The following is a 57,671-nucleotide window of genomic DNA, read 5'->3' on the forward strand; positions in this document are numbered from 1 at the left end:
GCCATTAGGTGATATAGGTTTTTAAATTATTAGTTTAAGGCAACCCGTTTAGCTACTTTTGTTGGCAAGAGAGTTTGTTAAAGCTGATAAAAATCGACGAGAGATAAATAGCTATACTGCACCGTTAGTTTTGGCAACTTGCCCACGACGTAGAATTGTGTGAGCATAGTCAATGGCTGGGGGACGATTTAACTTTGCAATGCAATCTGCATTGTGCATTCATGAAGGCTCTTTTGCCCACAGTGGCCCTACAACCGTGTGGACTAGCGCGTGGGAGGTATGAGACAAAACCCCCCAGCCTTCTTAAGGGAGCTTCGATATTTAATGGATTCTCAAACGGTTCTGCCACCACGGGCTAAACTAGCCAACTGCTCTACACTAGACCAGCTTGCTTCTCTTCTTAATACCGAAGTGGATAAGCTTCTTAAACTGATCTATCCGCATAATCGTCAGTACATCTCTTTTTCGATTCCCAAGAAGGATGGTAGCCGTCGACTTATAAGCACCCCTAAGCCAACACTTAAAAACTATCAAATGATCATAGCGTCTGAGCTTCATCACCATTACATACCAAGGGCCAGTGCGCATGCGTTTATTGAACAAAAAAGCGTACTAACCAACGCTTCTCCGCATGTCAACAAAAGGTATGTGCTTAATTTAGATTTAGAAGACTTTTTTGGGACTATCACGTTTGGGAGGGTAAAACGTCTACTTCAGAGCCCTCCGTTAAGCCTTACGCACAATGTTGCAACTGTTGTTGCACATATTTGCTGTTACAAGGGAAGGCTTCCTCAAGGTGCACCGTCCTCACCAATAATATCAAACATGATTGCATTTAAATTAGACAATCAACTTTTAAAGTTGGCGAAGCAATATCGCTTCACTTACACACGCTACGCCGACGATATAACCCTTTCATTTAATCAAAAAAGAAAGACGAGTTTGCCCACAGATATAGTTAAGTTTGATGAAGATAGCCTAGCGTTAGGTAGGTTGCTTTTGCGGACTATTGAATCAAACGGTTTCTCTGTAAACGATGATAAAACAAGATTAGCGACAAAGAATGATCGTCAAGCAGTGACGAACTTGACGGTAAATCAATTTGTTAACGTCAATCGGCTATTTTTGCGTCAAACTTCTGCAATGATAAACGCTCTCAACGTTTATGGGGCTCAAGATGCGGAAATCGAGTACTTAAAAAAGTATCATAAAGGATACCTTTCACCACGAAAGCAGCTAAAGCACAAAAATGAGCCAGGAAAGTTTTTCAAGCAAATGGTAAGAGGAAGACTAAACTTTATTCGTATGGTGAAGGGTAAAGATTCTCTAGTGTGGAGAAAGCTAATGTACCGATACACCGTTGCCATAGGAGAACCAAACGCACGATACGCTCTATCACCTGCAGAGTTAGCAAAACGTTCGCTTTTCGTCATACATAATCTCACAGACGATAGTGAAGGTGTTGGAACTGGGTTTAAGCTTAATACATTCGGTATGGTTACCAATCAACACGTGATTGCTTATTTAGACAACTCGAACCTAGCTGATTTCTGCGTCATCGAATGGATTGAAAAAATGGATCAACAATTTCCATCGGTTCAACTTATTTTATCAGATGAAAAGTCAGATATTGCGATAGTTGAGGGCGCATCAATGAACATCGTGCCAGCTCTTGATGCTTCCACTTCCCCAGACTACACACCAGGAACGACGTGCACTTTATTGGGATTCCCTAACTATAAGACCGAGGATTCCCCTACAGTCATCGAATGTAGAATTGTGCGAGAAATTGAAGTAGATAACGAACCCAGAATAGTAGTAGACGAAAAAGTAACTCACGGAATGAGTGGTGGGCCTGTTATAGATTCGGACGGCTTAGTAATTGGAATTATATCTAACGGCTCTAAATATAACTCGACAGACGATCGTGTAAACGCGTTTATTCCTATAAAGACTTTACTCCTAACAAAAAATTAGTAGGGGAGCGTCCCCTACAATTCCAACTCAATAAAGTCTCGGTCCACATCCTCCTGAGTAATCCCTATATATCGTAGCGTTACAGCTTCCGAACTATGACGCAGCATCTTCATTACCCTGGCAATGTCGTGAGTATTCTTATAAAGGTGATAGCCACGGGTCTTTCGCATTGAATGAGTCCCCAGCTTAATGCCAACCTCCTCCCCTATCGCCGCGAACGCCCGCGAAACGTAACGGCGGCTAATCGGGGCCTCGTCCAAACCTTTAGACCATTGATTTCGATAGGATTGAAATAGGTAAATATGGTCTGGATGCTCATCCTTTATCCGAGCAATAATCGACCGTGCTTTGTCGTTCAGTTTAATGGTTGCTTGTTTTGACGTCTTTCCCTCAACTAAGGTCAGACGCTCATCGTGTATGTTTTCAAACTTGATGGACAGTAAATCTGAAATCCGTAACGCCAGGTTCAAGCCAACATCCCAAACATCAGCAATTTGCTGACCGTATGTTCGTTTGAGAAGGTGGCTAATCAGCTTTACGGTATCCAGATCTTTAACCGCTTGTACTTCGGCCATGATCTAGTTCCTTTTTTGCTGTAAAACGTGATTTTGAGTACTTAAGAGGGTATAAAGGGGGAAATAGCCCGTTTTTAGTGGGTTTGCTTGTTCCCATTTCCTTATTTTGGGAACTTAGTATTAATTAAAACAGAACGCCTCTTTTTGATGATATATCTTTTAAACTTCGGGGAGTAAAGCTCTTCTTGAAAACGATTTTTGATTAATGTATCGTTAGGCTGCTTATATACAACTGTAGGTAATGATGCTTAGACTGGGATTTTTAATACTGGTGCTGGTTGCTGTTCTGACTCAAATCAGTCAGGCGGTTGCTGACGTGCATCAATCTCACCAGTCATCCTCTGAGCAACACCTCAATTTTGATCATGACGAATCTCACATCGATAAGCGCAACCTCCCTAAAAGTGGCGAAGTCAGCTTTGACTGCCATCATTGCTGTCACTGCCATGGTTCTTTTCATCTATATGCGATGAAGGCTGAAAAAACTCTCGCATTACCACGAATGGGAACAATGCGCCCTGGGTACACCCAGTTCTACACTAATCCACTGTCATCACCGCTGTTCCGGCCACCCATCTCCTCATAACTGCCTAATACGCTGCTTTAGCAGCACAACAAAATCGTTATTTTACGCAGTAATATGACTGAGGAGTCTATCTATGGGTCCGTTTTCGACACATAGCAAACGCTTGTTTGTTGCCGTAAGTCTGGCAATAAGCTCAAGCTACGCCAATGCACAACAGTTGCCCGAGCAATGGCAACAAACTGTGCAGCGACACCCCAGTGTTGAAGCCGCTCAACAGCAGGCCGAAGCACTCATTCAACAGGGCAAGCAATTAAAGCAGCCTTTGTACAACCCTAGCTTATCGTCACGCTTAGAGCGTGAGGGTGACATCAATAACTACGCTATTGGTCTAAGCCAAACGCTGGACTGGAGCACTCGCAATGAAGCACGTGCCAGTCAGAGTGACGCAGTGACCGCTATGGCAATGAGTATTTATCGCCAGTCGGCGACATCGCATGCTAAAACACTGCTGAATACCTATGTGCAATGGCTTGATGCAAAACAGCGTTACGCACTTGCTGAGCAGCAAGAGGAAATCGTTAAACAGGCGATAAGCCTGGTTGCCGAACGACGTAAAGCCGGTGACTTAGGTGCCGTCGACGAACAGCTGACGGTACTCGCGCTAAGTCGGCAACTGCAACAAACGGCAGCGGCCTATCAACAACTGCAATCCGCTGAAGCAGAGTTAAACGCTCTGCTAACAACGTCTGATGTCGGTCAACTCTCCATTAATGAGGAGCTATTTAACGTTGAACCTGCGTTAACGGCTCGTTGGCAACAACACCCAGCGTTAAAAGCCGCTTACCTGCAATGGCAATTAAAGCGCGCGGATGTCGACTGGAAACGCTCGTTAACCACCGCCAACCCAACCGTAGGCGTCGAAGCGGGCGAGAGCAATAACGAAACCGTAGTTGGCTTATCATTCAGTATTCCACTACAGATTCGCAATAACTACAGCGATGCAGTACGCGCAGCCAATAGCGAAGCTGTTGCTGAAGAAAAGCGTCTGATTGCGCTACGCCAACAATGGCAAGCAGCACTGAAATCGTCCCTTAACAACTACCGCTTTGTTAAAAAACAATGGCAAAGCTGGCAAAGAGACTTTCAATCTCGGCAGGATGAGTCGATGCAGGTGATTGAGCAGTCCTGGCTCGCCGGAGACTTATCCACCACCGACTATCTCACCGCCATGCAACAGCAGCTCGATAGTCAATTTGCAGGGATAGCGCTGCAAACACAATATCGGTTGGCCGCCATTGAATGGTTGTACCGTTCGGGCGAACTCAGTAAAGCGCTGACGTTATCGCCGTTAAGCCAGCAAACAAAAGCAGAGATTGGAGAGTAAACGATGTCAGTAAAACCTTTATACGCAGCAATAGCACTTGCGCTGAGCTTTCCGGTGATGGCGCAGGATGAACACGGACACGACGAAAAAGAACGTACTCACAAGGAAAGTGCAGGCGTGGAGCTATCCAGCAAGCAACTGTCCATGGCAGATATCACCACACGAACCTTGCAAACTCAAGTCATTGAATACCCGGTTTATGCCCCGGGCGAGGTGGTTGCTAACGACTTTAACAGCTATATCGTGAGTCCGCGCATCGATTCGACCGTTCTCAAACGTTTTGTCAGTATTGGCGATCACGTCGAAAAAGGTGAGCCACTGGCAACCCTCTTCAGTGCCACCATAGCGGAGGCGCAAAGTCAGTATTTGGTCACACTTAACGAATGGCAACGCGTGCAGTCACTTGGTGAGTCGACGGTGGGTGAAAAACGCTTTGTCGAAGCGAAAAACGCCTTTACCTCAGCGCAAGCAAAACTCAAAGCGTTTGGTATGTCAGCCAGTGACATTAAGCGCTTAAGTAAAGCTGACTACCCTGTCGGCGAATACCAACTGACCTCAGAAATTGGCGGGATTGTGGTTAGCGATAACTTCAAGCAGGGCCAGCAAGTTAATGCCGGTAAACACTTGGTTGAAGTGCTACAAGAAGAAACCTTGTGGGTTAATGCTCGGCTACCGGGCTCAGCCGACCTCAATGTGAAGTTTGGTGATGCTGTTACGGTGAGTGTCGACAACCAACGCTTTGCGGCAAAAGTCATTCAGGAAGGTCACACAATAGACCATACAACCCGTACCCGAACTGTCCGACTTGCGGTAAATAACGAAAAGGACCAATTACACCCCGGTTTATTTGCAGATGTCTATTTCTCAGTCAAGTCGGATGGATCGGTGCTTGCAGTTAAGGACTCAGCCTTAATGCGGGCACCTGATGGTGACTGGCAGATATTCATTGAGCACGAACCCGGAAAGTTTGAACCGAAGAAAGTCGAATTGGTTGATGAAAAAGGTCCGTGGAAAGTCATTAGAGGCGTTAAGGAAGGCACAGAATATGTAGACAACGGCGCGTTTTTCGTTCGCTCTCAAATCGCTAAAGGCGGTTTTGACCCACATAACCACTAACAGGAGGTTTTATGTTTCAGCGCATTATTCAGTTTGCTGTCGCTAATCGCCTGTTATTGGTATTGGCTTTATTCAGCATCAGCATTGCGTCATTTTTTGTTATTCCCAAACTTAATCTGGATGCCTTCCCCGATGTTACCAACGTTCAGGTAACGGTAAATACGGAGGCCCCCGGGTTAGCAGCGACCGAAGTCGAGCAGTTGATTACCTATCCGATAGAGTCGGTGATGTATGCCCTGCCCGACGTCAAAGAAGTTCGGTCAATCTCAAAAACAGGTTTATCGGGCATTACGGTAGTGTTTGACGAGAGTGTCGATATCTACTTTGCCCGGCAACTGGTGTTTGAACGACTGCAGGCGGCAAAGGAATTAATACCCGAAGGCGTAGGTACACCCGAAATGGGTCCTAACTCTTCCGGCCTCGGCCAGGTTTATCAGTATCTGCTACTTGCCGAACCGGGCTCCGGTGTCAGCAGTATGGAGCTACGCAGTCTAAACGACTATGTGGTTAAACTGCTATTGATGCCCGTTGAGGGAATTACCGAAGTCTTGTCCTTTGGCGGCGAAGTTAAACAGTATCAGGTTAATCTTAACCCCGCTAAGCTGTTGTCTTACGACCTTACCCAGCAAGACGTCATGAGCGCGGTCAACAAGAATAACGGTAACGTTGGTGGTTGGTATATGCCCCGCGGTCAGGAGCAGTTGGTTATTCGCGGCACCGGCTGGCTGGATAGCGGTAAAAAAGGCCTGCAACAAATACGACAAATACCGCTCAAAACAGTTGACGGCGTTTCCGTAACACTGGGCCAGGTTGCCGAAGTCGAAATCGGCAGTGAAATTCGCCAGGGGGCGGTCTCAATGTCGCGTAAAGTCGACAGCGAGGTCAACCAGCTGGGCGAAGTGGTGTCGGGTATTGTGCTCAAACGCATGGGCTCGAATACCAAAGCCACCATCGACGGTATTAAAAAGCGCATTCCGCTTATTCAGCAAGCATTACCCGAGGGTGTCACCTTTGAGCCGTATTATGATCAGGCCGACTTAATACAAAAAGCCGTATCTACGGTCGCGTATTCACTGCTCATTGCCTTTGTGTTTATTATCGCAGTATTAGCACTGTTTTTGCTCAACATACGCGCTACTTTTTTAGTGTTACTGTCCATTCCCGTTTCTATCGCCATTGCCCTAATGGTAATGTCCGCGATGGGCATGTCGGCTAACCTGATGTCGCTGGGCGGGATAGCTGTTGCCATTGGTATGCTGGTCGACGGCTCCGTGGTGATGGTTGAAAACATCTTTAAGCACTTAAGTCGTCCGGATAGTGAACATCATGGCGACGCCGAGCAACGCACAGAGCACCGCGACCCGGATCCTCAGGCAGCCAAACTCGACAGTCATGGTATCAAGCTGCGAGTTAAGGAAGCGGCTAACGAAGTGGCTCGACCGGTATTCTTTGCCGCCATGATCATCTTGGTGGTCTTTATGCCACTGTTTAGTTTTCAGGGTGTTGAAGCTAAATTATTTGAACCCATGGCTATCAGCATTATGTTGGCCATTATCTCCGCGGTTTTTGTGGCCATTATGGTTGTCCCGGCATTAGCCAGTTACTTTTTCAGTCGGGGTATTAAGCCTCGTGAAAATAAACTGCTTAAACCACTAGATAATGGTTATAAAAGACTATTGTCGGTCGCTTTACGCAGTAAAAAGGCCGTTATTACCCTGGCCGGTTTGCTGTTTGTCGGCGCTTTGGTGTTAGTGCCTCGTCTCGGCACGGAGTTCGCTCCCGAACTGGAAGAAGGCACGATTAATATTCGCGTGACATTAGCCCCCTCCTCTAACCTTGAAACGGCCTTAGAGGTGGCTCCGAAGCTTGAAAAAATCCTGATGTCGTTCCCGGAAACCACCTACGCACTCAGCCGCATTGGACGAGCCGAAGTGGGCGGCGATCCAGAGCCTATCAGCAACATCGAGATATATGTGGGCCTTAAGCCGCAATCCGAATGGACAACGGCATCCGATCGCTACGCCTTACAAGAAAAAATGGAGGCAAAACTCGATGCTCACCCAGGCTTGTTGTTTAATTTTTCACAACCTATCGCAACACGGGTTGATGAACTGCTCTCAGGTGTAAAATCGCAGCTAGCCATCAAACTATTTGGACCCGAGCTTGACGTGTTGGCCCGTAAAGGCCAGGAAATAGAAAGTGCCGTCAAGCAAGTTGACGGGGCGGTTGCAGTAGCGATGGAGCAAATAAAAGGTGAATCACAACTCGTGGTTTCGCCGAAACGCCAACAACTCTCACGCTACGGCTTAAATGTCTCCGATGTACTGAGCGTTGTCGACAATGGCTTGGGTGGCGCTTCGGCAGGCCAGATCATTCGCGGTAATGAGCGCTATGATATTTACGTGCGGTTGGCCAAGCAATTCCGCGATACGCCGGAGTCTATTCGCTCGTTACGCTTGTTAACTCCCTCAGGGGCCTGGGTAACCTTAGGCGAAGTCGCCAGCGTTGCAATTGAATCAGGACCACCGCAAATCCGTCGTGATGATGTACAGCGTCGCGTTGTGATTCAATCGAACGTTCAGGGTCGTGACATGGGTAGCGTGGTTGCCGATATTCGGAAGGCGATTGACGAGAAGGTGGATTTACCAACCGGTTACTCAGTCGACATTGGTGGCCAGTTCGAAAGTCAACAAAGAGCACAGAAGCGCTTGTCCATTGTCGTTCCCATATCGTTGGCACTCATCGCCCTGCTGCTTTATTTTGCTTTCGGCACCATGGGTCAAGCCATGCTGATTTTGGTGAATGTACCGTTAGCAGTCATCGGTGGTATTGTCGCACTCTTTGTGTCAGGACAGTACTTATCGGTGCCCAGCGCGGTTGGTTTTATCACGCTTTTTGGTGTGGCGGTACTAAACGGTGTGGTTCTGGTCGAAAGTATAAACCAGAGAATAACCGATGGGCATGCGGTTAGTGATGCCGTGTTTGATGGCGCATGGTCGCGACTCCGTCCGGTATTGATGACAGCTATAACCTCAGCGTTAGGGCTCATCCCGATGCTGTTTGCAACCGGTGCAGGGGCTGAAATCCAACGCCCACTGGCTACCGTCATTGTCGGTGGTTTGGTATCAGCCACTCTGCTGACACTGGTTATCTTACCCGTGCTCTATCCTTGGTTTTCGAAACAAAAGGTTAATGATTTGAGTCGTTAGGGTTCAATAGCACTTAAAGGGGCGGTTATTGCCGCCCCTTCTACTACAAAAAGGAACGTATTATGGGGCATCACCATAACCATGATCACTCAAAGGACATGCCGTCCAAACGCCTGGGGTGGGCATTTGTTCTTAACTTTGTTTTCACAATTATCGAGTTTATTGGTGGCTTTCTTACCAACAGTACCGCCATTTTAGCCGATGCCGTTCATGATCTTGGCGATAGCTTGTCGCTTGGCCTGGCGTGGGTACTGAATAAACTGGGAAAAAAGCAGGCCAACCAGCACTTTACCTACGGTTATAAGCGACTGAATCTTGCCGGTGCATTTATCAATGCCGTTGTTTTAATCGCAGGCTCTGCCTGGGTACTTGTAGAAGCAATTCCCAGGCTCTGGAACCAACAAATGCCCGTGGCTGATGGCATGATTGCGTTGGCGGTACTTGGCATTGTGGTTAATGGCTTTGCGGCTTACAAATTGTCAGAAGGTAAAACGTTAAACGAACGCGTTATTAACTGGCACTTGCTGGAAGATGTTCTCGGCTGGGTTGCTGTACTAATCGTTGGTATTGCTTTGCTGTTTGTGGATTGGCCAATTCTCGATCCGCTACTGTCGATTGGTTTTACGATGTTTATTTTAGTGAATGTACTGCGCAACCTGTGGGCAACGCTGAAACTCTTCATACAGGCCACGCCAGACAAAGACACCTACAGACAAGTCGCGGACGCTTTACTGGAGCTACCTCATATTGCTGACCTACACCATTTGCATTTTTGGTCACTAGACGGCGAGGAGCATGTATTAACCGTTCATTTGGTGTTATCTAAAAACCTTGATATCGAGGCCCGTAGCGATTTAAAACAGCGCATCGATGACGTCCTTGCGCCCTATGCTTTAAGCCATACAACGGTAGAACTAGAAGATCCTGATGAAGCCTGTAGGGACAACTGATAATGAGTGCATTATTTTTATTAAAAACACTCGGGTTATTTATTGCCACCGCAGTTGCTGAAATTGTCGGTTGCTATTTACCCTACTTATGGCTCAAAGAGGGTCATTCTGTTTGGTTACTCATTCCGGCGGCAATGAGCTTAGCCTTATTTGCTTACTTATTAACACTTCATCCAGCGGAAAGCGGGCGCGTTTACGCAGCCTACGGCGGTATTTACGTATTAACTGCCATAGTCTGGCTGCGAATTGTCGATAAATCGCCTTTATCCAGCTTCGACCTGATTGGGACGGCGTTTGTGCTCACAGGCATGGGGATCATTGTATATGGTTGGCGTTAGACTGGGCTGAGATTTAGTAACACGCTAAGTCACACGCTTTTTATTCCGATTGATTTTAATCTTTAAAAACAGGTTTTTATCAAAACTTTTCGATTCCGCCTCCGGCACCAACTTCTTCCTAAAGCCCTGCACTTAATGCGGGGCTTTTTCGTTTCTGAGCAACGGAAGTAACACGCTTAGTAACACAGTTCTGTAGATACGGATCTACTTTTGCACCGTTTCACGACTCACACTTTAATAGCGTCTATTTGCCTACTAGGGTTTCGGCTGATTACCTATTGAAGGGTTCGAAGGTATCATATCATTGGATAAGGCTTGTCATAGTCGTCACGTAGGCGGGAGCCGAGGCGGCTTGCGAGTTTTAGCATCCCGCCAACATATGTACCTCATCTACGACACGTGAATAATCTCAACCGACTGCAACCCTCGGTTAGTCTTCCATTGAATTGTCTGGCCAACAGACAAACCAATGAGCGCAGCACCTAATGGGGCAAACACTGAGAGGCTGTCCTCATATTTGTCGACCTGATCGGGGGCTGTCAGCGTTTTAGTGAATACCTTACCCGTTTCTAACACCTTAAAAGTGACTTGCTTATTCAAACTCGCCACATTCTCTGGCATAGCGGCAGGTTCCAGCACTTCTGCACGCGCCAATTCGGCCTCAAGTTCATCTAAAAACTCCGGCGGCAAGCGGGTTTCTTCCAGGCTATGTTCAATCACTGCCAAATCAAAAGTCGATATCGTTATTTTTGGTTTTGTTTCCATGTTTCTTCTCCATTAAAAAGGGGCTCCGAAGAGCCCCTTACTCGTTACTCATCAGAAAGCTTCTTTTTCTTCTTTTGTTTACGTTTCTCTTTTAACGTCATCTGAGGTTTCTTCTTTTCTTTCTCTTTACTCATTGGATTCACCTTATCTGTTCAATATATAAAATGACTTAAGCTATTGCACAACTAAGTTACTCCAAGGCTCTACCCTCCTTACGGCATGAGTGTTTAAAGGTCTGTAATTACTTTTCTTTGGTTTACAGAAATAACGTCCCACTTGTCGGTTCTTCTGCCAAATTCAGTCACCGCAACATCCCCTAATTTGAGCCCCAACAACGCAGAACCTAATGGCGATATAAAAGAAATCATCTGCTCTTCGGGATCTGCTAACTCTGGTGGTACCAAAGTGACCGTCACCTTTTCCCGAGTCGCTCTGTTTTTAATGGTCACAGAAGAGCCAACTGTTACCCGCCCCAATAGCCGTGAGCTACTCTTTTGGCTAAATTCAAGCCGTTCCAACAATATACTCAGCTCAATAGGGTCCATTAACATTCTTTGTCCCGCATTTTGAAATATGGGACTACCTAAACATACCGAGCCCTTACAGGGCCTAAACATGCGCATAAGCACGGCTTTATCTCCAACCGAACTAATGAATAACTGTGGAATTACAACAATAGGGAAACAGCCGAACGCATGAGCTGCGTTCGGCTTAATTTGGAAAGGTGAGAGCAGTACTCTGTATTGAATAGTTATACTTAAACATAATGTCCTCAAAACAACTTGAGAACATCATAGCCCGTTAAAAATTTAAAGCAAGCCCTTGCTATATTCGTCTAAAAACACCGAATTTATTGCCTTCCGGTAGCATCAGTCAATCAGACAAGATACAGTCTCTTGCTCGAGATGAGTACCCGCTGATGAGGAGGATAGCAATGAAAAACAAAGTCTGTATTTTGAGTATGGATAATTTAGAGGGCTTTTTTAGCTATGACGATTTATTAAAAGAGCCCTTTAAGCAGCATGGAATAGACGTAGAGACAGTCTCATGGCGCAATTCTCAGTGCGACTGGAACCAATATGATGCCGTCATTGTCCGCTCAACCTGGGACTATCAGGACGACTGCGAAGAATTTTTAAACGTATTAGAAAAGATAGAATCCTCTTCTGCAACATTGATGAATTCATTGCAGGTCATAAAATGGAATATTAGTAAGACCTATCTTAAAGAGCTTGAAGATAAACAAGTACCCACTGTCCCTACCTTATGGGGAAAGTCATTTAATACCAACACGTTAAAGTCTGCTCAAGTAAAATGGCCTAATCAGCAGTTGATCATTAAACCCACAGTTTCGGCCAACGCAGACGATACGTACCGACTGTCAAAGGACAGCTCTACCGATGCGTTGATAGAGTCACTGACCGAACACTTCCCAGCCGGTCGCGAATTCATGCTGCAGCCGTTTTTAAACTCCATTGTAGAGCACGGCGAATATTCATTATTCTATTTTGGCGGGGTCTTCAGTCATGCCATTAAAAAGTGTCCCGCTAACGGCGACTTTAGAGTTCAAGAAGAGCACGGCGGTGAATTCTTTCAGGTGACCCCGAATAATGCCATTAAAGAAGTAGCCGAGCGAGCGTTAGGATGCGTCGACGAGACACTGCTCTATGCCAGAATTGATGTTGCTCTATTGAATGATAATACGCCTGCCATTATTGAAATGGAGCTCATTGAACCGAGTTTATACTTCGGGGTTGATGAAGCTAGCGCAGAGCGCTTCGTAAAGGCTTATCTCAGTATGATAGATCGTTAATTAGCGATACCGATAATTGGCTCTATCCATGCCATACGAGACGATAAGTCGCTATGGGTGACATAATATAAGGTGCGGTAATGCGCACCTTCTGTCGGCAGACTTTTGACCAACCCAGCCTCTAGCATCAGTGGCGTTGTGATGCTGGGAACATAGGCAACACCGATGCCCGATGCCACCGAGTGAATAATACTCTCATTGGTGTTCAGCTCGGTCACATTTTCGGGTTTAATGCCGAGTTTAGCCCATAGCTTTTCGGTAAGTCGTCGGGTGGCCGAGCCTGTTTCGCGAATAAGCCAGGGCTGCAGTTCTAGCATTTGGCCTTCATCATCGGGCGGTGCTATGAGAGTCATGCTGTCCTCTTTAAACGGCTTAGCCAGTATATCGCCGCGCGAGTTTGGACCTTCAACCAACCCTATGTCGTCCTGAAATGACTCAATCCGGTTGAGTATTTCATCCGTGTTGCTTATGTGAACATTAATTTTTAACGAGGAGCGTTGTTGCTTTAGTGCATTGATATAAGCTGGCAACCAGTAATTCCCGACTGTCTGGCTGGCACCTATATTCAGCATTTCCCGAGAGTTATTTTGCAGTTGTTCAAAGTACCGTTTAGTGCCGTCACTGATCGACAGAATTCTGTCAGCTCTCTCATAAAGCCAAAAACCCGCCGCAGTCAGTTCAACCTTTTGTGAAGAGCGCTTTCGTCCTCTTTCTCGCACGACCAACCGAGTGCCGAGCTGCTGTTCAATATCCTTCAAGTTAATGGATACCGCTGATGTCGTCATATTGAGTCGCTTGCTGGCGGCAGTAAGACCACTGGTGTCAGCAATGGTTTTAAACACTTGGAGTTGGCGCAAACTAATCATAATTTTATTTTAACTTAATAAATTTTTATTAAGTTTTAATTAATATTAACTGCACTATACTCTCGCCTAAACACAGAAATCAAGGCAAGGTAACACTATGAACCATCCCATCGTCGGGCTTCTTGCAGCCATTGCTATCGCCGTGGGTGTTGTCGAGCTTCACCAATGGCTTCCAGCAATTCAATCAGTTTCGCCACTATTAATTAGCATTGGCGTGGGTATTTTGGTCAGTCACCTATTACCTGCGCGCTATAAAAAACCGCTGGGCCCCGGACTCAATATTGCTAAAGGCACGATATTACGATTAGCCATTGTTCTATATGGTTTCAATATTACCCTGCAGGCCTTGTCTGAGGTCGGTGTTTATGGTTTGTTTAGTGCTCTCACCATGGTGTCAGTAATACTGTGCGTTGGTATTTGGGCAGGAACCAAACTGTTTAAACTCGATACGGAGCAATCGATACTAGTGGCCGTAGGTAGTGCTATTTGCGGCGCTGCAGCGGTTGCGGCAATGGAACCTATCATTAAAGCACAACCTTACAAAGTACTCACTGCTATCAGTACCGTGGTTGTGTTCGGTACACTTTCTATGCTGCTAATGCCATTAATGTTTCAACTTTTTGATATCACCGAAGCGCAATACGGTTTATGGGTGGGTGTGTCCGTCCATGAAGTTGCACAAGTGGTTGTCGCCGGTGACTCAGTTAGCACCACTGCAGCACACATGGCAGTGTTAGAGAAAATGTTGAGAGTGGTGCTGTTAGTGCCTGTACTGTTAGCCTTTGCGGTGTGGATGAGACAAAAAGTTTACGCCGCCGATACCGAAAGCAGTAAGAATAAAGTAGCCGTCCCGTGGTTCGCCTTTCTATTTATTGGAGCAATTGTCATTAACTCGTTGAACTGGATACCCGCCAATGTAACAACGGCTCTGACGACCACAGCTACCTATTTACTGTGTATTGCCATGGCCGCTTTAGGCATGTTGACTCATATCAGCGTTCTCAAGCAAGGCGGCGCAAAAGCATTTGCGCTCGCCACCTTACTTTTTGTTACCTTGTTGGTCACTGGCTATTTATTGGCACAGTTTGCTTAACAATCACGCTAAGTTAAACGGGTCATCCATTACACGCGACGGCTCGGTAAACCACACCGGACCGTCGTCCGTCATATAGAAGTGATCTTCTAAACGAACTCCAAAAGTATCTGGTTTTATGACCATCGGCTCGTTGCTAAAGCACATTCCCGATGCCAATACGGTTTTATCACCGCCCACCAGATAAGGCCATTCATGTAAGTCCATGCCAATACCGTGACCCGTTCGATGAGGTACACCCGGCAACTGATAGTCCGCTTTTAAGCCAAGCTTAGCGAGTTCCTCTCGAACGGCATCATCTACCGATTCGCAGGTATTTCCATTATGCGCGGCATCAAATGCGGCTTGCTGAAGCTGTCGCTCGTATTGCCAGAATGTCTTTTGTTCAGCGTTAGCTTCACCGAATGGGTACGTGCGGGTAATGTCAGAATGGTAGCCATGTAACTTACAACCGGTATCAATTAATACCCAGTCATTTTTTTCCAATTTTTGCTCATGACTGACGCCATGCGGATAACTGGTGCCCTGACCAAACAACACAATACAGAAGAAAGATCCACTTGCGCCCACTTTGCGATGAGCTTCGTCAATAAACGCTCGCACTTCTGAGGCCGTTACCCCTTCCTGTAGCATTGCCCCGGTCGCACGATGCACCGCCATGGTCATATCCATCGCGGTTTGTATGAGTGCAAGTTCAGCTTTTGACTTATGCATGCGACACTCAGCGGTAATCACTTTTGCGTCGCACATTTGCGCTGCCGGATAGCGCTCCTCAAGGTTTGAAACAATGCTGTAAGACGACGACTCGTCCAGCGCGAGTTTACCTCTGGTCAATTCGTTCTCTTTCAGAAAATCAATAAAATAATCGTAGGGTGATTCGTGTTCGTCCCACAGCAAGGTCTTCATCGGAAGTTTCATCGCTTGCGTTAGTGACCCAATTTCAAACGCAGGAGCAATTAAAGTAACCGCCCCTTCGACAGGAACAACTGCGCCTACCAGACGTTCACTTGGGTACCATTTTAAACCGGTAAAATACTCTAAATTAGTGCCCGCGTTTAAATACATCGCATCGATGCCTTTGGCTCGCATCAATGTCTGGGCTTTGTCGACTCTCGCCTGATACTCTTCTAATGTAATGGGCTGAACATTCAGTGTCATATCTTCTAATGCGTCGAGGGCGGTCTTTGCATCGGTAATGCCTACACCGTGGGTCATTCTGCCTCCTAAAATGTCATTTCGTATTAACCGCTAGATTCAAGTAGATGGCCGATTCTGCTAAATAATGGCGAAATATAATAGTCAGCTTTAGGATTTAATTTTTAACACACTGATTTATATAGACTTTGTTTTTGGCTTAACTCTTGCACTATGACTCATAATAAAAAGACAAGAACAATAAGGACGCATTATGAGTGTGAAATTCGAAGATCGACCTTTAGACAAGGTTCGTGAGGAAACTATTGACCAACTGGTCATGAACTACGGTCACGGGGAACTTTCCTCAGAAGCGTTTGAGCGCCGTCTCGATGCGGCTATGGATGCAATAGAACATAGTCAACTTGCTGCGCTAGTAGAAGACCTCGAGCTGAAGCCTGACACGTCGTACGACAGCATGAAAGAACAAAAATTCTCGCCACACTATGGTGAAGGACGCGCCCAGCCAACGGAAAATGTGGTTTCTATTTTATCATCCAACGAGCGAACAGGCGTATGGACGGTACCGCGTGAAATAACGGTGTATGACTTTCTGGGCTCTGTCGAACTCGACTTTACGGATGCCGTGTTCCAACACCCCGATGTCACTATCAAAGTGGTCGGGATGCTTTCAAGTCTCGAAATTTACGTACCTGAAGAAATCATGATAAGCACCAACGTATTTAATATTCTTGGTTCCACTGAAAACAAAGCGCCATCCATGGGAAACCTGAAGCAAGTTCCCCATATTCGAATTGAAGGCTTTCACGTGCTCGGTTCGGTTGAGGTAAAAGTCAAACGCACCATTAAAGAGAAATTCGTGGCTTTTGCAAACAACCTGAAAGAAACCTTTAACTCAAAGAACTTTTACTAAGCAGCAGCCAGCTGTGCCAAATACTCGTCGTAACTGCCGGCAAAGTCACGTAAGCCTTTGTCGGTAATTTCAATAATACGGGTCGCCAGTGAAGACACAAACTCGCGGTCGTGACTGACAAACAACAAGGTACCCTCAAACTGCTCCAGCGCCAGATTCAGAGACTCTATGGACTCCATATCCAGGTGGTTGGTCGGTTCATCCATCACCAAGATATTGGGCTTCTGAAGAATTAACTTACCGAATATCATCCGCCCTTTTTCACCACCGGATAAAATCGACACCGGTTTTTGAATATCATCCGCAGAAAACAGCATGCGTCCCAAAACACCGCGTATCGACTGCTCGTCGTCACTGGGTTGCTTCCATTGGTACATCCATTCGTACACCGTCATTTCCTGCTTAAACAGGTGTGCGTGATCTTGTGCATAGTAACCAATGTTGGCATTTTCAGACCATTTAATACTGCCAAAGTCCGGTGTGTAGTCGCCCATTAGGCACTTCAGCAGGGTTGTTTTACCAATACCATTGGCACCAATAATGGCGACTTTTTCGCCCACTTCTACCGAGGTACTCAGACCTTTCAATACCGCCTGCTCGTCAAAGCTTTTACGCACATTGTCGGTTTCAAGCGCCAGCCGATACAATTTCTTCTCTTGGGTAAAGCGAATGTACGGATTCACCCGGCTTGAGGCTTTTACTTCTTCCAGCTGAATCTTTTCCATTTGTCGTTGACGCGAGGTTGCCTGCTTGGCCTTCGAGGCATTCGCCGAGAAGCGGCTGACAAAGCTCTGCAGCTCCGCAATCTTCTCTTTCTTCTTGGCGTTGTCGTTCATCAGCTGTTCACGCGCCTGAGTGGCGGCAAACATATATTCGTCATAGTTGCCTGGGTAAACACGCAACTCACCGTAATCAATATCCGCCATGTGCGTACACACCGTGTTCAGAAAGTGACGGTCGTGCGAAATAATGATCATGGTGCTTTGCTTTTCCGCCAGCACACCTTCTAACCAGCGAATGGTGTTAATGTCCAGGTTATTGGTCGGTTCATCCAGCAACATAATATCCGGCTCAGAGAACAATACCTGCGCCAGTAACACCCGAATTTTAACGCCCGGTGCCAGCGCCGACATTAAGCCGAAGTGCTGCTCTACCGGTATCCCCAGTCCCAACAACAATTCGCCAGCACGAGACTCAGCTGTGTAACCGTCCATTTCAGCGAATTCAGTTTCTAAGTCGGCAACACGCATGCCGTCTTCTTCACTCATCTCACCGCTGCTGTAAATACGGTCACGCTCTTCTTTTACCGCCCACAGCTCTTCATGCCCCATAATAACGGCATCGACCACGCTGTAATCTTCATAGGCAAACTGGTCCTGACGCAATTTACCAATGCGGGTGTTGGGCTCTAACGACATGTTACCGGCGGACGGCTCCTGCTCACCACTTAAAATGCGCATAAAGGTCGACTTGCCGCAACCGTTAGCGCCAATAAGACCATAACGGTTGCCATTGCCGAATTTAACAGAAATATTTTCGAAAAGAGGCTTCGCACCAAATTGCATGGTGATATTTGCAGCAGAAATCACGTAATCTATATCCAGAATGAGGGAGTAAAAAATGAGCGCGCAATGTACGCGTTTTTCCCGTAAATTACAAAGAAAGATTCACAAATAGGTAATTGATGATGCAAATGTCCTGGACAGACCTTTCGACGAATATTGGTAAAATTTGGAATACCGAGCTTTGGAAATCTGGAGAGGCTCAAATTCATCTCAGTCAGGTCGTTATTGCGCTAACACTTATCATTGTTGGCGTTATTGTTATTCGCTGGGTTGGATCCAGACTGGTCAAGCGGGCATTGAGTGCCAGTAACGCGTCACAAAATACCGTTTTTGCATTTCGAAAACTGTTTTCATTTCTAGCTTACGTACTCATAGTACTTATTGCACTGCCCGTTGCCGGCATACCTATTACGATATTTGCCGTACTCGGCGGTGCGCTTGCTATTGGTGTGGGCTTTGGTGCTCAGAACCTTCTCAACAACTTGATTTCAGGCATGATTCTGATTGCCGAACGCCCGATTCGTATTGGCGACATTGTCGAGCTGGAAAATGAACGGGGTCGTATTGAAGAAATCGGTAATCGGTGTGTGCGAATTAAACGTTATGATGGCGTTCATGTTCTGGTGCCAAACAGCTACTTTCTTGAGCAACGCGTGGTTAACTGGACGCTGGTTTCAACAGAAATACGCAGTACGGTGACGGTAGGAGTGGCTTATGGCTCACCGATAGACAAAGTACGCGAGCTGATGTTGGAGGCCGCCAGTAAACACGAAAAGATTGTTCAGGAACTGCCAATTGAAGTGTTCTTCGATGACTTTGGTGACAATAGTTTGACCTTTAACTTAATGTTCTGGACGGCGGTTGAAGCGCCTATGGATATTCGCCGAGTACAATCGGACGTACGCTTTAAAATCGATAAATTGTTTGCCGAAAATGAAATCGTTATCGCCTTCCCTCAGCGCGACGTACATTTGGATACGTTAAAGCCGTTGGAAATCAAAATGACCCAATCGGACGCATAAAAAAACGCCACCTCATCTGAGGTGGCGTGCAAGTACAACAGTAACAACCAGGGATTACTTCATTTAAAACTCGTAGCTGTAACTCAAGCTAACGACTGTTCCTACTTCTTTACTACGAACCAAAATGCCCGATTGGTTCACTTCCTGATCTTCACCCAGCAAGTTTTTCACTTTAAAGCCAATCTTTGAGTTGAAGTTCGGGTAATAGTTGTAAACCAAGTCCAGTGAATGGAACGGTTGCTCATAAGCGTCATCACGACCACCAACACCGGCTGCCAGAATGCGCTCACCAAAGACGTTGTAAACCAACGAGGTTGAGTGCTCACCGTTAGCAGAATCGTAGTTTAACTGGAAGTTAGCTACATACTCTGAATGTCCGGTCATGCGCTTAGTCGGGTTGGTTAAGTTACCCGCCAACGCAGGGTCAATCGACGCTTCTGAGTCACTCCAGGTTAAGTTACCTGAGGTGAAGAAGCCGTTCTCCAGGTAGCCTAAGTCGTGCAACCACTCAAACTCGACACCGTATACTTCAGCGGACTCACCGTTAACATAGGTCAATGTGTAGTCTTCATCTCCCACACGAAGCACCGACTCTATAGGATTCGAAATATCCTTATAAAACGCCGCAACGGTGTAGTTGTCGCCATTATCCGCATAGTACTCGAAACGAGCGTCGTAGTTTTTCAAGTCACTACTTTGCAGGCCGGCAGTACCGAACGTACGAATGTCAGTAACCGGGTCGTAGTAAGCAACGGGTACCGTTTCACGTAAGTCCGGGCGTACTACTGTCTCGCCGTAACCAAAGCGCAACTGATAATTATCGTTGGCCATATAGGTTAGTGACAGTGCAGTGTAGATATCATCTTCTGAAATAGAACTGTCGGCTACACGCTGAGGATTGAAGTAATTATTCAAATCCTGCTCGTCAAAAATCAGACTCGAGGTCGCCAAGGACACCTGTTTAAAGTCTTCGTAACGAATACCGCCACTAAAGCGCCAGGTATTATCGAATATCGCATCGAACTCACCATAGTAAGCGTCAGTTTTCTGAGCCGCTAAATAGTCATCAGCGTTAGGTGCCCCCGGCTCACGGAAGGTAATGCGGAAGTCATTTTCGTCAATGACCTCATCCGTCAAATAACCGGTAACACCCAATACATTCTCTAAGTCATCCAATACCGACAAGCGTGAACCTGAGGCGTTATCCAAACTGAAGCGACTGGTGCTGTAATAACGAGCTTTATCCATAAAGTCATAACCAGCTTTCAGCTCCAGCTCAATACCAGACAACATAATTGGGAGCGAGAAGTTACCACCGTAAGATTTCACGTTGTCTTCCATGTCAACAAACTGGAAAATCGCACGGTTGTCATCACCCGTTACACGAGTCTCAGAAAAGCTTCCGTCAGTGTTGTAGATGTCATCAAAACGGTAAGACACTTCAGTCGGAATTTCCGTTTCCGCTTTTGACTCTGTATACTGCCAGTCAAAACCAACACCCCAGTAATCCATGAAGGTGTGTTGCCCACGGAATTGATCGACATTCAGAACACGCTCTTCATACTTGAATTCATGCTCGCGGTTAGCAATGCCGGTTCCGGCGATGGTTTTTAAGTTACTGCCGTTGGGGCTTTGCTTAATACCGAACTCGGACTCGTCCTCTGAGTCTTCCAGATAAATCTTGGTGTAGCTAACATTGTGAGTATCGAGCTGATAACCCGCCGTGAAGAAACCATTTAAACGTTCAGTTTCTGTCGTTACTGTGGTTTCAGACAAAGTGTTGTAACACGAATTCGACACATCCTCGGCGGTTTCCAGCGAGGTTGAACAGCCTGCTTCCGCGTTATTACTAATGACCGCATTACGACGCGCTGACGCATCCCAGTCATTGTCGTAGGAAGCGGCCGCTAACACACCGAAAGTACCGCCAAACCAGGCCTCATCAAAGCTGTTACCTAAGGTCGCTTTTAAATCAAAGTTAGGGTCTAACGACTCTTTCTTAAGCACCATATCTCGCGGTAATTGCTTAGCCAGCGACGCGTTGATAGCACGCGCCTGATCACCGGCGCTAGAGCCACTACCCGTTAATCCATCGGTGTTAATAATATTACGCAAGCTAAAATCGCCTTCGTAACGACCAATAGCGTCCTGAATTCCAGAAGGAATTCCGTTGTCGTTGCGGTTATAGGTATAACCTTCGTCGGCATTACTGTTTAAACCGACACCGGCTTCAACATTAAAGACGAAGTCATTCGGCAATGAACGCGTGCGAATATCGATATTACCGCCACCAAAAGCCGCCGGCATAGACGGTGAAAACACTTTTTGTACCGCCATGCTTTCAATAATGGTCGACGGGATAATATCCAGCGGCACCACATTACGCGTCAAGTCCGGGCTCGGTATACTAGCGCCGTTGATGCGCGCACTTGAGTAACGCTCACCTAAGCCACGAACATAAATGAACTTACCATCGACAAGGGTCAAGCCTGTGACTCGACGCAAAGCGGAAGCCGCGTCACTGTCACCAGAGCGAGATAGTTGTTCCGCACCTAAAATGTCCGCTACGAATGCTTGGTTCTTACGTTCTTCTACAACCGCCGCAGCGCTTCCTTGCAAGCGACTTCCGGTAGTCACCACTTCTTCAATGGTCGATTCACGCTCGATGTCAGCGTCTTCAGCTTGCTGAGCCAAGGTTACCGGACTGGTGGCGACAAGACCTAATCCAACCGCCAGTGCTACAGGCTTGAGTTTGTAGTGATTTTTCATAACCAACTCCTACACTAAAATCGGAAAATAGGCGCAACCTGTGTGCGCCTATTCATTAACCTGCAACTCAACTTAGTCCTGCTCAGAGGCGGTCACTGCGTTGTCTACCCACTGATACCATTCAGAGCTGGTGTCGTCGTTCGACAGCGCACCAATGAAATCAACCGAGGTAAAGAAGTCGTCGTTTAATCCGGTTAGGTCATTTGCCGTAATCGTGATAGATGACGACATGTCAGTTGAAATACCATCATCGTTCAGTACCGTTGCTGAACCGTCCAGAATTTCATTCGCGCTGCCGTTTTGGTACCACTGAGTGTAGGTTTCACCATCAGCGAAGGTATTGTCACCTGTGCTAACAAAGTTATTGGTACAAGCTAATACTGAGCTGTAGAAGTCCAGTTCACCGTTATCCACGCCAGCTTCACCGTCCGACGTAAAGAAGACACAGCCATCATCTGCCGTACCGTTTTCTTTGATTTTCAGCACGTTGTACATTTGACCCTGGAAGTTATCGTCAAACTTCGTCGCAATTGACGGGTCGTTGTCGCGCACAGACGTGCCGTCAGTGGTGATAATGGTCACGTTAGCAATGGTTGGGGCAGAAGCCGGTGCTTGCGAGTAGTCCGGTCCATTGTTTTTCTCACCGTCTGCCTCAAAACCACCATTACCCATATAGTTTGTCTGGCCGTCAACTGTCACTGTGCCGTGTTTAATAAACACGAACTGCGCACGTCCCTGCCAGCCGGCGTCCATATCCAGCGAGTCGTCCTGAGTATCCGTTACGACAATGTTTCTTAGATCAGCCGCACCACCGAAAAACTCAATACCGTCATCATAACCCTGGTGGATGTGAATGAATTCGTAAGAAGATCCAGAACCTACTGCGTTCAGTGTTAGTGAGTTCAAGTCGTCGCCATCACCGCCGTCACGAGGGCCTGAGCCTGCGTACCAAATTTGTGCGTACTTCATTGAGCCGCTGTCGTCCGTATTGTCGTTACCACCGTAGAAGCTGACAATACCTTCCGACTCACGGTTACAGGTGCCAGCATCGCGCTCTGCATCCGTACATTCGTTGGTGATGCCGTTACCGTTAACGATTATGCCACCCCAGTCTGCGTAGCGCGGAGCGTCGCCTGATACGTTTAAACGGTCAAATTCATTGGCCGAGGTAAATTTAATAGGCTTATCAAACGTACCAATAGCATTCAGTTGCGCACCGCGGGCAATCTGAATAATGGCTTCGCCAGATGTGAATGCTAAAATCGCTCCCGGTTCAACCGTCATCACCGGACCGTTTTGATTAATCTCACAACCCGTCGTGGTGTCACAGTCTTCACCAATCTGCAAAGCGCCTTCAAACACGTGTACACCACCGTCAGGCAACTCATCAAAAGTAATGTCTTCCGTAATTTCTATCGTTGCGCTCGCAAAGTCGGTGTCATAAGAGCAGTCCTGGCCATCGTATTCACCCTGAACATCTGCGTAGGTTGCACACGGGTTTGATGAGCCGCTGTCACCACCACCAGTGTCTCCGCCGGCATTTGAGCCACCGCCATTGTTGACGGTTGGCGTTACGTTAATATCGCCGCCACAACCGGCTAATAGAAGTGCTGTGGTCACTGCAGAGATCTTAAATAAAGTATTGAATTTCATTGGGTTCTCCCGACTTCTTCGTGTCATGTTGTGATTTAAGTCGGGAGCAGATTAGGACGCTTGCATGACAGGATTGTGACAACACAAAAGTGTCACAAAATATTCACCGTTCGGTAACCTAAATTCAGTTTTTTGATCTTTGCACTTGTTGAATAAGTAACCCTAACCTGACTAACAAGCCGAGCGAAAAATTAACTGTTCGTTCGGCTGCTCAAGGTGGTACTCCATAGCCAGCTCGTCGCAGTTGGCCAGCCTTGGGCAAATCTCACAGTCCTTCATGACCTTTTCCGGCAAGGTATCTTTCGAACAATGGCTAAAGCCCTGCTGCTCGAAAAAGTCCGGCACCCGGGTCAGCACAATCACCCGGTTTAGCTGCAACAGGCGGGCTTTTTTCAATAAGTAAGCCACCAACATACGCCCCTGACCACGCACCTCGGTTTTCGGGTTGACTCCTAACGAGCGAATTTCCGCTAAACCTGTGGTGTAGATATACAATGACGAACAGCCCATCACCTTACCGTCAACTTCGGTCACCGCAAATTCGTTAATAGAATGCACGATGTCATCTTTCGCCCGCGGCAGATTCTCCCCCGCTCCAGCCCAGTGCTGAACTAAGTCTAAAATAGCGCCAATATCACTTAAGTTCGCGTCACGCACCTGAATTTGCTGTTGCTGCTGCGCTGCTTTTAACGCTTCATTCACCCGCTGCGGCGAGGTACCACCCAGGGCGCAACGTTTATCCAGTAACGCGTCCAGCGTCAGCCAGTCATAAACGTCCTGCTCAATCACCGGCGCCACTGCCTGAAAGGCTTCCAGTGACATATCTTCCAATGGCTTTTTCGCCTGAATGGCTTGTTGCACCAGTTCACCAACGTTGTGATGCGCCTGCCGAAAAGGAATGCCTTTGGATACCATATAGTCCGCGAGCTCAGTCGCATTGGCATAACCGCCTTGCGCAGACTTACGACAAGCCTCCTGATTAACCGTCAGACCATTCAGGGTCGAGGTCACCATCGCCAGTGATGCCTGCCAGGTGGTAAAGGCATCAAACAGCCCCTCTTTGTCTTCCTGCATGTCTTTGTTGTAAGCCAGCGGCAGTGCTTTTAAGGTCATCATTAAGCCGGTTAATGAACCCACCACTCGGCCGCTTTTACCGCGCACCAACTCCAGCGCGTCCGGGTTTTTCTTCTGCGGCATCAGTGACGATCCCGACGTCACGTTATCGGCCAGCTCAATAAAACCAGCTTCCCCGGAGTTATAGAAAATTAGGTCTTCCGCTAAGCGCGACAAATGCAGCATCGACAACGACGCGGTGCTTAACAGCTCCACCACAAAGTCACGGTCAGATACTGAATCCAGACTGTTGCGCGTTGCTTCACTAAACCCCAGCTCGCTGGCGATGGCTTCACGGTCGACCGCATAGGCTGTGCCTGCCAAAGCTCCGCAACCTAAGGGGCTTTTATTGAGCCGATCAGTGGCGTCTTGTAAGCGCTCATTATCACGCTGCAGCATTTCTACATAAGCTAAGCACCAGTGTGCCAGCAATACCGGTTGCGCCCGTTGGAGGTGCGTATAGCCCGGTATCACAGTGCCTCTTTCGCGCTGCGCCAGGTTCAGTAATGCCTGTTGAGTTTGCTTCAGAGACTGCTGCAGAACACCAGCCTGCTCCCGGCACCACAAGCGTAAATCGGTGGCAACCTGATCATTACGGCTGCGCCCGGTGTGCAGTTTCTTGGCTAAGTCACCCACCTTAGCTATCAGCGCTGCTTCCACAAAAGAATGAATGTCTTCGTCGCCACCAACAGCCACTGCCGCAGGGTCTTCGCGCACTTCGCTGAGCAGTTCATTCAATGCCTGCTGTAACTGCTGACATTCATCCCGGTTCAGTACGCCAACCTTATGCAGCGCGTTCGCCCAGGCTTTAGAGCCGGTAATGTCCTGCTCAGCCAACACATAGTCAAACGGCAGCGAGTCATTAAACTGCTGAAACGCGGCATCGGGTGCTGCCGCAAAACGTCCACCCCATAGCGCCATAATCTACCCCTTTTGCTGCTTCTGTAACGCCGCAATCCGGCTGGGAAGAGAGAACAACCGAATAAAGCCTTCGGCGTGCGCCTGGTTATAGACTTCGTCCGCGCCAAAGGTCGCAAAGTCTTCGCTGTATAAACTATTCGGAGAACGTTTCTGAACCGCAGTCACTGAGCCTTTATAGAGCTTCAGCACCACGTCGCCGCTGGCGGTCGAACACAGTGACTGCGCGGCTGCCATCACCGAATGCTGCAATGGGGTAAACCAGCGCCCGTCGTATAGCAATTGCGCGAACTGCTCGCTTAGCTGAGCTTTCCAGCTGCGGCTGGTTTTATCCAATACCAACTCATCAATCGCCTGCAACGCTGCCATCATAACGGTACCGCCCGGGGTTTCGTAGCAGCCGCGGCTTTTCATGCCCACCAGACGGTTTTCCACAATATCCACGCGCCCGACACCATGTTTCGCGGCAATGTCATTCAACACATCCAGACATTCAAAAGGCGACAGTGCCTTGTCATTCACCGCCGTAATTTCACCATTTTTGACCTTAACGGAAACATACTCCGGTTTATCCGGTGCCTGCTCGGGCGATGTCGTCATGGTCCAGACTTTCTCCGTCGGCTCACACCAGGGGTCTTCCAGCTCACCACCTTCGTGCGAAATGTGCCAGGCGTTAGCATCCCGGCTGTAGATTTTGGTCGCCGACGCCGAGCACGGAATATCCCGCTCTGCCAGATAATCCAACAGAGACTCCCGGCTGCTCAGCTCCCATTCGCGCCACGGAGCTATCACTTGTAAGTCAGGTGCTAACGCCGCGTAGCAGGACTCAAAGCGCACCTGATCATTACCTTTACCGGTACAACCGTGCGCCAGCGCATCCGCACCCACTTTACGGGCGACTTCAACCTGAGCCTTAGCAATAATCGGACGCGCCATGGCCGTGCCCAATAAGTAAGTGCCTTCGTATATGGCGCCTGTTTTGAGCGTTGGGTACACGTAGCTCTTCACAAACTCGTCTTTTAAATCAACTACATGGCATTCGGACGCGCCGGACGCTTTGGCTTTCTCTTCCACGCCTTCCAGCTCTTCGGCGCCCTGCCCCACGTCAGCCACAAAAGCCACGACTTCACAGCCATAATTTTCTTTTAACCAGGGCACAATGGCCGAGGTGTCCAGACCGCCAGAATAGGCCAATACAACTTTCTTCACGTGACTCATGAGGCTTTCTCCATAGATTCTGGCAGTACTGCTGCCGTTGGGTTTAATAACAGGGTTAATAAAGCGTTTTGCGCGTAAAGCCGGTTCTCGGCCTGCTGGAAACAGCGCGACAGCGGTCCGTCCATAACATCGGAGGTAATTTCATAGCCGCGATGCGCCGGCTGACAGTGCAGCACCGAAGTAACACCACTGTGCTCAACGAGCTGCGCGTTTATTTGGTAGGGGTGGAAAATTTCACGGACTGCATCCAGAGGTTGATCATCTCCCATGGACACCCAAGTGTCGGTGTAGAGCGCATCGGCATCTGCCACCGCGGCAATATCGTGCGTCACCACAATGTGGGCGCCGCTTTGCGCCGCAAGTGCTTGTGCTTTCTTCACCAAATCCGCATTGGGCTCATAGCCTTTCGGACAAATAACGGTGCAATCAGTGCCGACTGCGGCAGCGGTTAGCATCAGCGAGTGCGACACGTTGTTGCCGTCACCTAGGTACACCAGTTTTAGTCCCTGTACCTTGCCGTACTGCTCCTGCAGCGTTAGAAAATCGGCCAATGCCTGGCAGGGGTGAAACAAGTCGCACAGACTATTCACCACAGGTACCGAAGCATGTTGGGCTAATTCTTCTAAAGTACGGTGCGACATCACCCGGGCGACAATGGCATCCGCCCAGCAGGATAGATTACGGGCATAGTCGGCGACGGTTTCCCGTACGCCCATGCCCTGCCCCTGCTCATTCAGGTACACGGCATGACCGCCTAACTTCTGCAAACCAATATCAAAAGACAGCCGCGTGCGCAGGCTCGGCTTTTCAAATAAGGTAACCACGCTTTTGCCGGCCAGCGTGTGTTGGTAGTTTTCGGGAGAGGCTTTTTGCACCTGCGCTAAAGCCAATAACTGTAACGTGTCAGCCGGAGAAAGCTCCAGCCCGGTTAAACAATGTTTCATCATACTTACTCACTAATCTGTGTGCCTGAAAAGGGGTTATTCATTACATTCCAACTGCCAATTCGCACACATCGTCGTAAGCGTTTTGCGGCGCTTAGCGCCCCGCGAACTTTTACCTCCATGCCGTCTTTAATCACTCCCGCCTGGGTAAGTTGCTGAATAGATTCTGAATTGAGGTGGCTTAAAGGGTTTCCACTACCGTCCAGCACTGCTTCAACGTCGGTTATCAACAGCAAATCGGCATTGTAGGTGGCAGCGACGGCCACAGCGGCATCATCCGCATTCACATTGAACCACTCACCCTTTTCGCCAAAGCCAATAGAGCTGATAATAGGTAGGTAACCATGCATCAGTAAGTCGACCAACAACGCAGGCACCGGCTCCGTACTTGAAACCTGGCAAAGACCAACCTGACCTAAGCCTGCAGACTGTTGAACACAATGAACGCCAGCTTCGTAAAGCGTCAGGCCAATCGGCTTTAATCCTGCGGCAATCGCCTGCTTCATTAAGGTTTTGTTGGCCGCACCCGCCAGGCCACCAACTATGTAGGGCATGTGTTGCTCAGGGCTGATTCTTAAACCATTCACCTTTTCACTCTGTAAACCGGCCGTTGCCAGCCACTGTTGCACCAGCGCTCCGCCACCGTGCACTAACACAATGTCATCATCATTTTGTTGCAGTGACTGAAACAGCGCACCCAGAGTTTCTGTTTGTTCCAGCAAACTACCACCGAGTTTAATAACCTTCACAGCAAGCCCTCCTCAACCGGCAGTCCCAGTTGCAGATTAATGCACTGAATGGCCTGACTCGCTGCACCTTTCAGTAAGTTATCAATAGCTGACAGCACAATGAGCTGGTTACCCTGCCGGTGCCAGCCAATATCGACAAACGGCTGCTGCACAACGTTTTTAATAGCGGGACGGCTTTGGCTTTTCGCACGTACCAAAGGTGCAGTCGCATAGCACTTATAAGCGTTGGCAAGGTCATCGTCAGTGACCGTGTCATTCAAGGTTGCGTAAACGGTTGCTAAGATGCCTCTCGGAAAATTCGCTAAATGCGGCGTAAAAAGCACCTCTTGTTGTAGCTGTTGAGCTATTTCCGGTGTGTGTCTATGACCAAAGAGTCCGTAGGCTTGCAGCGATAACTCAGCACCATGGCTGGTCAGTGACGCTTTTCGTCCCGCGCCGGTAACACCGGATACCGCATTAACAATCACTTTTTCATTCGTCAGCAAAGATTTTTGCTTTAAAGGCATCAGTGCCATTAGCGCTGCGGTCGGGTAGCACCCCGGAACCGCAACCAGTTGCGCAGTTGCGATATCGGCGGCATTCCATTCAGCCAGACCATAAACAGCATCGTCTAACCAGTTTGAATGCTTGTGCTCAAAGCCATAAAACTCGGAATACTGGTTTACATCGTGCAGCCGAAACCCACCAGACAAGTCGATAACTTTAAGCCCCGCCTGCAAAAAACCGGGTGCCAACGCCACACTAACCGCATGATCCGTGCATAAAAATACGGTGTCCGCCTGCTCAGTAATGGCTGCTTTGGCACCGCTCGACAAGGGCTGCAAAGGTACAGCTAAAGAATGTGCATATTGCGGATGTAAATCGCCGAGCAAGGTGCCTGCATCACTGCTATGCTCAGACACGTAGCAGCCAAACAGCTTTAGAGCTGAGTGCTTCTGTATTAACCGTGACAGTTCGGCGCCAACATAGCCGCTGGCTCCAATAATGGCGACGGTGTGTGACTGTTTTGTCTGGTACTGCATGAAAAAACCATTGCTGTTTATGCTTAAAAATGCAGAATAAACGAATAAATATATTTATGCAATAATCATGAATAATTATTTTTAACAGGAATTGTATTTATGAACGCTCAGTCGTTACCTTCTTTCTTTTCGATGTACCAGCAATTGATTGCTATTCCGTCTATCAGCGCGACCGACCCTAAATGGGACACCAGCAATAAAAAGGTTATTGACTTATTGGCTGAGTGGCTCGAGCTACTTGGGTTTGAGTGCGAGATTAACGAACTGAAAAGTCAGCAGGGCAAGTACAACTTGCTGGCTAGAAGAGGAAGCGGCAGCGGCGGGTTGTTATTGTCCGGTCATACCGACACCGTTCCTTATGATGCCAGCCGCTGGAACTTCGACCCTTTTAAGTTAACCGAACAGAACAACCGCTGGTACGGGCTTGGCAGTATTGATATGAAAGGCTTTTTTGCTTTTGTCATACAAGCCTTAAGTGAACTGGATGCTAGTGAACAAAGCAAACCTATTATGGTGCTGGCCACCGCTGACGAAGAAACCACTATGAATGGCGCCCGTGAAGTCAGTCGCTTTGCTAACCTACATCCGGATTACTGCATTATTGGCGAACCAACAGATATGCGTCCGGTCTACGCGCACAAGGGCCATATGAGTGAAGTCATTCGCATTACCGGTCGCTCCGGCCACAGCTCCGATCCGGCACTGGGTATTAATGCCATAGAGCTGATGCACGACGTGATTTCTTCCCTCATGAAATTAAAAGAAGAATTTAAGCATAAATATTCAAATTCAAGCTTTAGCGTACCATACCCGACCATGAACTTCGGGCATATTCATGGTGGCGACAACGCCAACCGTATTTGCGGCTGTTGTGAACTCCATTTAGACGTGCGCCCGCTCCCCGGATTATCTGTCGATGAACTCTACGCCCATTTGAATAAAGCAACCGAAAGTATACAAAAGCGCTATCCGGGCAGTGTCGAACTTATCTCGTTGCACCACCCAGTTCCTGCATTTGAGCAAACGCCCGACTCAGCCTTGGTACAACTCGCCGAAAAAGTATCGAAGTCACAAGCTCAGGCCGTAAACTACTGTACAGAAGCGCCTTTTTTACAAGAGTTAGGTTGTGAAACATTAGTCATGGGGCCCGGCTCAATAAAGCAAGCGCATCAACCCGATGAGTATTTATTGACCGAAGTCATTGAACCGACTCAAGAAAAACTAAAAAAGTTATTAAAAAGCTATTGTTTTTCCGACTAGCTGCCGATACAAACAAGCAGCATCATTGATTTAGATTAATGCCAGGTCGTTTAAACGTTAGTAAAAGGATCATCACATGTTACGACAGTTTTCTATAGGTACCAGAGCCATTGGGGCATTCGGTCTAATCGGCGTATTCGTTATCATTTTTGGGCTGTTTGCTCTCAATAGAATGGGCGCCATTGCCGATCGCATGCATGTTATTACCGACAAGCAAGTGCCTGCAGTGGAGAAAGTCAATGCACTAAATAACGAGTTTCTTTACGTCAACATATACTCAGCTAACGTTTACACCTATTTAAACGACCCTGACCGTCTGCAACGCTACTTAGATAGATTAGATTCAGCTTCGGCCAGTTTAAAAGAAGCCCAGGAAGAATACAGTTCTCTTATCGAAGACCCTGAAGCACGAAAACTGTTTAACGAGTACAAAGCGCTTGATAAAAAATATTGGCAGCTCAACAAGCAGTTTTTGGAGTTAGTTAATGCAAAACTTCCTGATGTTATTGCATCCCTACGTGAAAACTCATTAATTCCGTTAAGCACAGAAATATCAGCGAAATTAAACCAACTTCAGCAGCGCGAAATGGCGTTAATTAGTGATGCCGGCGATAATGCAATCAGTGTGTATGAAAGTGCCAACATCGCTGTCATCATTGCGATTATTGCGGTCGTCTCGTTACTCATTTTCTTTGCTATTATGATGACCAAAAGTGTCGTTAGCCCAATATCCGCCGCTGTGGATTTTGCAAAAGTCATCGCTTCTCGCGACTTAACTCAAACCATAGACGTTGTCGGCAACGATGAACCGGCTCAGTTACTGAGACAATTGATTAAAACTCGTGATGAATTGCGCGAATCCATCGGTACTATTTCTGAGTCTTCCGAACAGCTCGCGTCAACTTCTGAAGAATTGAGCTCGGTGACACAAGATTCAACACGCACTATTCAGCAGCAGTCGGAAGAGCTGGAGCAAGCAGCAACAGCTGTGAACGAACTGACAACCGCCGTTGAAACCGTTGCTCAGGATGCGCAAAACGCGTCAGAAGCGTCTGAAGAAGCTAACCGCCAGGCGCAACAGGGCGACGACCGTGTACGTCAAACCGTACGCGCTATCGAAGAGCTCTCTCAAGAAATTGGCGACTCTTCAAGCAACGTCACTGAGCTGGCCGAAAAAGTCAGCAATATCACCAAGGTACTGGAAGTTATTCGTGGTATTGCGGAGCAAACCAACCTGCTCGCACTTAACGCAGCTATTGAAGCGGCTCGTGCCGGTGAGTCTGGCCGTGGCTTTGCAGTTGTTGCCGACGAAGTTCGCTCACTGGCGCACAAGACTCAGCAATCAACAGTTGAAATTGAGGACATGGTTAAAGCCATTAACGAGTCCAGCGACCGTTCTGTGTCCACCATGAAAAACAGCATGGAACGTGCGACTCGTACGCTGGATGTGGCTCGTGAAGCCGGCGAAGCGCTGCAACTTATTGCAACTGCGGTCAGCGAAATCAACAATCACAACACGTCCATTGCCAGCGCGGCCGAAGAGCAGGCTAACGTGGCTCGTGATGTTGATAAGAACCTGGTCAGCATTCGCGACCTGTCTAACTCAACCGCGTCCGGTGCAGAACAGACCAACGCGTCTAGTGACGAGCTGTCACGCTTAGCTGTCGGTCTGAACGAACTGGTCGAACGCTTTAAAATTTAAACTCAGTAATGTGTAAGAGAGGGCGACCGCCTTCTCTTACACATACTTCTCCATCTCAGGTAACCCTGACAAACTTTCCTTAAGCCATTTCGATTCGTTTGCGATGACGCACATACAGCGCTCTATATGCGCTTTCTCAACATCGTTAATGGCGCATTGCAACACCTGCTCTTTGGCACTATTTAAAGAGCCCAACACAGATTCTAATGTCTGCTGCATTAGCAGCTGTAAGCGTGTCAAAGGCAAGTCCACGGTTTTTGCAAAGTCTGCCAACATATAGCTGGTTATCGGCTTGCTAAAGTTGCCTGCGTTACCGGCATCGTATTCACCTATAGACATAGCGAAAACCTGAGGAATTTCAGTCGGAAGACTTTCTGATTGCCTCGCCTTTCGTCTGGCCTGAAGTTCCTGAATACTGGCTTCGACATTCACTAAATCGTAAAAAGGCGCCAGTTCTAATCCACTTTTACCAACGAAGTAACTGATATTTTTACCATGAGCATCATAATTAGCCGTCAATAAATTGAAGGTCATCCACTTGACCAACGCCGTCTGGTAAGCAAGCGCGTTATTGGTGCGTACTGAAAACAACTTCGGAAAAGACACACCGTCACGAATGTAAATACCATCGCCGGTATCACCGAATTGCCGCTCGTACTTATAGGACGGCGGCAAGTTAACAGCCTGGCATCCATCAATAACATGCCGACGGCGAACACGCCTATGCTCAGCATCAAAATGTCGGTCAAACCTGTTAACAACCAGAGTCGGCGTCTCACCATAGCGCCGGAAATCAACTTCTGGCACGTTGAGCCCGGATAACTGCGCCAATATCATCGTGAAAAACTCATTCACGGCAATACAGGGCACACGACCCGTTTCGAATTTGAAAATACGATTAGACGCCAACTCACCTTCCGCAAAACCGAGTTCGTGTCCGCTTTCAAATAAATTCAGTTTGTCCTGCACTCCAGCTACGGATAAACGAGTCTTGTCATCCCAATAGGTAATAGGCTCAGCCGCTGACTTGGATCTTTCGAGCTTTTCCGCAAGTTCATTATTGGAAATAGGCCGCAGTAGCGTCTCACCCACGGCTTGCCCGGGGGGACGGAATGACAAAGCGCCTGAGGTTTCCTGACCAATCGCTCGAATAAGCCCAAATGTATTATTCCTGGATACTGTTGTGTTTAATACCAGCTCATCTAACCCCTTGCCTTCAGGCAACAGGTTTTGCAAGTAATTATAAACTTCACGCTGGCCGAAATCGCCACTTAAAGGCAAGTGCGGCGATATCGCAAAGCCATTAGCTTTCCATTCGCTATTGTAGGTCAGAGCAAGCTCGCGCTCCGTGCCGGAAACCAAACTAAGCTCCGCAATTTTTTGCTGTGTACCGATATAAACATCGAGCGTGTGTTTGTCAGAACCAGTCACTGTCTGGCTCCCTAAGCTCATTATCTTGATGCTGTTGAGTGTCGGTCACTATGCGAAAGGAGAGCCCAAGGTAGTTCATAACCCGCAGTACATTGACAAAATTAACCCGAGGATTGCCCTTTTCAATTTTTACCAGAGTTTGTCTGGATAACGACAGCGTTTCCGCGACATCCACTAAGCGTAAATGCATTGCCGTGCGCTTAGCGGTAATAGCCTCAGCCAGCAATGCTGCTGAGAAAGGTTGTGTTAAGTCAGGCATAGGGGTTGGCTTGACACTTTTACCATTGGCCACTCTAAAGTTCCCTTTAAATAGAATTTAAAGTTAATACTAGGCAATAATCCTTAAAAGTCAATTTAAATAGAACCTTATAGGCTAACCATTAAAAACGTTAATTAATTCTATTATAGGAGTATTTTAAAAAATTACTCAGACTCGCCCCGCTCGAATTTTAGACACAGCTAACTCCAACATAAAAATAATCTACATGAATACTGTTAATTTACTGCATAAATTAGACTAATGGTGCGACCAGCGCCTATTCTGAATCCGTGTTAACAAATCAGTAACAACGGATTCAAAAATGAACAATCTATTTCAATTCAGCCAACCACTCGATGACAAGGCCAAAACCTTATTTAACGACGAGCATCAGGAGTTCCTGGCAGAGCTGGTCGATACTTTTCAGCCTCGCTTAAACGAACTACTGGAAAAGCGCCAGCAGCGACAAGCTCATTACGACAGCGGTGCTCTGCCCGACTTTGACCCCAACACCCAGGACATTCGCGAAAGCGACTGGAAAATCGCTCCACTCCCTAAAGATTTACAGAAGCGACGCCTGGAAATTACCGGGCCTGTCGACCGGAAAATGGTGATTAATGCGTTGAACGCCAACGTCGACTGCTACATGGCCGACTTTGAAGACTCACAGTCGCCTACCTGGGACGGCATGGTCAATGGCCAAATTAACTTACGTGACGCCAACCTTGGCGGCATGACATACACCGACCCAAACAGTGGCAAACACTACAAAGTGGGTGAAAACCCAGCGCTGCTTATTGCGCGAGTTCGTGGTTTGCACTTGCCTGAGAAACACGTACAACGCAATGGTCAGGCAATTCCCGGCGCTTTAATGGACTTTACTTTGTACTTTTTACTGAACTATCAACAGCGCTTACAAAAAGGAACAGGGGTTTACTATTATCTGCCAAAGCTGGAGCACAGCGCAGAAGCTAAATGGTGGGCCGATGTCTTCCACTTCACCGAGCGCAAATTTAATTTAAAAACCAGTACCATTCGCGCCACGGTACTCATTGAAACCTTGCCGGCCGTGTTCCAAATGCACGAAATTTTGCACGCCTTAAAAGATCATATTACCGCACTGAACTGCGGTCGCTGGGACTATATTTTCAGTTACATCAAAACACTAAAAGCACACGCCGATCGCATACTCCCTGACCGCCAGATGGTCAGCATGGATAAGCCCTTCTTAAACGCTTATTCGCGTTTATTGGTTAAAACCTGTCACCAGCGGGGTGCATTAGCTATGGGCGGCATGGCGGCTTTTATTCCCAGTAAAGATCCTGCTGAAAACGAAAAAATCCTCGCTAAAGTCCATGCGGATAAGACGCTGGAGCGAGACAACGGGCACGACGGTACCTGGATAGCCCATCCCGGTCTTGCCGATACCGTTCGCGAGATATTTGTTGACGGTATTAAGGGTGACAATCAGCTGCACGTGCTGCGCGAAGACGACAACGACATTGACCAGTCGTTACTTCTGCAACCCTGCGACGGCGAGCGCACCGAAGCCGGTATGCGCACTAATATTAGAGTCTCACTGCAATACATTGCAGCCTGGTTAAACGGCAAAGGCTGCGTACCAATTTATGGTCTGATGGAAGACGCCGCCACCGCAGAAATTTCCCGCACCTCTATCTGGCAGTGGATCCGCCACGGCAAAAAGCTCTCTGACGGCACGCCGGTAACCAAAGCCTTATTCACACAGCTTCTGCAGGAAGAGGCCGACGTCGTTAAAAAAGAAGTCGGCGAAAAGCGCTGGAATAACGAGCCCTTTGAACAGGCCTTAACGCTACTTGAAAACATTACTACCGCCGACGAGCTGGTCGACTTTTTGACCCTGCCCGGCTATGAGCAACTCAACTAATTTCAACTCACAACATTATTAAAGAACAACAAGGAATACGACCATGACAACCTCAAACCTATCATTCGCACAACAAGTGAAAGACTTACAAGCGCAATGGGACAACGATTCGCGCTGGGAAGGTATTCAACGCCCCTACAGCGCCGAAGACGTTGTTCGCTTACGCGGCACCGTACAACCGGAATACACCTATGCCAAAAACGGGGCGAATAAACTCTGGCAACTGATTCACGGCAAGGCGCAGGAAAAGTTCGGCAAAGACTATGTGAATGCACTGGGTGCCTTAACCGGCGGCCAAGCGGTACAACAAGTGAAAGCCGGTTTGCAGGCTATCTACTTGTCAGGCTGGCAGGTTGCCGCAGACAATAACTCAGCGTGCAGCATGTACCCGGACCAGTCGCTGTACCCGGTCGACTCAGTACCTACTGTGGTCGAGCGCATTAATAACTCGTTCGCCCGTGCTGACCAAATTCAGTGGTCTAAAGGCGTAACACCGGAAGACGACAACTATGTCGACTACTTTGCGCCGATCGTGGCTGACGCCGAAGCCGGCTTTGGCGGGGTTCTGAACGCTTATGAGCTGATGAAGAACATGATCAAAGCCGGTGCCGCCGGGGTTCACTTTGAAGACCAACTAGCGTCCGTTAAAAAGTGCGGCCACATGGGCGGAAAAGTACTGGTGCCAACACAAGAAGCGGTGCAGAAGCTATCAGCCGCGCGTTTAGCCGCTGATGTTGCTGGTACGCCAACGCTCATTGTTGCACGTACTGATGCTAACGCCGCCGACTTGCTGACTTCCGACTTTGACCCGAACGACAAGCCGTTCATTACCGGTGATCGTACCGCAGAAGGCTTCTATCGCGTTAAACCGGGCATTGAACAGGCCATTTCACGTGGCTTAGCCTATGCGCCATATGCTGATTTAATCTGGTGTGAAACGGCGAAGCCTGACTTAGACGAAGCGCGTCAGTTTGCCGAGGCCATTCACGCGAAATACCCAGGTAAGCTGCTAGCCTATAACTGCTCGCCGTCGTTTAACTGGAAACGTAATCTGGACGACGCCACCATTGCCAAATTCCAGCGCGAATTAGCTGCGATGGGTTACAAATTCCAGTTCATTACCTTAGCGGGCGTGCACAATATGTGGTACCACATGTTCGAACTGGCGCACGACTATGCGCGCAACGACATGTCAGCGTACGTGAAACTGCAGCAACAGGAGTTTGAAGCCGCAGATAAAGGCTACACCTTTGTGGCTCACCAGCAGGAAGTGGGCACTGGATACTTTGACGAGCTTACCAATGTGATTCAGGGCGGCGTGTCATCCGTCACCGCACTGACCGGCTCAACTGAAGAAGAGCAGTTTAAAACCTCCGCGTAAATCGCAGCTCAGCTTCATAAGGAAACACATCCGTCAGGACCCCCTCGCGGATGTGTTTTTGTATGCGCCGCCAGTAAGCTGGGTCAACCAGCTCCGGATGCCGTTTTAGTAGCTGATCCCGGTATTTCGCCTGAGGTACGGCGAACTGCGCGAGCTGCTCAGGAAACACGTCGTCCGGCGCCATCGACACTTCCCAGTCGTTTTGTGGCAACTTGCGGAAACTCATGTCAGTCAGGTAGCGAACTTCGTCGTAGTCGTAAAACACCACCCGTTTGTGGCGGGTCACACCGAAGTTTTTCAGCAGCATGTCGCCGGGAAAGATATTGGCCGCCATCATGTCCTTTAACGCCCAACCGTATTCATCCATCGCCGCATCAATTTCGGCGTCATTGGCGTACTCTAAATACAGATTCAGCGGCGTCATGCGGCGTTCGACGAACAACTGATGAATGACTAACGTATCGCCTTCAATAGAAATAGAATTGGCAATGCGCTGTTTAAACTCCTCCAGTAAATCTGACGAAATACGCTCGAGCGGTAAGGCCACGTCGACAAATTCCAGCGTATCCGCCATACGTCCTACCCGATCGTGTCGTTTAACCATACGGTAACGGTCAATCACCGTCTGTCGGCCAAACTCTTTGGTATTGCCTAAGCGGTCATTAATGACCTTAAACACATAAGGAAAAGACGGCAACGTAAACACCGTCATAACCATACCTTTCACACCAGGGGCTGCCACTAATTGGTCGTCGGTACGGCGTAAATGATGCAGGAATTCTCTATAAAATTCCGTTTTGCCTTGTTTATGAAAGCCCACCGAGGAATAAAGCTCTGCCAGCGTTTTATGCGGCATTAAGTCCTTTAAAAAACGAACCAACGCCGACGGCGACTCAGTTTCCACCATAAAATACGAGCGGGCAAAGCCAAAAATCGTCGCCATTCTGTCAGAGCGCGTAATAAACGCATCCACATAGAGCTTTCCCTGGGAGTTAATCAACACCGGCACAATAAACGGGTAATGGTTATTTTCCGTCACGACCCGTCCGACAATGTAAGCCGCTTTATTGCGATAAAACGGCGCTTTTAAGACATCAATGCGCAAATTGTGGGCTTCAATGTCGGTCTCGGTCGCACGCTCGAAGAACTTGTCCCGCAGCTGCTCAATATCGTTTTCAAAATTCTCAAACTCGCCGCCTAAGCCGATATCGTCAAACACGCGGGTCAGTGTTTTTTCTAAGCCATCGACTACGGGAAAATAGGAGTGACACTCGTTTTCTACCGGTACCGGAATATGGTTCGCCAGCACGGTCTCGACAAAAATATAGTCATTATGAAAATAAGCACGATCGAACACTCGGCAAAACACCGAGTTATAAAAGGTTTCAGCAAGCTCCGCCTGCGGATGAAACTGCAATAACTGCTGATACCGTTGCCGCGTTGCCTGCCACAAAGTCTCGTCGAGCTCTTTGTCGACACGGCGCTCCACCTTTTTGGCCGTAAGCCCCACCTGATGGTCGTAGTAATGAATACGCTCAGCCGCCGCCGACACCACCGCCGTCCAGTCCCTCTTCAAAAAACGCTCACGCGCGCCCTGCGTTAGCGCCTGAAAGCGCCGGTAATGCGTATGAAAGCCATCGAGAATACTACGTGCCAGTGTTTCTGAATTTATATTCATTTCTAGACCTTCAGTTGTTCAGAAGTCGGGATAATCGCTTTTAAGCTCTCTATATCGGCCTCACCAACACCCCGGGATGCAAAATAACCAGGCCATTCACTCACCAACTCCTGAATAGACTGGACAATTTTTTGTGCTTTTGCCGGCGGTACCGCAAACCGTCGGCTTTGTGATAGCAGATTTGCCAAACTGCCTGTTCTCCCGTCATCGCCAATTCCCAGTGCATGCTGCCTGTTATTATTAATTGGCAACACATCGTAGGTCGGAGAAAGACGCCAGCCGCCACTTTCTAAGTCCCACAACAACGCATGGTTGCGACCGTGATCATCCGTGTTTCCGATAAGCACATTAAAGACCATACGTTTAAACAGCTCTGGCGCATCATCGGGAGACTCACTGTACTTACGCAAATGCTCGGCCAGTGCACCATACGAATAACTGCTTTTGAGCATGGCGTCACTGACACTTCCCTCAGATAAGAGTGAATTAGCACTGATAAAGTGGTGCGTAATATGTGTACCCCGACGATCAAACCGCTGACTCATCAATACATCTTCGGCGCCTTCTACCAGCGTTGTTTTAGCGATACGCACACCATCCACTTCATTTAACATAGCCATGGTGGCGGCCTCAACGCGGGCGACATTATAGAGATCATCGGCGCGGTTGAATTTTATTAGGAAAAGCTGATTGTCGTGCCGTAATATTGTTTTGGGTCTTGCCCCGCCCATCGATTCGCCGTACTGAAAGGCCTTTTTGACTTCAACAGACACCTTTTCAGCGCTCAAAATAGCTTTTTTACCGGAAATAAGCAGTTGCAAGTCATCTAAGGTATTTCGAGAAATTTTGGCTTTTGCTTTTGACTGTGAAAGGCTGAAACTAACAGCACCGACCCCCATTGAGGCACCAGCAATTAAGTATTCCAACTCATTCTGAGGTTTCGCTTTTCGTAACTGATTGATTAGCTTCCGTCCCCAGGTATCGGCACCGGCGTCCATCAAAACGCCGAACAGTCCTTTGTTTGCGCGAGTTTCAAAAATCTCTTCCGAAAGTGGTAAGTGAACAGGATCCAGCGCAAAGGCATTGTCACGCGCTAAATACGACTGACCATAGCGAAAGCGCCCCAAAGAATTATTTGCATCGTATTGCAGTACGCCGCAAATAACAGGTTCACTTTCCAGTCCTTCAATGAAGACATAGGCTTTAGAAGTCATTAGAAAAACCCTCATCTAACTTACGGCGTTTGCGTTGTGGTCCGTTTGCGACGCGCGCATACTGGTCGTCGAGCACTTTGGTGAAATGCTCAAGTAACCCAAGCAACTCTAGCGCTGATAATAATGTCAGAGAGTTTACGGGTTGCCCTTTTTCCATTCGATAAACAGTATTAACGCCGCACCCTAAGCGTTTGGCAAACTCAGTCTGGTCCATCGACAATGACCGCTGATGCTTTATTAGCTTACCCAGCGTTGATAGAAACTCTTCAGCGACAATCATTTAACCACCAAATATAATCAATAAACCTACTAATAAACTAATTATGGTGGATTAATTAAAATAATCAATTAAATTTAAGCGTTATCCGAAATAAACAACGCTAGCGTTATACATTCACCCTATTTATAATCCTGATAGATTTTTTATATTCCACTGATTCTGGACCGTTATGAATACGATTAAAGATATTGATCTGAACCTGCTGGTTTATCTGGATGTTTTGCTGCGTGAAAAGAACGTGACCCGTGCCGCAGCGCAGTTGAACATTACCCAGCCAGCCATGAGTAATGGTTTGAAACGACTGCGTAACTTGCTGAATGACCCTATTTTAGTGCGCACCAGTGACGGCATGCAGCCAACCCAGCGGGCATTGGATATGCAAGAGTCACTGCGTACGGTGCTCTATTCAGTGGAGGAAATGATACAGCCCGTGCGTGAGTTCGACGCACCGACCAGTGACCGCGTTTTCCGTATTATGGCGTCCGATTATGCGGCTTCAACACTCATGCCACGCCTACTCGAAAAGCTCGATGAACAGGCGCCAAACGTATCGCTCGATATTATGACCCCCAGTGATATCAGCTTTCACGACGTTGAAAACGGCAAAGTCGACTTAGCCATTAACCGTTTTGAGCAGCTGCCACAGTCATTTCACCAGAAAATTCTCTGGACCGACGAATTTTCCTGCCTGATACATAAAGATCACCCTTTGCTCAATAACTATACGCTCGATAATTACTTAAAAGCGCAGCATGTTTGGGTCAGTAAAACCGGTTTTGGTGTCGGTGTCGGGATGGATCCGCACGATGTTCAGAAGCTGGGTTGGGTCGACGATGCGCTCGATAAAATTGGCAAGCGCCGCCACATAAAAGTATTTACGCGTAATTATCACGTCGCTATGTACTTGGCACGTCAGGGGTTGATCGCCACACTGCCGACTCAAGCTGCCGAACTTTATAAAGATGATGATCAGCTAATCATGAAAGCGCCGCCGTTCGATATTCCGGGACTGACGCTAACCATGATTTGGTCGCCGTTATTACAGCACGACGCAGGACACCGCTGGTTCCGCCAGGTGGTTTCTGAAACCGCGGCGGCGTCCTGAGTCACTATTACCTTTACTCTTCCCAGAAAAAGGCGTCTCGCTCGCGAGGCGCTGGTAATATCCGATCCATGGTTTTAGCGTCATAAAGCACGCCGTTAACCATCGTATGCGTCACCTTGTCGGTATCACGGATATTTTTCAGCGGATCACCATCAATGACGATAATATCCGCTAGTTTACCTTCTTCCAGAGAGCCCAGTGCGTGGTCCATGCCAAACACAGTTGCCGGGTCGATGGTTGATGTACGTAACGCTTCCAGCGGTGTCATGCCACCTTGCGCCATCATCCAAATTTCCCAGTGTTGCGCTAAACCTTCACGCTGACCGTGTGCACCAGAAAGGACTTTTACACCCAAGTCCTGAAGCTCTGTTGCCACTTCGGCATTGTTAAAATGGTTGTAGTGGTTGTGCGGCGCTTTCTCACGGCGCATGGCTTTACCCACTAAAAACTCCTGGGGCACATATTTACTGAGTTTCGGGTGTTTCCAGACATCCGTTTCTGCGTACCAGTAGTTCTCACCCCAAATACCGCCGTAAGCAACACCCAGTGTTGGGGTGTAGGCCACATTGCTTTCATCCCACAACTGACGAATGTCGTCATAGATATTCGCAACCGGCAGTGAGTGCTCCACCGTTGTATGACCGTCCATAATCATGGTCAGATTATGTTGCAGCAATGAACCGCCTTCCGGCACAACTAACATGTCCAGCTGACGACCCGCTTCGACTACCTGTTGGCGCTGATTACGACGTGGTTGGTTATAGCTTTTCACCGAGAATGCACCGACTTTCTTCAGGCGCTCTAAATGAAATTTAGCATCTTCCAGGTTATCCACATGCGAGGTGTAACCCGGTCCGTTCGCACCGTATAAAATGGTTCCGGTGGAGAACAAGCGAGGCGCGGCAATTTTACCGGCTTTTTGTAGCTCTGAAGCCGCAAAGAACTCCGTTGTGTCGTTCGACGGATCATGAATAGAAGTTACGCCAAACGCCAGGTTCGCATACTGCCCCCAGTTTTGTTCCGGGATAATTTCAGACTGCCCCTGACCACCATGAGCATGCGCATCAAATAAGCCTGGCATAACGGTTTTGCCGCTGGTATCAATCACTTCAGCGCCACTTGGTACATTCACGTCAGCTTCCGGACCAACTGCAACAATTTTATTGTTACGTACAACCACGGTGCCCTGCTCATAGACAGTATCGCCGTCCATGGTAATGACCTGGCCACCAACAAAGGCTACCGTGCTATCAGGTATCATCGCCTCTTGTTCAAAGCCAATATTCTGACCATTTTCAACTTTCAACGAGTCCGCTTCAGTAAAGTCAGCAAACGCATTCGCCACCGAGGTGTGATAGAGCTCAGGACCTAAAGTCCAGTAAAGCTGGCGACCATCCGCTGTCCATGACAGGTTTTCACCCGCTCGCACCGACAACTGATGCACCGGCATTTGTTTATCACCAGGACCAACGTTGATGACACTGCCTCGCTCAACTAAAGGCGTGACAAACACCTTGAAGCGCTCGGCGAACGCCAATTGCTTACCGTCCGGTGATACCCGGAACTCGGTTGCAAGCTCCGACTGATACAACTCACGTTGCTCGAGAGTATCCAGATTCACGACGCTGAGCGTCGGCTTCGCCGCTGGTGTCATTAAATAAACGCGATCATTACGCGCACCAAACTGAGGCTGACGACCACGCTCAGCAATTTGTTGAGGCTTACCGTCACCGTTCACTGCCACACGATAAACACCGGTTTCTAAACCGTATTTGTCCGAAATTAAATAACCGCCACGAATTTTCCGGTACACCACGTGCTTGCCGTCTGGCGAGAAAGTAGGCTCAACAAAGTTACCTTTACCGGTGTTCAGCACTTGCTCGTTACCCGAGTCTAAGTCGTGTACAATTACCTGCGCCTGCTCTTGATCGTCCCAGCGCACAAACACGAGCTTCTCGCCGTCACGGGAATATTCAGGGAATAACTCAAAGTCGTCGCTGTTGGTTAAACGCTGAGGCTTGCCGTCCGGTAGTGCCCGGCGATACAAATTCCCCAGAGCTTCGTAAATCACCTCATCGCCAGCGGGCGAAACCTGTGCCATGCGCAGCATTTTTACATCAAAGGTATCGGCTTCAACGTTTTGTTTAGCGCGCAATGCGTGTTGAATTTTCTTCTCAGTCTCGACCTTAAACGGAATAATACGGGCATTGCCGTCGTCAATATTCAGCTTTTGAATATGCCCACCAGCCCAGAAAACCAACTGCTTGCTGTCCGGGGTCCAGTCCATAGTCGGGTAAACACCGTGAATCGCCCAGGTCTCCTGCATGTCACGCTCCATCTGACCGTAAACACGCTTATGCTCACCTGTCTTCAAATCGAGTACATAAAGAACACTGTTGAAGTCCTCACGTTTAATGTACGCCAGGTAGCGACCGTCCGGGGACGGCGTTGGTCGTATCGCACCGCCAGCACCGCTTATCAAGACTTCAATTTCCCCGGTTTCACGCTCGAAGCGTTTAATTTTATAAATGCCTTCCAGCGAGTCTTTGCTGTAATGGAACGTTTTCCCCGGCGTGTCGTCCTGTGAGAAGTAAATGTATTTACCGTCGGGTGAAAACGCCGGTTCACCGAGATCTTTCTGGTCATTCGGGCGCTCAGTGAGCTGTACGCCAGAGCCACCCGTGCGGTGATACATCCAGACTTCACCTGCACCTAAAGAGCGGCTTGCAGTAAAGTGTTTACGTGCTACCAGAAACTCACCATCCGGGCTCCAGGCCGGGCTGTTGAGCAAACGAAAAGTCTCTTCAGTCACCGGGCGTACGTTGCTGCCATCGGCATCCATTAACCAGATATTATCACCACCGCCCTGATCTGACGTAAAAGCGATATAGCGACCGTCGGGGGAATACACCGGCTGCATATGCCAGGCAATACCACCAATCAGCTTTTCTGCCTCGCCACCGCCAAACGGCATGCGGTAAATATCCCCTAATAGGTCAAATACAATGTATTCGCCGTCAGGACTGACATCAACGTTCATCCAGGTGCCGGAGTTCACCGAAATATCAATGGTTTTAAATTCACCGGGCGGGTTCGACACGTCCCAGCCATTATTCTGCTCTTCTGCCATGCTCAGCGGAGCAATGCTTAACAGCGACGCCACCGCCAAGGTTAATGTTGTCTTTTTCATGGTATTGCCTCTTTTAAAACGTGTTCCCTTTGTATGAATCTTTGTAAAAAAAGTCCAGTTAAGCTCGTCCAAATGCGCATTCTTGTCGTTTAATGAACAGGTCAATCAATAGACAAAGTATTTCATTGCGTTATAGTTAACGGGTATTCAACAACTGGCTAAACAATGAAAGAGTCACTGGAAAATATTTTGCTGGAGGTGTCACGTTCACCGGAAATTGACGGTGGCAACTTAGCTCGAGCATCTCAGCTTATTTTAGACTCCGCTCTGAAAGGTTTGGATATAACCCGAGTCAGTATCTGGGAGTTGCAACCCGACAAGCAAAGCATGGTGGCGACCGCTTTAATTGATACGTTACGTAAGGACACTGAAACGCCGGTACTGAGAAAGGCTGAATTACCGTCTTACTTTGACGTCCTTGAAACAGAGCGCACCATTATCGCCAACGATGCGCGCAATAACCCTATTACCGCGGAGCTCGCACCTCGCTATTTACCCGAGTATGGTATTTACGGGTTACTTGATGTCCCCCTGCGCCACAAAGGGGAAATGATTGGGGTCATGTGCTGCGAAACACGCAAAGAACACCGCAGCTGGACACCAGACGAAGTCGCTTTTGTGGGGGTTCTCGCCGACATTTATGGGCGCGCAGTCAGTGCGGCAGAGCGCGAGCGATTTGAGCAGCTACTGATTCGCCAGAACGAGCAACTAGAGAATATTGTTGCAGAACGCACAGAGTCGTTAACCAAGGCACTTGATAACTTTAAACAAGCACAAGAGCGACTCATTGAAACTGAAAAAATGGCGGCTCTGGGTAAGCTAGTGGCCGGCGTTGCGCACGAGGTGAATACACCATTAGGCATTTCGGTGACCGCAGTCACTCATTGTGAGCATCGTTTAAAAAAGCTGCAACAAGCCTTTACCGAAGGCTCTATTTCGAAAAAGCAGCTGAACCAGTTTATTGACGATACCTTTGAAGCTTATGATTTATTGAATAATAACCTCGAGCGATCCGCCACGCTCATACAGAACTTTAAAAAAACCGCGGTGGATCAGTCCAGCTTTGAGCTGGTGGACTGCCAACTGAAAAATTATTTACATGCGCTCACTTTAAGCCTGAAGCCCATGGTGAAAAAGAAGAAAGTCAGTATTGATATAAGCTGTGAAGAGTCAACGTCCTTACTGACCTATCAGGGTGCGCTGGCTCAAATCGTTACGAATTTAATCAGCAACACGGATGAGCACGCTTTCTCAGAGCCCGATGACAACCACTGTATTACCATTGCGGCAGAGCCAGCAAAAGACGGCGTGCAATTTACCTTTACCGACAACGGTAAGGGCATCGAGCCACAAACGCTGAAAGATATTTTCGAGCCCTTTTTCACCACCTCTCGACACAACGGTGGTTCAGGACTTGGACTCTCTATTGTTTATAACCTGGTGACACAGAAACTTAAGGGCGAAATTGACGTCCAATCGACACCGGGGGAAGGCACGGTGTTTTCCTTTTATTTACCCAATTTAGAGAAGTAGGATGTTGTATGCTTAAAGCCTTACAAAGCTTTTTTAATGTTGCTCCAGCAGCGGAGCAGACGAAGCAGTATCATGCAGAAGGTCTCAGCGACGAGGCGTTTTTATCACTCATACTCATGACTGAAATTAGCCTCGCCGATGGTGTCTTGTCGAATGAAGAGCGAGAGTATCTGCTAGCGGACTTGAAAAACGAATATCAACTTGAAGGGAGTGCTGCTGAAAGCGCTGTAGAAAAAGCCGTAGAAGCAGTAAAAGAAGCCGCTTCTCTGCACGATTTTACCGCACCTCTAAAAGCGCTCGAATACAGCGAAAAAGTCCAATTATTGGAAAGTTTGTGGGCTGTTGCCTACACTGATAATGAACTTGATCCGCACGAAGAAGCAATGCTTCGCAAGCTTGCCGATTTGTTGTACATAAGCCACGCTGACTATATAAAGGCGAAACTTTCCGTAACAGGACACTAAATGAGCAGACTTTCCACACTCACCCTAACGGCCGTTTTAAGCCTAAGCTTTTCAGCGTTTAGTCACGCTGAAGACATTGGTTTAGCGACCGGCTACCCGCCGTATCAGTTTTCTGAAAATGGCGACATAGTGGGGTTTGATGTGGATGTCACAAAAGCGGTGTTCAAGTATTTGGATAAAGAATACACACTGCATCAATATGACTGGGACAATGTGGTCAGTTTAATGCGTTTCGGCGAGCTCGACATGGCAATGGGCATGGAGCAAACCACCATTCGTCGCCAGTACTTTGACTTTTCCAGTCCCTATTACAGTCGCGTCACCACTTTGTTTGTATTAGACAATGAAAGCAGTCCTGAATCAGTACGCGGGTTGGTCGGCAAACGAATTAGTGGAGACCGGCATTCGGTATTGGAAGCCCACTTGCAAGACATTGGCCTGCATAACGCCATTCGCATTAATCAGGCGTCGTCAAAAGCCGAAGCAATGAGCCAGTTGGCGGTAGGTGAAGTGGAAGCCGTTATCATGCCGGAGGCAGTCGGCCTTTACCTGGAACAGCAACTTGATATTGATGTAAACATTTTATGGCAACCCAAGATAACAGTGCCTGTTGGTTTTTCCGTAAAAGCCGGTAACGACGAATTACTGAATCAACTGAATGAAGCCCTGGAAGCGTTAGAAAACAGCGGCGAACTTGATCAAATCCGCCGCCGTTGGGGCGTTAATTAATCGCTGAAATACGCTTTTTTACATCTTCCGTTATTGTTTTTATCAGTGTATTTGATACACCGACACGCTCCGCTTCAGTAGCAAAAGACATAGCGGCCTCTGCGATTTCCTCGATCATTTTATTAACAGGCTTCACATCTTTAAAACCAGCCTGGGCAGCTATTATCTCGAGCGCTTCTTTATCGGGAAAGCGACCATTGCCGTTAAAAGCTGTCATGTGCTCTTCGTATGGCGATGGGCTGTATACAATGTCGTAGCATGGTGAGAGCTGCCAGTTATCTTCATCATCCGCCAGGAAGCTGAAATTCTTCGAGTGATCATCCTGGTTTACCATTATGTAATTGAACAACATCCGCTTTACAAGCTTTTTGGCGTCATCAACACCACATAGCAACCTCGTTGCTTTAACCAAATCGACGTAGTCTAAAGACGGTTCTCTAAAGGATGCGTCGAGCAAACCACACGCCGAAATCATATGGTAACGACCATGGCTTCTTCGTTGATGATTAACACAGTCAAATCGTATTTGTTGTAACCAGAACTGCCCGTCACCGGCATCAAATAAACTAAATTCAGGAACTTCTATGCCTACTTTCTTTGCAATGGTCAAGTAAATAGATTCAACGAGGCTTTCTTCATGCTTAAGTAAAAACTTCTCCGAGGTTAACTTGATGATCAGCTTTTTTCCCGATGCAGCAGGATCCGTCGAGTACTTTCCGTTTTCCATCAATGTGGCATTTAGTTTCGGTCGCGCACCTCCAGAACCACCGGCAGTTTGTAAGTGATCAATGAGCTCGGTTTCCGTTCCCTCAAACTCTTTTACCGCTTCTTTTCCCAAAGCAGTCAAAGCTACATCTTCTATTCGAGACTTATTAAGCGAGGTTTGTGGTTGATACGACAACGCGCCCAGGCAATTTCCGCCAATAACGGCTAAACGTTCAAGTGCACTGACCCTTTGAGGGTTAAACCCGTTCTTTCGTAGTACCCTATCGAGTAGGTAAAGCCCCCAACCGTCCGGCAAGCTATCAGCGAAAACACCATGCAACCCATAATGAGGTTGTTTAGGTGCCTTTTGAAGCTCCCTCGAAAAGGCTAAATTGAACGGTGCTAATGACGCGCTTCGACGCTGCAGGTACTCTTTATCGTACTGAAAGTACACGCCGGTTTTATTTTCAGCCAAGGTTCCAACGTCGATACACTGACCGGTTGTCAGTGTTCTTTTTACCTGAAGAGGTGTTTCAAGCATTGTTCAGAACCTCTTCTATCGTTTTTGGATTCTCTTCCTGTTTCAGAAATTCGCGCAGCTTGTTGAGATCACCCAATGCTTCCACCAACATGAGGAATTGGCGTAACGAGATATTCCCGGTGCTCTCAAACTTACGAATAGTCCCATACGGCACGCCCGACTTATCCGCCAATGCCTCTACCGAAAGCTTCTGAGCTTTCCTGCACTGCTTTATGTAGCGCTTTAAATCTAGTTGCGTGTCAAACGCTGTGTTTAACTGGAGTGTCATAATAGTAGCAAAAATGGTCTTTTATAACGAAAATTTGTTACTATTATAGCATAAAACAAGAACCGTACCTGACTTAAATAACGTCAGGTACAGTGTTGCAACAGCAGGCTACCTTGCTTCTTGCATTTCTTTTTCAAGGCGCGAGGCTTCGTCAGCGCGAGGTTTAGTGAAGCGGGCTAACCACAAGTAAAGTACCGGCGTTAGGTACAAGGTAAACAGCGTGGCTAAACCTAAGCCACCAAATACCACCCAACCAATGGAGTTCCGAGCTTCTGCCCCAGCACCGGCTGACAATATCAGCGGTAAACCACCTAAAATGGTCGACACCAGGGTCATCATAATCGGACGTAGACGTATCAGCGCGGCTTCCTCTATGGCCTTGCGAACACTAAGTCCACGGTCACGCAATTGGTCGGCAAACTCCACTAATAATACGGAGTTCTTCGCCAGCAAGCCTATCAGCATGACTAAACCGATTTGCGAATAGATGTTCATTGAGGTGCCGGTTAAGAACAACGCGTAAATCGCCGCAGCAATACCAAAGGGCACAGTCAACATAACCACCACCGCACTGTTCACCGACTCGAATTGTGCCGCCAATACCAGCAGAACAATCAGAAACGCCAAAATGTACGTCATTGCCACTTCCTGAGAAGTATCCTCAAAGGTCGATGCTTCGCCTAAGAACACCAAGCCCATACCGTCTGGCAATACATCCTGTGCAACCGCACGCAACTGCTCTACGGCTTCAGACATAGGCAATTCTTCCGGTAAGTCACCGTCAATTTCTATGGCACGACGCTGTGCCTGACGCTCAAGTTCTGCCGACACACCCTCTTCAACAATTTCCGAGACACTGGAAATTGGCACTAAGCCACCATCGCTTGAAGAAACATACAGGTTCTGCATGTCTTGTGGCGACTGAATAATATTGTTACGAGTGCGCAGCATCAGTGGAATTTGCTGGTCACCGACGTTTAGGTCGGCAACATCATCGCCATCAATAGCGGCGCGCAATGTCGAGGATATGTCGCTGAGCGAAACGCCCAGCTCCGCGGCCCGGCGACGATCAATTTTCACGCGCAACTGAGGCTGTGTAGGCTGATACGACACATTTAAGTTGCCCATTTCCGGAATCTGTCGCTCAACTTCAGCGGTAAACTCACGCGCAACTTTAAAGATGTCATCATAATTTTCACCCGTGATAGCCATTTCAATGCCACCGCCCTGGCCTCGCAAATTCAGGCTATTGTCACCAAAGGCTCGGCCCGGTGCGCCCGGTACCTGGCTTAATGGCTCCCGAATATTCTCAATGATCTCCTGCTGACTAATGTCCCGCTCTTCCCACGGCTTCAGGTTCGCACTGATAAAGACAATGTTCGGGTCCCACTGACCAACCACGGTATAAATGGACTCAATATCACCGCTTTCTTTATATTCGAGTAAGATTTCTTCAAGTTGACGCGCCTGCCGGTCCATAAACTTAACACCGACACCGTCCGGTCCTCGCGCAAAGACTCTTACCGCACCGCGGTCTTCATCGGGCATGAGCTCACTATTAATTTGGTCGAATAGCACCACGCCACCGCCGGCAGCCAGTAACGACACTACGCCAACAACCCAGCTGGCGTTCAGCGCCTTATGAAGGGTTCGTTGGTAGAATCCTTTGAACTTGTGGCCAATACCGCCGAAGATATTGGTTTTACCGGCAGATTTAGGCAAACGCGCCGTAAATGCCGGTACTAAAGACAGTGCCACGAAAGAAGAAATAACGACGGCCGCTGCAAGCACTCCGCCAAACTCCCGGAACAAACGGCCTGCAGTTGACGGTAAAAACGCAATGGGTACAAATACGGCAACCAGAACCGCTGTCGTCGCAACCACCGCGAAGAACACTTCTCGCGTCGCCAGGACCGCTGCGGCGCGACTGCCGAGCCCCATATTACGGCGTCGCTGAATATTCTCCGTGACAACAATGGCGTCATCAACAATCAAACCAGTGGCCAGAACCAGTGCCAACAAGGTCAATATGTTGACCGAAAAGCCCATCAGCCATATGGCAGCAACAGCACCAAACAATGCAACGGGTATCGACAAAGCCGGAATAATGGTCGCCCGGAATGAGCCAATGAATACCCACAATGTGCCGATCACCAACGCAATGGTTATCGCCAGAGTAGTGACAACCTCAGCAACCGACTTACGGATAAACTGCGCATCGTCATTGGTAATGGTCATTTCCATATCCGGGAAGCGATCGCGCAGGCGCTCCAGTACCTGAATGGCCCGGTCGGAAATTTCAATGGTGTTAGAGCCCGCCTGGCGAATAACCCCCAAGCCTACCACAGGTTTTCCGTCCAAGCGCACGAAGCTGCTGGCATCCGACGGCGCAAAATACGCCTGTGCGACATCACCCACACGAATGTCGTCCTGAATAATAATATTCTCGACTTGCTCTTCGTTTATTGCCGTCGCATCGGCGCGAATAATCAGCCGCTGATCCGTCGACTTCAAACTGCCTGCGGGCACATCAAAAGGCGCCTGACGTAGCGCATCGGCAACATCAGTGACCGAAATACCAAAGCTCACCAGTTTCAGTGGATTCAGATCCACCCGCATAACCCGTTCACGATCACCATTTAAGCGCACATCAGCCACCCCATTTATGGCCAAAAACTCAGGTGATAAGTCAGTCTCGAGTCGGCGTGTTAACTGTTCAAGCGTTAAAGTTTCGCTGCTGACTGCAATATCCAGTACCGAGCGTGCGTCATTGTCAGCCTTGCGAACGTTAACTTGTTCAACGTCATCGGGGAGCTCTCTGCGAACCTGGTTCACTGCTTCACGAACTTCCGCCGCAACCACATCCAGGTCAACCCCCGGGTTAAATTCAATGGAGATACGGGCGCTGTTTTCTTCACTTTGCGAATTAATATTTCTGACACCCGAAACACGCGCTGCTGCGCCTTCCAGAATACTGGTCACTTCGGCATCGACGGTTTCTGGCGCACCGCCGGGCAGAGAAGCACTCACACCAACGACAGGTCGGTCAACATCGGGCAGCTCACGCACTTCAACACCCATCAGTGCCGCTATCCCGGCAATGGCAATCAGAATATTGAGTACAACAATCAATACAGGTCGGCGGATAGACACCGACGGCAAGTCGTTGGTATCAGTATGCGTATCGAGTTGCTTATCAGACATTATTCGCTAAGCTCCCCGCCGTCATCCAAAGTAGTGCGATCAAACTTAACCGGCTGCCCATCACGTAAGCTCTGCACACCCTCAACAATTAGCAAGTCGTCTCGATGAATATTGCCTGAGACTAATACTCGACCCGCTAAACGCTGCTCAATTTGCACTTCCACGCGCTTCGCATTTTTGCCTTCAACCACCCAGACAAACGGGCTGTTCACTCCCCAGGACAAGGCCGCTTCTGGAATTGCTGCGAACTCCTGACCAGCAAGAGAAATAGACGTACGGAAGCTAGTACCCGGCAGAAAATCATCATTTTCATTATTGATGCGTGCTCGGGCCCGATACATCCGGGTTTGCGGATTAATCCGCGAGTCCATTTCAACAATTTCTGCCGTCACTGGTTGCCCTGAATAACGCCAGGGTTGCACTTTAAGCTCGGCACCTTCACCCAATAGCGACACCGCCGCTTCAGGAATTTTGAAATCAATTAATAACGAGGAGCGATCATCCAAGGTCGCAATCGCCGTTTGCTCGTCAATGCGATCGCCCACTTCCACGTCGGTAATGCCTATGACACCTTCAAAGGGTGCACGAATAAAGCGGTCTTCCAGCTCAATTTTGGCATTATCTAATTCGACACGAGCTAAGTCTCTTAGCAGTACCGCATTATCAAGCTCTGACTGGGGCACTGCGCCGCGCTCATGACTTTCGCGCAAACGCTCAACAGTGCGCTGCGCATCTCTTAAGTTGATTTGCGCTTGCTCAACCGCTACTTTTTGTCGTCTTGCATCCAGCTCGACCAAAAGCTCACCTTCTTCCACTACTTGTCCGGGCTCGAAATATACCGCGACCACACGGTCGCCCACCGCCGGATAAATAGTGATAGAACGTGCTGCTTCCGCCGTTCCCACCGCTTCAACTCGGTTTTTCTCCTGCTCAAACTTCACAGGCTCAACCAATACCAAAGCTTCACGAGATCCAAACTGTTGAGCTTGCGCTGCACTCGCATACATAAAAACAGACAACAAACCCAATACTGCAATCGACAAAAAATGCTTCATAAACTTCGGTTAACTCCAAAAAAACTGCAGCCCAATGGCTGCAGCTGTATCATCTCATTGTGTTGGTAATTCTGCTATTAACAGTTACTTAATAGAGAATGTACCTTGCATAATGGCTGAGTGACCCGGGAAGGTACAAAAGAACTTGTACTCGCCGTCAGCGCTCATACCCTCGGTAGAGAACGTCACTGAGGTTTCTTCACCTCCACCAACAACGTCGGTTGCCGCAATCACTGCGTCAGACTCAGGCACATAATTATTTTCCAAACCTGCTGACATTCCTTGCTGCACGACCGACTGCATGTCACCCGCTTCACTTAATACCCAGTTGTGTCCCATAACTTTTTTGTCCAACTTACCTGAGTGCGTCAGAGTTAAAGTTACTTCGCTACAGCTGGCAGGAACTGATAGCTCCTTTTTATCAAACCTCATGTTGTCGTTACTATCAATAGTGAGTTCACATTCGTTAGCTTGCGCTGCGTTTGCGACAAACAACAATGAACCTGCTAATAAAGACAAAATATAACGCATTACAATACTCCTTCATGTAGGATGAAACGAACTACTTCCTTATTACGTAAAATCTCGCATTGAGATTACTTTGTACGAGATATTTACACGATAACCTTACGAGACTTCTATGACGACAACACGTTTTTCATCACAGTCTGTGCTCGCACAAGGCGGAACCAATAAATACATAAAAGATGTATCTATTATTCCACCAGTATACACATCTACCACCTATCTACGCGACAGCGATAACCAGTACCGCTCCGGTTTGGTGTATTCCAGAGCTGACAACCCAACCTATCGCCCTGCTGAAAAATTGTTAGCAGAGCTCGAAAACGCTGTTGATGCCCGCTTATTTGCCTCTGGTATGGCAGCCGCAACAGCGGTCTTTCAAGCCTTAAAACCCGGTGACTCTATTATAGCACCTAAGGTGATGTACTGGGCGCTGCGCCAGTGGCTGAAAACCTTTGGTCAGGACGCCGAATTACACATACGTTTTGTAGACACGAGTAACCTCGAAGAGTTGCAAGAGTCAGTCAATGAGAAAGCACCGACTCTTATTTGGTTAGAAACACCAGGGAACCCGCTGTGGACAGTCACCGATATAGAAGCGGTGTCGGCTATTGCAAAAAATTGCGGAGCCCTACTTGCGGTAGACTCCACCGTTGCGACACCATTACTCACTAAGCCGCTGGATTTAGGTGCCGATATTGTCATGCATTCAGCCACCAAATATCTAAACGGTCACTCTGATGTTATTTCTGGTGCGTTGGCGGCGCGGGAAAACAATGAGTTCTGGCAGCGGTTAGTGGCTATTCGCGCGCAAAGTGGTGCAGTACCTAGTCCTCAAGATGCGTCCCAGCTGCTGCGCGGCATGCGTACCTTATTTTTACGAGTGCGCGAGAGCTGTCAAAATGCGCTGTACATTGCTGAGCAGTTAGAACAACACCCTAACGTCACCGAAGTCCTGTATCCGGGCCTTAAAAGCTTTGCCGGGCATGAGGTCGCCGCTAAGCAAATGCAGGGAGGCTTTGGCGGTATGTTGTCTATTCGTCTGGCGGGTGGAGAGAAAGCCGCTATTGCCGTTGCTGCGCAAACTCAGCTTTGGCATCGCGCTACGTCATTAGGTGGCGTAGAGAGTCTAATTGAGCACCGCGCCAGTATTGAAGGACCAGACACCCCGGTTCCTTCAGACTTATTGCGTTTGTCGGTCGGTATCGAAAGCGCCGACGACCTGCTGAAAGACTTACAACAGGCCATCGACAGCGCACACGCTTAAATGCTGACACGCTTATAAAAGCGGTATTCCGGTTTCCAGAAATTGTTGTCGATGCGCTCACGCAGCGTATCGTCATCAATTTCCAGCGCCAGGCCTTCCCGCTGAGCCACTTTACCCACCGCAAACGCAATGTCTTTGCTAAGTTGGGTTAAGTCATTGAAAGCCGGCAATAGCGCGTCACCTTTACCGTTTGCGCTCGGAGAGGCCTGAGCCAGCGTTTTACTGGCCACACGTAGCATTTCATCGCTAACCAGACGCGCCTTAACCGACAACACACCCAGACCAATGCCCGGAAAAATGTAACTGTTGTTACACTGCGCTATCGGATACAACTGACCGTCATACTCAACCTCGCCAAAGGGGCTACCGGTCGCAACAATTGCCTTGCCTTTCGTCCATTTAAGAACATCAGCCGGATGCGCCTCCACGTGTTTAGACGGGTTGCTTAATGGGAAAATAATAGGCCGCTCGACATTTTTTGCCATAGCCTCAATCACTTGCTCGGTGAACAAGCCAGCCTGCCCGGACACACCAATGAGAATATCCGGCTCAGCACAATGCATTACATCCAGCAACGACGGGTAGTCACCACTGTATTCCCAGTCGTTTAAATCGTCAGTTTTTTGCGCCAACGCCTGTTGGAAGTCGCGTAAACCATCCATGGTGTCCATGACCAAACCATAACGGTCAACCATGAAAATCTGCTTCTTCGCCTGCTCCTCCGTTAAGCCCTCAGCAGTCATTTGAATCATAACCTGCTCAGCAATACCACAACCCGCAGAGCCTGCACCAACAAACACCACTTTCTGCTCGCTGAGCTTTTTACCTTTCTGGCGACACGCCGCCAATAAAGTACCCACAGTGACAGACGCCGTTCCCTGAATATCATCGTTAAAGCAGCAGACTTCATCACGATAGCGACGCAGCAGCGGCATTGCATTCGGCTGCGCAAAGTCCTCAAACTGCAGCATTACACCCGGCCAGCGCTTAGTCACTGCCTTAATGAACTTATCCAGGAATTCATCATACTCTTCCTGATTAATACGCTTGTGACGCGCGCCCATGTACATTGGGTCTTCCAGCAGTTTTTCATTGTTGGTGCCTACATCCAGCATCACCGGCAAGGTATACGCAGGGCTAATACCACCACAAGCGGTATACAGCGACAGCTTACCAATTGGAATGCCCATGCCACCAATGCCCTGATCACCTAAGCCAAGAATGCGTTCGCCGTCGGTGACGACAATGACCTTCACCTTCTGCTTAGTCGCGTTGCGCAGAATATCGTCCAGCTGGTCGCGTTCAGAATACGAAATGAACAAGCCACGCGAGCTGCGGTAAATATCCGAGAATTTTTCACAAGCATCACCCACCGTCGGGGTGTAGATGATTGGCATCATCTCTTCCAGATGATCCGTCAGTAAGCGATAGAACAAGGTTTCGTTGTTGTCCTGAATAGCACGCAGATAAATGTGCTTATTCAAAGGCGTTTCAAAGCTTTTATACTGCATGTACGCCCGCTCAGCCTGCTCTTCAATGCTCTCATAGCGAGGCGGCAGCAAGCCCGTCAGGTTAAACGCCGCGCGCTCTTCCTTACTGAACGCACTGCCTTTGTTCAGCAACGGGGTTTCCAACAAATTCGGACCAGAATAAGGAATATAAAGCGGGCGCTGCGTCTGCGGCATAAGTACAAACTCCTGAAAGCCAAAGTAGCGCTTAGTTTAACGTAGCCTGACATTTATGTCAGGTGGGATATCGAGGAAGCGACTGTTGAGTCACATGTTTCGCTGGAGCGTTAAGGGCCGTTATGCCAGAGACGCTGCAAGTTCATCCATGAACGCTTGACGAAGGCCATCCATGGCCTTCGACACTCTGACATAAAGCCCTTCAACACTCGTAACGCTTACATGCGCCTTAACAACCGCTCATCAAGCTTCAGTTCGATCTAGTTCGTAATCCATAACCAGGCATTCCAGAGGTATATATAAGCCGCTATGGAGTCGTCGAATCATAGGCAGCGTTAAACGCCGTTTCCGATTTAAAACCTCACTAACCCGACTCCTCTGACCTAAAAATGGCACCAAATCAGAATCTTTCAGGCCCTCCTGATCCATTCTGAATTTAATCGCTTCCACAGGATCGGGCGCATCGATTTTATACTTAGCTTCTTCGTACGCTTCGACCAAAGTCACCAGAATATCGAGTTCATCAGCCGCTTCTGTATTTGGTTCAGCATCCCAAAGCTCATCAATACGAACCAGAGCCTTTTGATGATCCTCAGCCGTTTTTATAGGCTTTATATTCATACCTTTACCTCTAAA

46 protein-coding genes are annotated in these 57,671 nt (G+C 48.2%); 20 read left to right on the forward strand and 26 right to left on the reverse strand.

The genetic code is table 11. The features are described from left to right. Positions 1 to 324 precede the first annotated feature (324 nt). Positions 325 to 1,977, forward strand: coding sequence for a reverse transcriptase domain-containing protein (locus CWI73_RS11375; RefSeq protein ID WP_198675195.1), 1,653 nt, complete (start codon positions 325 to 327; stop codon positions 1,975 to 1,977). A 14-nt stretch (positions 1,978 to 1,991) separates the two neighbouring features. On the opposite strand, the gene CWI73_RS11380 is transcribed toward CWI73_RS11375, so the two are convergent. Further along, on the reverse strand, positions 1,992 to 2,552 hold the full coding sequence (locus CWI73_RS11380; protein ID WP_126752891.1) for a tyrosine-type recombinase/integrase: 561 nt from the start codon (positions 2,550 to 2,552) through the stop codon (positions 1,992 to 1,994). Positions 2,553 to 2,793: 241 nt separating this feature from the next. Between CWI73_RS11380 and CWI73_RS12555 the strand changes: the two genes are divergently transcribed. The 6 genes from CWI73_RS12555 (at position 2,794) to CWI73_RS11410 (ending at position 10,075) form a co-directional block, all read left to right on the forward strand. Further along, positions 2,794 to 3,138, forward strand: a complete 345-nt coding sequence (locus CWI73_RS12555; protein ID WP_198675196.1) for a hypothetical protein — start codon at positions 2,794 to 2,796, stop codon at positions 3,136 to 3,138. A 73-nt stretch (positions 3,139 to 3,211) separates the two neighbouring features. Next, the gene (locus CWI73_RS11390; RefSeq protein ID WP_126752892.1) at positions 3,212 to 4,462 is read left to right on the forward strand and encodes a TolC family protein; all 1,251 of its coding nucleotides are present in this window, start codon (positions 3,212 to 3,214) and stop codon (positions 4,460 to 4,462) included. A gap of 3 nt (positions 4,463 to 4,465) precedes the next feature. Further along, positions 4,466 to 5,578 (forward strand): efflux RND transporter periplasmic adaptor subunit, encoded by a 1,113-nt coding sequence (locus tag CWI73_RS11395; protein ID WP_126752893.1) that lies wholly within the window; start codon positions 4,466 to 4,468, stop codon positions 5,576 to 5,578. Between the two features lie 11 nt (positions 5,579 to 5,589). Further along, on the forward strand, positions 5,590 to 8,787 hold the full coding sequence (locus CWI73_RS11400) for an efflux RND transporter permease subunit (protein ID WP_126752894.1): 3,198 nt from the start codon (positions 5,590 to 5,592) through the stop codon (positions 8,785 to 8,787). A gap of 62 nt (positions 8,788 to 8,849) precedes the next feature. After that, entirely contained in the window at positions 8,850 to 9,737 is an 888-nt protein-coding gene (locus tag CWI73_RS11405; protein ID WP_126752895.1) for a cation diffusion facilitator family transporter, read from the forward strand. Between the two features lie 2 nt (positions 9,738 to 9,739). Next, a complete protein-coding gene (locus CWI73_RS11410) occupies positions 9,740 to 10,075 on the forward strand; it encodes a YnfA family protein (RefSeq protein WP_055437776.1) in 336 nt (111 codons plus the stop codon). Between the two features lie 390 nt (positions 10,076 to 10,465). Here the strand turns inward: CWI73_RS11410 and CWI73_RS11415 are convergent, their stop codons facing one another. Together CWI73_RS11415 and CWI73_RS11420 are read right to left on the reverse strand one after the other, a co-directional pair. Further along, on the reverse strand, positions 10,466 to 10,840 hold the full coding sequence (locus tag CWI73_RS11415; protein WP_126752896.1) for a GreA/GreB family elongation factor: 375 nt from the start codon (positions 10,838 to 10,840) through the stop codon (positions 10,466 to 10,468). Positions 10,841 to 11,067: 227 nt separating this feature from the next. Further along, positions 11,068 to 11,385: a GreA/GreB family elongation factor gene (locus CWI73_RS11420; RefSeq protein ID WP_241968898.1), complete on the reverse strand. Its 318-nt coding sequence runs from the start codon at positions 11,383 to 11,385 to the stop codon at positions 11,068 to 11,070. A gap of 389 nt (positions 11,386 to 11,774) precedes the next feature. On the opposite strand from CWI73_RS11420, the gene CWI73_RS11425 reads away from it, so the two are divergent. Next, complete coding sequence (locus CWI73_RS11425) at positions 11,775 to 12,653, forward strand: ATP-grasp domain-containing protein (RefSeq protein WP_126752897.1); 879 nt, start codon at positions 11,775 to 11,777, stop codon at positions 12,651 to 12,653. On the opposite strand, the gene CWI73_RS11430 is transcribed toward CWI73_RS11425, so the two are convergent. Continuing rightward, positions 12,650 to 13,519: a LysR family transcriptional regulator gene (locus tag CWI73_RS11430; protein ID WP_126752898.1), complete on the reverse strand. Its 870-nt coding sequence runs from the start codon at positions 13,517 to 13,519 to the stop codon at positions 12,650 to 12,652. The genes CWI73_RS11425 and CWI73_RS11430 overlap by 4 nt on opposite strands. Positions 13,520 to 13,616: 97 nt before the next feature. Between CWI73_RS11430 and CWI73_RS11435 the strand changes: the two genes are divergently transcribed. Then, the gene (locus tag CWI73_RS11435) at positions 13,617 to 14,612 is read left to right on the forward strand and encodes a YeiH family protein (RefSeq protein WP_126752899.1); all 996 of its coding nucleotides are present in this window, start codon (positions 13,617 to 13,619) and stop codon (positions 14,610 to 14,612) included. Positions 14,613 to 14,615: 3 nt separating this feature from the next. On the opposite strand, the gene CWI73_RS11440 is transcribed toward CWI73_RS11435, so the two are convergent. Further along, positions 14,616 to 15,827, reverse strand: a complete 1,212-nt coding sequence (locus CWI73_RS11440) for a M24 family metallopeptidase (protein ID WP_126752900.1) — start codon at positions 15,825 to 15,827, stop codon at positions 14,616 to 14,618. Positions 15,828 to 16,020: 193 nt separating this feature from the next. On the opposite strand from CWI73_RS11440, the gene CWI73_RS11445 reads away from it, so the two are divergent. Further along, positions 16,021 to 16,680, forward strand: a complete 660-nt coding sequence (locus CWI73_RS11445; protein ID WP_126752901.1) for a DUF1707 SHOCT-like domain-containing protein — start codon at positions 16,021 to 16,023, stop codon at positions 16,678 to 16,680. Here the strand turns inward: CWI73_RS11445 and CWI73_RS11450 are convergent. Beyond that, positions 16,677 to 18,269 (reverse strand): ABC-F family ATPase, encoded by a 1,593-nt coding sequence (locus tag CWI73_RS11450; protein WP_126752902.1) that lies wholly within the window; start codon positions 18,267 to 18,269, stop codon positions 16,677 to 16,679. The two genes, CWI73_RS11445 and CWI73_RS11450, sit on opposite strands and share 4 nt — an antisense overlap. 104 nt (positions 18,270 to 18,373) lie before the next feature. Here CWI73_RS11450 and CWI73_RS11455 point away from each other — a divergent pair, with 104 nt between their 5' ends. After that, on the forward strand, positions 18,374 to 19,267 hold the full coding sequence (locus CWI73_RS11455) for a mechanosensitive ion channel family protein (protein ID WP_241968899.1): 894 nt from the start codon (positions 18,374 to 18,376) through the stop codon (positions 19,265 to 19,267). A gap of 63 nt (positions 19,268 to 19,330) precedes the next feature. Here CWI73_RS11455 and CWI73_RS11460 read toward each other — a convergent pair whose 3' ends face one another. From CWI73_RS11460 to argC, 7 genes are all read right to left on the reverse strand, one after another. After that, positions 19,331 to 22,036: a TonB-dependent receptor domain-containing protein gene (locus tag CWI73_RS11460; RefSeq protein WP_126752903.1), complete on the reverse strand. Its 2,706-nt coding sequence runs from the start codon at positions 22,034 to 22,036 to the stop codon at positions 19,331 to 19,333. Positions 22,037 to 22,108: 72 nt separating this feature from the next. Further along, the gene (locus tag CWI73_RS11465) at positions 22,109 to 23,689 is read right to left on the reverse strand and encodes a hypothetical protein (protein ID WP_126752904.1); all 1,581 of its coding nucleotides are present in this window, start codon (positions 23,687 to 23,689) and stop codon (positions 22,109 to 22,111) included. A 171-nt stretch (positions 23,690 to 23,860) separates the two neighbouring features. After that, complete coding sequence (argH, locus tag CWI73_RS11470; protein WP_126752905.1) at positions 23,861 to 25,723, reverse strand: argininosuccinate lyase; 1,863 nt, start codon at positions 25,721 to 25,723, stop codon at positions 23,861 to 23,863. A 3-nt stretch (positions 25,724 to 25,726) separates the two neighbouring features. Next, complete coding sequence (locus CWI73_RS11475) at positions 25,727 to 26,938, reverse strand: argininosuccinate synthase (protein ID WP_126752906.1); 1,212 nt, start codon at positions 26,936 to 26,938, stop codon at positions 25,727 to 25,729. After that, positions 26,935 to 27,885 (reverse strand): ornithine carbamoyltransferase, encoded by a 951-nt coding sequence (locus tag CWI73_RS11480; protein ID WP_126752907.1) that lies wholly within the window; start codon positions 27,883 to 27,885, stop codon positions 26,935 to 26,937. The genes CWI73_RS11475 and CWI73_RS11480 overlap by 4 nt, the downstream gene beginning before the upstream one ends. A 2-nt stretch (positions 27,886 to 27,887) precedes the next feature. Then, a complete protein-coding gene (gene argB, locus CWI73_RS11485) occupies positions 27,888 to 28,631 on the reverse strand; it encodes an acetylglutamate kinase (RefSeq protein WP_126752908.1) in 744 nt (247 codons plus the stop codon). Then, positions 28,628 to 29,653, reverse strand: coding sequence for an N-acetyl-gamma-glutamyl-phosphate reductase (argC, locus tag CWI73_RS11490; RefSeq protein WP_126752909.1), 1,026 nt, complete (start codon positions 29,651 to 29,653; stop codon positions 28,628 to 28,630). The genes argB and argC overlap by 4 nt, the downstream gene beginning before the upstream one ends. Positions 29,654 to 29,752: 99 nt before the next feature. Here argC and argE point away from each other — a divergent pair, with 99 nt between their 5' ends. Next, complete coding sequence (argE, locus tag CWI73_RS11495) at positions 29,753 to 30,913, forward strand: acetylornithine deacetylase (RefSeq protein ID WP_126752910.1); 1,161 nt, start codon at positions 29,753 to 29,755, stop codon at positions 30,911 to 30,913. Between the two features lie 76 nt (positions 30,914 to 30,989). After that, entirely contained in the window at positions 30,990 to 32,615 is a 1,626-nt protein-coding gene (locus tag CWI73_RS11500) for a methyl-accepting chemotaxis protein (protein ID WP_126752911.1), read from the forward strand. Positions 32,616 to 32,651: 36 nt separating this feature from the next. Here CWI73_RS11500 and CWI73_RS11505 read toward each other — a convergent pair whose 3' ends face one another. Both CWI73_RS11505 and CWI73_RS11510 read right to left on the reverse strand, forming a co-directional pair. Then, a complete protein-coding gene (locus CWI73_RS11505; protein ID WP_241968900.1) occupies positions 32,652 to 34,046 on the reverse strand; it encodes a HipA domain-containing protein in 1,395 nt (464 codons plus the stop codon). Then, positions 34,033 to 34,305 (reverse strand): helix-turn-helix domain-containing protein, encoded by a 273-nt coding sequence (locus CWI73_RS11510; RefSeq protein ID WP_126752949.1) that lies wholly within the window; start codon positions 34,303 to 34,305, stop codon positions 34,033 to 34,035. The genes CWI73_RS11505 and CWI73_RS11510 overlap by 14 nt, the downstream gene beginning before the upstream one ends. Before the next feature lie 322 nt (positions 34,306 to 34,627). Between CWI73_RS11510 and aceB the strand changes: the two genes are divergently transcribed. Next, positions 34,628 to 36,211 (forward strand): malate synthase A, encoded by a 1,584-nt coding sequence (gene aceB / locus CWI73_RS11515; protein WP_126752913.1) that lies wholly within the window; start codon positions 34,628 to 34,630, stop codon positions 36,209 to 36,211. Between the two features lie 43 nt (positions 36,212 to 36,254). Continuing rightward, positions 36,255 to 37,592, forward strand: a complete 1,338-nt coding sequence (aceA, locus tag CWI73_RS11520) for an isocitrate lyase (protein WP_126752914.1) — start codon at positions 36,255 to 36,257, stop codon at positions 37,590 to 37,592. Here aceA and aceK read toward each other — a convergent pair. Genes aceK through CWI73_RS11535 form a run of 3 tightly spaced genes read right to left on the reverse strand, consistent with a single transcriptional unit; the run spans position 37,576 to position 40,764 of the window. Continuing rightward, positions 37,576 to 39,270: a bifunctional isocitrate dehydrogenase kinase/phosphatase gene (gene aceK, locus CWI73_RS11525; RefSeq protein ID WP_126752915.1), complete on the reverse strand. Its 1,695-nt coding sequence runs from the start codon at positions 39,268 to 39,270 to the stop codon at positions 37,576 to 37,578. The genes aceA and aceK overlap by 17 nt on opposite strands. Before the next feature lie 2 nt (positions 39,271 to 39,272). After that, entirely contained in the window at positions 39,273 to 40,484 is a 1,212-nt protein-coding gene (locus CWI73_RS11530; protein WP_126752916.1) for a type II toxin-antitoxin system HipA family toxin, read from the reverse strand. Next, on the reverse strand, positions 40,474 to 40,764 hold the full coding sequence (locus tag CWI73_RS11535; RefSeq protein ID WP_126752917.1) for a helix-turn-helix domain-containing protein: 291 nt from the start codon (positions 40,762 to 40,764) through the stop codon (positions 40,474 to 40,476). Before CWI73_RS11535 ends, CWI73_RS11530 begins: the two co-directional genes overlap by 11 nt. A 169-nt stretch (positions 40,765 to 40,933) precedes the next feature. Between CWI73_RS11535 and CWI73_RS11540 the strand changes: the two genes are divergently transcribed. Beyond that, positions 40,934 to 41,869 carry a LysR family transcriptional regulator gene (locus CWI73_RS11540; protein ID WP_126752918.1) on the forward strand — a complete coding sequence of 312 codons (936 nt, stop codon included), beginning with the start codon at positions 40,934 to 40,936 and terminating at the stop codon, positions 41,867 to 41,869. A gap of 13 nt (positions 41,870 to 41,882) precedes the next feature. On the opposite strand, the gene CWI73_RS11545 is transcribed toward CWI73_RS11540, so the two are convergent. Next, positions 41,883 to 45,059: an amidohydrolase family protein gene (locus CWI73_RS11545; RefSeq protein ID WP_126752919.1), complete on the reverse strand. Its 3,177-nt coding sequence runs from the start codon at positions 45,057 to 45,059 to the stop codon at positions 41,883 to 41,885. 165 nt (positions 45,060 to 45,224) lie between these two features. Between CWI73_RS11545 and CWI73_RS11550 the strand changes: the two genes are divergently transcribed. From CWI73_RS11550 to CWI73_RS11560, 3 genes are read left to right on the forward strand one after another with little or no spacing between them, the layout of a single operon-like run. Continuing rightward, a complete protein-coding gene (locus tag CWI73_RS11550) occupies positions 45,225 to 46,592 on the forward strand; it encodes a sensor histidine kinase (RefSeq protein WP_126752920.1) in 1,368 nt (455 codons plus the stop codon). A gap of 8 nt (positions 46,593 to 46,600) precedes the next feature. Continuing rightward, entirely contained in the window at positions 46,601 to 47,056 is a 456-nt protein-coding gene (locus CWI73_RS11555; protein WP_126752921.1) for a tellurite resistance TerB family protein, read from the forward strand. After that, positions 47,057 to 47,785 carry a transporter substrate-binding domain-containing protein gene (locus CWI73_RS11560; RefSeq protein ID WP_126752922.1) on the forward strand — a complete coding sequence of 243 codons (729 nt, stop codon included), beginning with the start codon at positions 47,057 to 47,059 and terminating at the stop codon, positions 47,783 to 47,785. On the opposite strand, the gene CWI73_RS11565 is transcribed toward CWI73_RS11560, so the two are convergent. The 5 genes from CWI73_RS11565 to azu all read right to left on the reverse strand — a co-directional run bounded on the left by CWI73_RS11565 (position 47,778) and on the right by azu (position 54,089). Further along, positions 47,778 to 49,031 carry a type II toxin-antitoxin system HipA family toxin gene (locus tag CWI73_RS11565; RefSeq protein ID WP_126752923.1) on the reverse strand — a complete coding sequence of 418 codons (1,254 nt, stop codon included), beginning with the start codon at positions 49,029 to 49,031 and terminating at the stop codon, positions 47,778 to 47,780. The genes CWI73_RS11560 and CWI73_RS11565 overlap by 8 nt on opposite strands. Then, complete coding sequence (locus CWI73_RS11570; RefSeq protein WP_126752924.1) at positions 49,024 to 49,299, reverse strand: helix-turn-helix domain-containing protein; 276 nt, start codon at positions 49,297 to 49,299, stop codon at positions 49,024 to 49,026. Before CWI73_RS11570 ends, CWI73_RS11565 begins: the two co-directional genes overlap by 8 nt. A gap of 108 nt (positions 49,300 to 49,407) precedes the next feature. Then, positions 49,408 to 52,503 (reverse strand): efflux RND transporter permease subunit, encoded by a 3,096-nt coding sequence (locus CWI73_RS11575; RefSeq protein ID WP_126752925.1) that lies wholly within the window; start codon positions 52,501 to 52,503, stop codon positions 49,408 to 49,410. Beyond that, on the reverse strand, positions 52,503 to 53,558 hold the full coding sequence (locus tag CWI73_RS11580) for an efflux RND transporter periplasmic adaptor subunit (RefSeq protein ID WP_126752926.1): 1,056 nt from the start codon (positions 53,556 to 53,558) through the stop codon (positions 52,503 to 52,505). Before CWI73_RS11580 ends, CWI73_RS11575 begins: the two co-directional genes overlap by 1 nt. 84 nt (positions 53,559 to 53,642) lie before the next feature. Then, the gene (gene azu / locus CWI73_RS11585; protein WP_126752927.1) at positions 53,643 to 54,089 is read right to left on the reverse strand and encodes an azurin; all 447 of its coding nucleotides are present in this window, start codon (positions 54,087 to 54,089) and stop codon (positions 53,643 to 53,645) included. 109 nt (positions 54,090 to 54,198) lie between these two features. On the opposite strand from azu, the gene CWI73_RS11590 reads away from it, so the two are divergent. Then, positions 54,199 to 55,350 (forward strand): trans-sulfuration enzyme family protein, encoded by a 1,152-nt coding sequence (locus CWI73_RS11590; protein WP_126752928.1) that lies wholly within the window; start codon positions 54,199 to 54,201, stop codon positions 55,348 to 55,350. On the opposite strand, the gene CWI73_RS11595 is transcribed toward CWI73_RS11590, so the two are convergent. Continuing rightward, positions 55,347 to 57,035, reverse strand: a complete 1,689-nt coding sequence (locus tag CWI73_RS11595; protein ID WP_126752929.1) for an NAD-dependent malic enzyme — start codon at positions 57,033 to 57,035, stop codon at positions 55,347 to 55,349. The genes CWI73_RS11590 and CWI73_RS11595 overlap by 4 nt on opposite strands. Positions 57,036 to 57,278: 243 nt before the next feature. Then, on the reverse strand, positions 57,279 to 57,656 hold the full coding sequence (locus CWI73_RS11600; RefSeq protein ID WP_126752930.1) for a helix-turn-helix domain-containing protein: 378 nt from the start codon (positions 57,654 to 57,656) through the stop codon (positions 57,279 to 57,281). Between the last annotated feature and the right edge of the window lie 15 nt (positions 57,657 to 57,671).

This window comes from Idiomarina piscisalsi (assembly GCF_003987095.1).
GTDB lineage: Bacteria > Pseudomonadota > Gammaproteobacteria > Enterobacterales > Alteromonadaceae > Idiomarina > Idiomarina piscisalsi.

Bases quoted from the DNA above. Each gene is read 5' to 3' on its own strand.
- aceK (WP_126752915.1), bottom strand. From the start codon at position 39,270: ATGAATATAAATTCAGAAACACTGGCACGTAGTATTCTCGATGGCTTT.
- CWI73_RS11390 (WP_126752892.1), top strand. From the start codon at position 3,212: ATGGGTCCGTTTTCGACACATAGCAAACGCTTGTTTGTTGCCGTAAGT.
- CWI73_RS11565 (WP_126752923.1), bottom strand. From the start codon at position 49,031: ATGCTTGAAACACCTCTTCAGGTAAAAAGAACACTGACAACCGGTCAG.
- CWI73_RS11445 (WP_126752901.1), top strand. From the start codon at position 16,021: ATGAGTGTGAAATTCGAAGATCGACCTTTAGACAAGGTTCGTGAGGAA.
- CWI73_RS11480 (WP_126752907.1), bottom strand. From the start codon at position 27,885: ATGATGAAACATTGTTTAACCGGGCTGGAGCTTTCTCCGGCTGACACG.
- CWI73_RS11425 (WP_126752897.1), top strand. From the start codon at position 11,775: ATGAAAAACAAAGTCTGTATTTTGAGTATGGATAATTTAGAGGGCTTT.
- CWI73_RS11455 (WP_241968899.1), top strand. From the start codon at position 18,374: ATGTCCTGGACAGACCTTTCGACGAATATTGGTAAAATTTGGAATACC.
- CWI73_RS11415 (WP_126752896.1), bottom strand. From the start codon at position 10,840: ATGGAAACAAAACCAAAAATAACGATATCGACTTTTGATTTGGCAGTG.
- CWI73_RS11435 (WP_126752899.1), top strand. From the start codon at position 13,617: ATGAACCATCCCATCGTCGGGCTTCTTGCAGCCATTGCTATCGCCGTG.
- CWI73_RS11590 (WP_126752928.1), top strand. From the start codon at position 54,199: ATGACGACAACACGTTTTTCATCACAGTCTGTGCTCGCACAAGGCGGA.
- CWI73_RS11575 (WP_126752925.1), bottom strand. From the start codon at position 52,503: ATGTCTGATAAGCAACTCGATACGCATACTGATACCAACGACTTGCCG.
- CWI73_RS11580 (WP_126752926.1), bottom strand. From the start codon at position 53,558: ATGAAGCATTTTTTGTCGATTGCAGTATTGGGTTTGTTGTCTGTTTTT.
- CWI73_RS11595 (WP_126752929.1), bottom strand. From the start codon at position 57,035: ATGCCGCAGACGCAGCGCCCGCTTTATATTCCTTATTCTGGTCCGAAT.
- aceA (WP_126752914.1), top strand. From the start codon at position 36,255: ATGACAACCTCAAACCTATCATTCGCACAACAAGTGAAAGACTTACAA.
- CWI73_RS11540 (WP_126752918.1), top strand. From the start codon at position 40,934: ATGAATACGATTAAAGATATTGATCTGAACCTGCTGGTTTATCTGGAT.
- CWI73_RS11555 (WP_126752921.1), top strand. From the start codon at position 46,601: ATGCTTAAAGCCTTACAAAGCTTTTTTAATGTTGCTCCAGCAGCGGAG.
- CWI73_RS11460 (WP_126752903.1), bottom strand. From the start codon at position 22,036: ATGAAAAATCACTACAAACTCAAGCCTGTAGCACTGGCGGTTGGATTA.
- CWI73_RS11500 (WP_126752911.1), top strand. From the start codon at position 30,990: ATGTTACGACAGTTTTCTATAGGTACCAGAGCCATTGGGGCATTCGGT.
- CWI73_RS11395 (WP_126752893.1), top strand. From the start codon at position 4,466: ATGTCAGTAAAACCTTTATACGCAGCAATAGCACTTGCGCTGAGCTTT.
- aceB (WP_126752913.1), top strand. From the start codon at position 34,628: ATGAACAATCTATTTCAATTCAGCCAACCACTCGATGACAAGGCCAAA.
- CWI73_RS11440 (WP_126752900.1), bottom strand. From the start codon at position 15,827: ATGACCCACGGTGTAGGCATTACCGATGCAAAGACCGCCCTCGACGCA.
- CWI73_RS11465 (WP_126752904.1), bottom strand. From the start codon at position 23,689: ATGAAATTCAATACTTTATTTAAGATCTCTGCAGTGACCACAGCACTT.
- CWI73_RS11400 (WP_126752894.1), top strand. From the start codon at position 5,590: ATGTTTCAGCGCATTATTCAGTTTGCTGTCGCTAATCGCCTGTTATTG.
- argE (WP_126752910.1), top strand. From the start codon at position 29,753: ATGAACGCTCAGTCGTTACCTTCTTTCTTTTCGATGTACCAGCAATTG.
- CWI73_RS11475 (WP_126752906.1), bottom strand. From the start codon at position 26,938: ATGAGTCACGTGAAGAAAGTTGTATTGGCCTATTCTGGCGGTCTGGAC.
- argH (WP_126752905.1), bottom strand. From the start codon at position 25,723: ATGGCGCTATGGGGTGGACGTTTTGCGGCAGCACCCGATGCCGCGTTT.
- CWI73_RS11560 (WP_126752922.1), top strand. From the start codon at position 47,057: ATGAGCAGACTTTCCACACTCACCCTAACGGCCGTTTTAAGCCTAAGC.
- CWI73_RS11535 (WP_126752917.1), bottom strand. From the start codon at position 40,764: ATGATTGTCGCTGAAGAGTTTCTATCAACGCTGGGTAAGCTAATAAAG.
- CWI73_RS11530 (WP_126752916.1), bottom strand. From the start codon at position 40,484: ATGACTTCTAAAGCCTATGTCTTCATTGAAGGACTGGAAAGTGAACCT.
- CWI73_RS11550 (WP_126752920.1), top strand. From the start codon at position 45,225: ATGAAAGAGTCACTGGAAAATATTTTGCTGGAGGTGTCACGTTCACCG.
- azu (WP_126752927.1), bottom strand. From the start codon at position 54,089: ATGCGTTATATTTTGTCTTTATTAGCAGGTTCATTGTTGTTTGTCGCA.
- CWI73_RS11375 (WP_198675195.1), top strand. From the start codon at position 325: ATGGATTCTCAAACGGTTCTGCCACCACGGGCTAAACTAGCCAACTGC.
- CWI73_RS11570 (WP_126752924.1), bottom strand. From the start codon at position 49,299: ATGACACTCCAGTTAAACACAGCGTTTGACACGCAACTAGATTTAAAG.
- CWI73_RS11410 (WP_055437776.1), top strand. From the start codon at position 9,740: ATGAGTGCATTATTTTTATTAAAAACACTCGGGTTATTTATTGCCACC.
- CWI73_RS11600 (WP_126752930.1), bottom strand. From the start codon at position 57,656: ATGAATATAAAGCCTATAAAAACGGCTGAGGATCATCAAAAGGCTCTG.
- CWI73_RS11405 (WP_126752895.1), top strand. From the start codon at position 8,850: ATGGGGCATCACCATAACCATGATCACTCAAAGGACATGCCGTCCAAA.
- CWI73_RS11380 (WP_126752891.1), bottom strand. From the start codon at position 2,552: ATGGCCGAAGTACAAGCGGTTAAAGATCTGGATACCGTAAAGCTGATT.
- argC (WP_126752909.1), bottom strand. From the start codon at position 29,653: ATGCAGTACCAGACAAAACAGTCACACACCGTCGCCATTATTGGAGCC.
- CWI73_RS11420 (WP_241968898.1), bottom strand. From the start codon at position 11,385: ATGGACCCTATTGAGCTGAGTATATTGTTGGAACGGCTTGAATTTAGC.
- CWI73_RS11545 (WP_126752919.1), bottom strand. From the start codon at position 45,059: ATGAAAAAGACAACATTAACCTTGGCGGTGGCGTCGCTGTTAAGCATT.
- CWI73_RS12555 (WP_198675196.1), top strand. From the start codon at position 2,794: ATGATGCTTAGACTGGGATTTTTAATACTGGTGCTGGTTGCTGTTCTG.
- CWI73_RS11430 (WP_126752898.1), bottom strand. From the start codon at position 13,519: ATGATTAGTTTGCGCCAACTCCAAGTGTTTAAAACCATTGCTGACACC.
- CWI73_RS11510 (WP_126752949.1), bottom strand. From the start codon at position 34,305: ATGCCTGACTTAACACAACCTTTCTCAGCAGCATTGCTGGCTGAGGCT.